A 41,858-nucleotide genomic window follows, 5' to 3' on the forward strand; every position below is an offset into this window, starting at 1 on the left:
TTGATCCATGCCTATGCCAACGGAGACCACGAGGCGCGCGTTCGCGCAGCCCTTCTGGAGCGCCTCCCGCACCTGTCGGTATCGATCTCCTCCGAGGTCTCCCCGCAGATGCGCGAGTTCGAGCGCTTCAACACCGTTTGCGCCAACGCCTATGTCAAGCCGGCGATCAAGTCCTACCTGGACCGCCTCGTCGTCTCGCTGAAGGAAATCGGCGTCGGCTGCCCGGTCTTCATGATCCATTCCGGCGGCGGCATCGTCTCTGTCGAAAGCGCATCGGAATTCCCGGTTCGCCTCGTTGAATCAGGCCCGGCCGGCGGCGCCATCTTTGCCGCCGACATCGCCCGCCACCACGGGCTCGATACCGTACTTTCCTTCGACATGGGCGGCACGACCGCCAAGATCTGCCTGATCGAGAACCAGGTGCCGAAGACGGCCAAGACCTTCGAGGTCGCCCGGACCTACCGGTTCCGCAAGGGCTCGGGCATGCCGATCTCCATTCCTGTGGTCGAGATGGTCGAAATCGGCGCCGGCGGCGGCTCGATCGCCAGCGTCGATGCCATGCGCCAGATCCGTGTCGGCCCGCACAGCGCAGCCTCCGAGCCCGGTCCGGCCTGCTACCAGCGCGGCGGCACCAGGCCCACGGTGACGGATGCCGACCTCATCCTCGGCAAGCTCGACCCCGACAACTTCGCCGGCGGCGCCATTCCTCTCTCCATAGAGGCAAGCCGCAGCGCGATGACGAACGAGATCGGCAGCGTCATCAATCTCGATGCCGAGGCCGCCGCCTACGGCACCTGTGAAATGGTCGACGAGAACATGGCGAATGCCGGCCGCGTCCACGCCGTCGAGAACGGCAAGGACATTTCCGACTTCACGATGATCACGTTTGGTGGTGCCGGTCCGCTTCACGCAGCGCGCCTCTGCGAGAAGATGGGCATCTCGACCTTCCTCGTCCCTCCGGGTGCAGGCGTCGGCTCGGCGATCGGCTTCCTTAAGGCGCCGTTCGGCTACGAGTCCGTCCGCAGCGCCGTGTTCAGCCTGTCCCGCTTCGATGTGGCCGAGGCCAACCGGCTGCTCGCGGTGATGCGCGACGAGGCGATGCGCTTCGTCGAGGGCGGACTCGAAACCGCAGACCCCGTGATCGAGCGCACGGTCTTCATGCGTTATGCCGGCCAGGGCTGGGACATTCCGGTATCCCTGCCCTTCGGCGAATTCGACGCCGCGAGCGCTGCAAGGGTGGTCGAACTTTTCGAGCAGGAATATGCACGCTTCTTCGGCCGCGCGATCGAGGGTCTCGAAATCGAGATCGTCAGCTGGTCGGTCAAGGTCAGTTCACCGCTGGCCGAAGTGACCCGTGTTCCGCCGGTTGCCGCCGGCGCCGTCGTCGAGCCGCCCCTGCGCCGCAAGGTCTTCGATGCCGCAAGCCATGTCTATCTCGACGCCGGCATTCACAACCGCACCGACCTAAAGCCCGGCGACGTCGTCAACGGCCCCGCCGTCATCGTCGAGCGGGAAACCTCGACCCTGCTCACATCCTCGTTCAAGGCAATCCCGCAGAACGACGGCTGCCTTCTCGTAACCCGCCGCTGAGGACCCTGCCATGAACCAGTCCATGATCGACATCCATATGCAGGTGATGTGGAACCGGCTCATCTCGGTCGTCGAGGAACAGGCCCAGACGCTGATCCGCACGGCGTTTTCGACCAGCGTACGCGAGGCGGGCGACCTGTCCGCCGGCGTCTTCGACCTGAAAGGACAGATGCTCGCCCAGGCCGTCACCGGCACGCCCGGCCACGTCAACGCCATGGCGGAATCGGTCGCCCACTTCATCAACGACATCGGCCCCGACAACATCTTCGAGGGCGATGTCTATATCACCAACGACCCCTGGAAGGGCACCGGCCACCTGCACGACATCACGATCGTCACTCCGTCCTTCCACCGCGGCAAGCTGGTCGGTTACTTCGCCTCCACCGCGCATGTTGTCGACGTCGGCGGTCGCGGCTTCGGTCCCGATGCGCGCGAAGTCTATGAGGAAGGACTGTTCATCCCGATCATGAAGTTCTTCGAGCGCGGTCAGGTCAACCGGACTCTGGTCGAGATCGTCAAGAACAACGTGCGCGAAAACGACAAGGTCGTCGGCGACCTCTACGCGCTCGCCGCCTGCAACGAGACCGGACACCGCCGCCTCGTCGACATGCTGACCGAGTTCAACCTCGACGACCTCGGCATGATCGGCTCCTTCATCCTGAAGCACAGCCGGGAAGCCACGCTGGAGCGCCTGCGCAACCTGCCGCACGGCTCCTGGTCCTACAGCCTCGATCTCGACGGCTATGACGAGCCGGTGAAGCTCGCCGCGAAACTGACCATCGGCGCGGACGGCGTCGTCGTCGATTTCGACGGCACCTCGGGCATGAGCAAGTTCGGCATCAACGTTCCGCTCGTCTATGCCAAGGCCTATGCCTGCTACGGCATCAAATGCGTGGTCGCGCCCGAGATCCCCAACAACGCGGCGTCGTTGGCCCCCTTCGACGTCGTGGCGCCGGAAGGCTGCATCCTCAACGCCAAGCGCCCGGCACCGGTCGCCGTGCGCCACGTGCTCGGCCATTTCGTTCCGGATCTGGTGCTCGGCGCCCTTCACCAGGCATTGCCCGGCCAGGTGCCGGCAGAAGGTGCGAGCGCCCTTTGGAACCTGCACATGAGCGTCCGTCCGGTCGCCGACCAGATCGGCGGCAAGGGCGCGGAAATCCTGATGTTCAATTCCGGCGGCACCGGCGCCCGTCCCGCGCTCGACGGCCTCAACGCCACCGCCTTCCCGAGCGGCGTGCACACCATGCCGATCGAGGCGACGGAAAATGTCGGCCCGATCATCGTCTGGCGCAAGGAGCTTCGCGAAGGTTCGGGCGGCGCCGGCGCGCAGCGCGGCGGCCTCGGGCAGACCATCGAGATTGCCGCCGCGGAGGGATACAGCTTCCGCTTCTCGGCGATGTTCGACCGTCTCGGCCATCCGGCCCGCGGACGTGACGGCGGTGGCGCAGGCGCGGCCGGCTCCGTCTCGCTCGACGACGGAACCACACTCCGGGGCAAGGGCCTGCAATTCGTGCCGGAGGGCCGCAAGCTGGTGCTGCAGCTTCCCGGCGGCGGCGGTTACGGCAACCCGGCCGAGCGACCCGCCGCAGCCGTCGACCACGACCTTGCACAAGGTTACATCACCGCCGAACAGGCAGCGGACTATGGAGCCGCGAAGAATTCAGGACCGAAAGCATGACCGTCACGTTCGAAAGCGCCCGCGCCGCCAGCATCAAGTCCTCGCCCTCGATGGCCGTATCGATGGCGGCCAAGGCCATGCGTGCGAAGGGTGAAGACGTCATCGACCTTTCGCTGGGCGAACCCGATTTCGACACGCCCGCCTTCATCGTCGAGGCGGCGATCGAGGCGATGCGGAGCGGCAAGACGCGTTACACCAGCCCCGACGGGCTGCCGGAACTGCGCGCCGCGATCGTCGCGAAGTTCAAGCGCGAGAACGGCCTGGACTTCGAGATGGACGAGATCTCGATCGGCAACGGCGCCAAGCAGATCCTGTTCAACGCCTTCCTCGGAACGCTCGAACCGGGCGGCGAAGTGATCGTGCCGGCCCCCTACTGGGTGTCCTACACCGACATCGTCATCCTGCATGGTGGCGTGCCGCGGATCGTTCCCTGCGGCGTCGAGGAGGACTTCAAGCTCACACCTGCGAAACTCGAGGCGGCGATCACGCCGAGAACCCGCTGGTTCCTGTTCAACTCGCCGTCCAACCCGACCGGTGCGATCTATTCGGCCGCCGAGCTCGTGGCCCTCGGCGAGGTGCTCGAACGGCATCCCCATGTCTGCGTGATGTCGGACGAGATCTACGAGCACATCGTCTGCGGCGACGTACCCTTCGTCTCCTTCGGCGTCGCCTGCCCTTCGCTGCGGGGGCGGACCCTGATCATCAACGGCGTCTCCAAGGCCTATGCGATGACCGGCTGGCGGCTCGGCTATGCGGCCGGTCCGAAGAGCCTGACGAAGGTGCTCAACAAGATGCAGTCGCAGAGCACGACCTGCCCTTCCTCGATCTCGCAGATCGCAGCCGCCGCCGCGCTCAACGGCCCCCAGGATTTCGTGACGACCGCGGTTGCCGAGTACAAGGCCCGCGGCGCCCTCGTCGCGAGCGGCTTTGCCGCGATCCCGGGCCTTGACGTGCGCGCGCCGGAAGGTGCCTTCTACCTGTTCCCGAAATGCGAGGCCTATATCGGCAAGATGGCTCCCGACGGAACACGGATCGAGACGGACACGCAGCTGGCGAGCTACCTGCTCACCGAGGGCAAGGTGGCAACCGTCCCGGGTGCCGCCTTCGGTGTCGAGCCCTATATCCGCCTTTCCTTCGCGACCTCGCGCGAAAATCTCTCCATTGCGGTCGAGCGGGTCGGCCAGGCCCTCTCCAAGCTCAGATAACCGGTTTCAAGGATTGCTCCCGTGACTGACTTTCAATGCACGCTTCTGACCGGCGCGGCCGGCGCCCTCGGAACGCAACTGCGCCAATCCGGAACGAAGCTCGGCAAGACCGTTCGCCTTTCCGACCGCCGGCCTTGCGAAAACCTCGAGGCCCACGAAGAGGATTTCCCCCTCGACCTGTCCGATTTCGAGGCTGTCTCGAAAGCCGTCAAGGGTTGCGATGCGATCGTCCACATGGGCGGCCAGCCGCTGGAGGGACCGTGGGAGACGATCCTCAACTCCAACATCGTCGGCGGCTACAACATCTATGAAGCCGCCCGCCAACACGGCGTGAAGCGCATTGTCTATGCAAGCTCCGTGCATGCCATCGGCTATTACGAGCGCACCGAGACGATCGACGGCACCGTGCCGACCCGCCCGGACAGCCTGTACGGCGTGTCGAAGACCTTCGTCGAAAACCTCGCCCGCTACTACTTCGACAAGTTCGGCATCGAGACGGTGTGCATCCGCATCGGCTCGAGCTTTCCCGAGCCGACCGATCGGCGCCATCTGATCACCTGGCTCTCCTATGCCGATTGCCGCCAACTGGTCGAGAAGTGCCTGTCCGCGCCCCGCGTCGGCTTCATGATCGCCTACGGCATGTCCAACAACAGCGAGGCCTTCTGGGACAACCGGACGGCCGCCGTGCTCGGCTACAAGCCGCAGGACAGCGCCGACGACTACCGCGAAAAGGTCTTCGCCTCGACGACGCAGGGCGACCCGAACGATCCGGCCGTGCGTTTCCAGGGCGGCAGCTTCTGCGCTGCCGGACATTTCGAAGACGAGAAGAAGTGAGGCAAGAAATGCAGGCCTCAAAGTCTTCCTATGATGTGGTGATCGTCGGCGGTGCCGTCGTCGGCAGCTCGGCCGCATTTTTCCTGGCGTCCAATCCCGATTTCAAAGGCTCGATCCTGGTCATCGAGAAGGACTGGACCTATGCACGCTCGGCAACGGCGCTGTCGTCGAGCTCGATCCGGCATCAGTTTTCCAATGCCATCAATGTGCAGATCTCGCAATTCGGCACCGAATTCATCCGCGAGTTCACGAAGCATGTGGCGGTAGACGGAGACGCCCCGGAACTCGGCTTCCACGAGAACGGCTATCTGTTCCTCGCCGGCGACGCTCGCGGCCGGGCCGTTCTGGAGCGAAACCATGAAACGCAGGTCGCCTGCGGCGCCGAGATCACGCTGCTCGAGCCGGAAGCGCTCGGCCAGCGCTTCCCCTGGCTCAACCTCGATGGCCTGACCCTCGGCAGCTACGGCGAGCGCGGCGAAGGCTGGTTCGACAGTTCGGGGCTGATGAACGGCTTTCGCAAGAAGGCCCGTTCGCTCGGCGTCGAATATATCGAGGACGAGGTGGTCGAGATCACCCGCGAGGGCGACCGGATCGTCTCCGTGACGACGAAGGGCGGCCAGACGATCGCCTGCGGCACGTTGGTCAATACGTCGGGCACCCGCGGCAAGAAGATGGCGCGGCTCGCCGGCCTCGACATCCCGGTCGAGCCGCGCCGCCGTTCCCTCTTCGTCGTCAGCTGCAAGACGCCGCTTCCTGGCGTCGTCGGCCTCACCATCGATCCGACCGGTGTCTTCTTCAGGCCGGAAGGCCAGTTCTACCTGATGGGGACCTATCCGAGACATGATCCCGAAGTGGATCCGGAAGACTTCGACGTCATGCATGCGGAATTCGAGGAAGAGATCTGGCCGATCCTCGCCGAGCGCGTTCCGGCCTTCGAGGCGATCAAGGTGGTCAATTCCTGGGCCGGTCACTACGACTACTGCACGCTGGACCATAACGTCATCCTCGGACCGCATACGGAGGTGAAGAACTTCCTGTTCGCCAACGGCTTCAGCGGCCATGGCCTGCAGCAGTCGCCGGCCATGGGCCGCGGCCTCAGCGAACTCATCACCTACGGGACCTTCAGGACACTCGACCTCTCACCCTTCGGGTACCAGCGGGTCGTGGCGAACGAGCCGTTCCTCGAAGACGCCGTCATCTGACACTCAAATCTGGGGATCCCCATGGAAGCGACCAGGACCACCCGCACCGGCGGGCAGGTGCTCATTGATGCACTCAAGATTCACGGCGTGGATCGCGTCTTCTGCGTGCCGGGTGAAAGCTACCTCGCCGCGCTAGACGCGCTGCACGACGCAGCCGACGCGATCGACCTGGTCGTCTGCCGCCAGGAAGGCGGGGCGGCCTACATGGCCGAGGCGCACGGCAAGCTGACCGGCAGGCCCGGCATCTGCTTCGTGACGCGCGGCCCGGGCGCCACCAACGCCGCCGTCGGCGTGCACACCGCCTTCCAGGATTCCACCCCGATGCTGCTGTTCATCGGCCAGGTCGCCCGCGACCAGGTGGAACGCGAAGCCTTTCAGGAACTGGATTACCGCCGCGTCTTCGGCCAGATGGCCAAGTGGGTCGTCGAGATCGACGACGCCGCCCGCATCCCGGAACTCGTCAGCCAGGCATTCCATCGCGCGGTCAACGGTCGCCCTGGCCCGGTCGTCGTCGCCCTGCCCGAGGACATGCTGACCGATCTGGTGGATGTCGCCGACACCCCCGCCTACAAGCGGGTCGAGGCCTATCCCGGCCCCGGGCAGCTGGACGAATTGCTGGTACTGCTGAAGACGGCCAAGCGGCCGATGGTGGTTGCCGGCGGTGGCGGATGGACGTCACGGGCCGTCGCCGATCTCCGCGCCTTTTCCGAAGTCTTCGCGCTTCCGGTCGCCGCTTCCTTCCGCTGCCAGGACCTCTTCGACAACACGCATCCGAACTACGCCGGCGATCTCGGCCTCGCGGCGGGGCCGAAGCTGATCCAGCGCATGAAGGACTGCGACGTGCTGATCTCGATCGGCGCACGGCTCGGCGAGATGACCACCGGCGCCTATACGCTGATCGACATTCCCGTGCCGAAGCAGGCGCTGGTCCATGTGCATCCGGGTTCGGACGAACTCGGCCGCGTTTATCATGCGACCCTGCCGATCAACGCCGGCGTCGGCGCCTTCCTGTCGCTGGCGAGCCGCCTGACGCCCGACGCAGCGCCCGCTTGGAAGGATTGGACCGCCGCGGCCCATGCCGACTACCTGGAAAATCTGAAACATCCCCAGACCCCCGGCGACGTACAGATGGGCGACGTCATGGCCTGGCTTCGCGACCATCTGGCCGAGGATGCGATCCTCACCACCGGCGCCGGCAACTACTCCGCCTGGGCGCACCGCTTCTACCAGTATCGCAGCTTCCGCACGCAGCTTGGACCGACCAACGGCTCAATGGGCTACGGCGTCCCGGCGGCGATCGCCGCCAAGCTCGCCGACCGTAACCGCACCGTCGTCGCCTTCGCAGGCGACGGCTGCTTCCTGATGAACGGCCAGGAACTCGCGACCGCCGTCCAGTATGACGCCGACGTCATCTTCCTCGTGATCAACAACGGCATGTACGGCACGATCCGCATGCATCAGGAGCGCAGCTATCCCGGACGCGTCTCCGGAACGCAGCTGACCAATCCGGATTTTGCCGCCCTCGCCCGCTCCTACGGCCTGCACGGCGAGACCGTCGAGAAGACGGCAGACTTCGCCGAAGCCTTCAAGCGGTGTGAAGCCTCCGGCAAGCCGTCGTTGATCGAAGTGAGGATCGACCCCGAGGCACTGACGGTGAAAATGAGCCTCTCGCAGATCCGCGACCAGGCGATTGCCGCCGGCAAGTAGGCCAAAAGACGAAACGCCGCCCGGACAGCCGGGCGGCGGAAAATGCAGCGGTCGTGCGGGTCGCGCAGACTATTCCGCGACTTCCGCGCTCGCCGGCTCGTCGAGCATGGCGCGGTAGCGGTTGAGGCTTTCCTCGAGATGGGCGGCAAGGGCGCTCTTGGCAGCCTTCGCATCGCCCTGGGTGATCGCCGCAAGGATTGCCGCATGCTCCTTGTTGATCTTCTTCAGATAGCTCTGGTGGGTGCGCGCCGACTGGCGGTGCTTCAGAACCAGATCGAAGCTGATCTCGCCCATCACCGCTTCGAGAAAGCGGGGGAAATGCGGGTTGCGCGTCGCCTTGGCGATCGCCAGGTGAAACTCGAAATCCGCCTGGGCTTCGACTTCGGCGTCGTCGCTGTCGAGGTTGTCCAGGTGATCATAGGCGCGGGCGATCTCGGCCAGCGCCTCGGGCGTGCGGCGGGTAGCGGCAAGCGCAACGGATTGCATCTCGACGCCCAGTCGCAGCTCGAGGATCTGCATGGCTGAGCGGATGTCCTCGATCCGGCTGATCTCGAAATTGAGCGTCTTTGCATCCTTGTCGGTGACATAGACGCCCGCCCCCTGGCGGGTGATGACCCGTCCAGCAACCTTGAGCGAGGTCAAGGCTTCGCGGATCACCGTCCGGCTCACGCCGAATTCCTCGCAAAGCTGCGCGCTTGACGGTATCTTCTCGCCCGGTGGATAGAGACCGGAATCGATGCGGGAGGTCAGCTGCGCCACCACGATCTCGGCAAGGTTGCCGCGCTGCGTAATCACGGACACTGTCGGTCTCCCCTTCTCTCCCGGATGGCACCCGCCATCACATATCACATATCATGCCACAAGCGACAGGGAACCGGCACCGTCCGGTATCAGTGCGTTGAGAACCTGCAGCGGATGCCGCGGAGCCCGTCCCTCCATCAGCTTGACCTGGGATCGGCAGGAATAACCCGTCGCCATGACGTCGTCGCCTCCCGCGGCGCCCTCGAGGGCGGGCTTCCAGCTGAGCGTATAGATCTCCTCCGAAAGCGCCCTGTTGCGAACCTCGTGCCCGAACGTCCCCGCCATGCCGCAGCAGCCGACCTGCGCCTCGACGACCTCAACGCCCCATCCCCGGAACAGGGCGATCCACTGGCGCGCCGCGGCCGGAACCTGGCTGCGTTCCGTGCAGTGGAGAAAGAGCCGGAAGCGCCGCTCGCCGACATCGGCAATGCGCGGCCGCAGGGTTGCAGCATGGAAGGAGAGCCATTCCTGCGGAAGCAGCACGGGCGGCAGTGTCGCAACGCCCGGAAGCCGCGTGTACTCACCGCGATAGGTGAGCGTCATCGATGGATCCAGACCGACCAGCGTAACCCCCGGCTGACCGATCGCCGCCAGATAGGCCGCGTTGCGCGCCGCCTGTTCCTCGAACCGCCGCAGATAGCCGTGAACATGCAGCGCCTTGCCGTTGGGTCGCAGCTCAGACACGAAAACGATGAAGCCCAGCTTACGGGCGAGATCGACCGCATCGAGCACCACCTCGCCGTCGAAATGGCTGGTGAATGCATCCTGCACGAAGACCACGGCGCGGTTTCTCTCGCTCGCGGAAAGGTTCGAGACAAGCTCCGGCGTCGCGAAGGCCACGCCGCGCCGCCGAAGCTCTCGCTTCAGGGACAGGCGCCCGAGCGTCGGCATCGCAGTGAGGCCGGCCCAGCCCATGAGGCGACGCCCGACGCCGCTCCCGACGAAGGCGTTGTAGGCGGGCCACACGGAACCGAGCCAGGGCAACAGTTTTTCGATCGACGCGACCAGCGGATCCTTCACCGGGCGCAGATAGCGACCATGGTAGAGCTCGAGGAATTTCGCCCGGAAGGCCGGCACATCGACCTTGACCGGACATTGGCCCGCACAGGCCTTGCACGACAGGCAGGTGTCCATCGCCCTGCGCACCTCGTGGGAAAAATCGTCACGGTTCGCTGGGCTCAGCGAGTTCCATGCCCGCGCAAGAAATGCCGACAGGCCGCGCGTCCAGCGTATCTGCTCCGTTTCCGCCCGCGGATCGATGCCGGCAAGGGCAAGCAGCCTCAGCCATTCGCGCAGCAGCGACGCCCTGCCCTTCGGCGAATGGCGGCGATCCCGGCTCCCCTTGTAGGACGGGCACATCAGCGATGTCTCGCTGAAATCGAAGCAGGCTCCGTTGCCGTTGCAATAGGCGGCATTGTCGAAGGCGGCCCGGATCTCCGCGCCGATCGCGCGATCGAGGGCACCACGCAGCGGAACCGTATCGATCCGCTTCAACTCTCCCTCTTCCGGCAATGCGATCTTGCCCGGATTGAGCTGGTTGCGGGGATCGAAAGCCCGCTTGATCTCCTGCAGGCACGGATAGAGCGGTCCGAACACCTCGGGCACGTATTCCGACCGCATGCCCTTGCCATGCTCTCCCCAGAGCACGCCGCCATGTTTGCGCGTCAGCGCCACGACGGCGTCGCTTACGCGGCGGACCAGGCGTTCGTGTTCGGGCCGGGTCAGGTCGAGCGCCGGCCGCACATGCAGCACGCCCGCGTCCACATGGCCGAACATGCCATAGGAAAGCCCTTCTGCGTCGAGAAGCGCGCGGAACTCGCGGATATAGGCCGCGAGGTTTTCCGGCGGCACCGCCGTGTCTTCGACGAAGGCGACCGGCCGCGTCGGTCCCTCGACATTGCCAAGCAGGCCGACGGCACGCTTGCGCATGGTCCAGATCGCCTCGACCGCCTCAGGCGTCCGGGCGACCGTGTGCCCGCCACGACCGGCAAGCGGCAACGCCTCGAGCCCTGCGAGCACGGCGGCAATCTTTTGCTCGATCTCGTCCGCATCTTCGCCGAGCACCTCGACGATGTTGATGCCGTTGGAGAAACCCTGCCCGTCCGCCGGGAAATAGGCGGCGATCTCCGGCCAGACATAGTCGCCCCTGGCGAGGCCGAGCACCGTCTCGTCGACCGTCTCCACCGAAGCCACCTGCAGCGCCACCAGGTTGCGGGCATCTTCGAGCGCGGCATTGAAATTCGAGTAGCGGATGTTGATCAGCGCCGCGCAGGTCGGAATCGGCAACAGGTTGAGCTCGGCCTCGGCGATCATCGCCAGCGTACCCTCCGAGCCGCAGAGCACGGCATTGACGTCGAGCCCACCGCCCTCCGTCCGCAGATGTGCCAGGTCATAGCCGGTGAGATAGCGGTTGAGCTTCGGAAAAATCTTCTCGATCGACGCGCGATTGTCCCGCTCGATGCGGTCGAGTGTCCGGCAGATCTCGCCGACACGGCCGGTTCCGGCCATTGCCGCTTCGAGCGCCTGCGGATCGAGCCGCCGCGACCACCATTCGCAGCCGTCCGCCAGCACGACCCGTAGCCCAAGCACATGATTGCTGGTCTTGCCGTAGATGCAGGATCCCTGGCCGCACGCATCCGTGCTGACCATGCCGCCGATCGTCGCCCGGTTGGAGGTCGACAGTTCCGGCGCAAAGAACAACCCGTGCGGTGCGAGCGCCCGGTTCAGCTGGTCCTTCACGACGCCGGCCTCGACACGGGCCATCCGGCGGACGGGGTCGATCTCGAGGATCCGGGTCATGTGGCGCGAACAGTCGACGACGAAACCGTCGGTCAGCGACTGGCCATTGGTACCGGTGCCGCCGCCCCGCATGGTCAGCACCACGCGAGCGAACTCGGCGCGCGAGGCAACCCGCGCAATCGTCCTGAGATCGTTGCCGTCGCGGGGAAAGAGAATGCCGACCGGCTTCACCTGGTAGATGGAGTTGTCGGTGGAGAAAACCGTCCTTGCCGCCTGATCGAGCTCGATGTCACCGCGAAATCCCTGCTCTGCCAGGCACTCGACGAAGTCGGACCGCGGGAGAATTTCGTGGGATGGATGGGCGAGCCGGGGTATCATCGACGGGTCCGAAAAGAGATCGCGAGCTGCTTGAAAGTTGGCACATAAGTGATAACATACCATTCAAACAACGCAATCGGCACGGAGAATTAAAGTGAAAGACCAGACTTCGGTCATCGTCGGCGGCGCATCGGGACTGGGGCTTGCGACCGCAAAGCTCATGGTCGCTCATGGCGCGGCAAAGATCGGTCTCATCGACCGCAACGAGGCGCTTCTCGCCACCTCCGCGGCCGCACTTCGCGATCTCGGCGCCGAAGTGGCGACAGCCACCGCCGACATTGCCGTCGGCGAAAGCGCCCATCGCGGTTTTGAATCGATCGTCGAGCAGCTCGGTCGCGTGCATTCACTGGTGAACAGCGCGGCGATCTATCCGCGCAAGCCGATCCTCGAGATCACCGATGCCGACTGGGATCTGGAAAACGCGATCAACATCAAGGGCACCTATCACATGATGGTGGCCGCCGTTCTGCACATGCGCCAGTTCGTGGATCTGCCCCATGTCAGCGGCCGCATCGTCAACGTCACCTCGGTCGACGCGTTCAAGGCCCATCCGCAGAACGCCCATTATGCCGCCACCAAGGCGGCCGTCGTCAGCCTGACCAAGTCCTTCGCCCAGGAATGCGCAAAGGACCAGATCCTGGTCAATTCAGTGGCGCCGGCAGGCTTTGCGACCGACCGCGCCAAGGAACTTGGCTTCCTGCCGGAACTGGCCAAGGCAAGCGCGCTTGGCCGGGCCGCCGAGCCGACCGAGATGGCCGAGTGGATCGTCATGATGGCGTCGAGCCGCAACACCTATGCGACCGGCGAAAACGTCGTGATCAGCGGGGGCTACATCTATGTCTGAGGTGCGCGCCTATCGCACCGCCGTCGTCACCGGCGCGACCTCCGGCATCGGCCAGGCGACCGTGGTGAAGCTTCGCGAACTCGGGCTGGAAGTCTACGCCATCGGCCGCAACGAAGCCACGCTTGAGAGCCTCGCCGCCGACTGCGGCGCGGTTCCCGTCCGTGCCGATGTCCGTGACACGGCGGCGATCGTCGCGGCTCTCGCCGGCGTCGAGGTCGACATTCTCGTCAACAATGCCGGGATCCTCTCAACCCGGGCGACCTTCCACGAGATCGATCCGGCCGAGATCGACGCGATGATCGACATCAACCTGAAGGCGCCGATGCACCTGACCCGCGCCTTCCTGCCCGGCATGGTGAGCCGCCGGCGCGGCCATCTTATCTACATCGGTTCGAGCGGCGGGCAGGCACCCTATCCGTCGATGGCGGCTTACGGTCCGTCCAAGGCCGGCCTCAGCCTCTTCTGCGATGATCTCCGTTGCGACCTGCTCGGAACCTCGGTTCGCGTCAGCGAGATCGTCCCGGGCCGGGTTCAGACGGAGCTCTACCGCACCGCGATCGCCGACAACCAGGCGAAGGCCCTGCTCTATGACGGCTATCGCCCGATCCAGCCGTCACATATCGCCACGATCATCGCCAACGTGATCGAACTGCCGACCTTCGTCGACGTCGCGCGCGTCGAAGTCTTCCCGACCGACCAGGCGACCGGTGGCGGCTCGATGGTCAAGCACGAAGGCTGAGCCGGACAGTTCCGCCCCTTTCGGGCATCAGCCGGAACCCGTCCCCGCACCTGAAAACTTCAGGCGGCGACGGGTTTCCGATGGGCTCTCGCGAAAATGCGCACGGTAGCTTCGGGCAAAGGCCGAGGCGGAGTTGAAACCGGTGGCCGCCGCGACATCGGCAAAAGCCAGCCGCGTCTCGATCACCTTGCGGCGCGCCGCATTGAGCCTGAGTGCCAGATAATGCACATGCGGCGGAACGCCGATCGCGGCCGTGAACAGCGACTGCAGTCGGCGCTCGCTGACCCCGACGCGCCTTGCGAGCCGCACGAGCGGCAGAGGCTGCTCGATATACTCCTCCATCACCCGCATCGCCTGGCTGACGCGGGGATCGGCAAGACGGATGCTGCCGGTCGAGGGCATCGCGGTCGCCTCGCCGCTGACACCGCCCTGCTCATAGATGAACTGGCGCGAAACCTCGAGCGCGAGCGAATATCCATGCCGGCGGCGGATCAGTTCGAGCATCAGGTCGAGCGTCGGCAGCGAGCCGCCCGTCGTGATCCGCTTCCCGTCGATCACGAAGCGTTCCCGGACCGCGCGGATCTGCGGATAGGCGGCGGCAAACTCCTCGTAGTCCTCCCAATGGGTGGTGGCGCTGAAATTGTCGAGGAGTGCGGTGTCGGCAAGCAGCCATGAACCCGATTCGATGCCCGCCATCATGGTCCGGTGACGGGCGGCTCTCGCAATCTGCATCTTCAGCCCGGAGGTCGCATAGCGCCGCCAGTTGTGGCTCGACAGCACGAAGAGCGGAGCACTGTCAGCGTCCGGCCGGAACGCCCCTTCGACCGGGATCGGGATCTGGCTCTTGGTTTCGATCGGCTGGCCGTCGGGGCTGAAGATGCGCCAGCGATAGAGCTCCAGCCCACTCACCCGGTTGGCGACGCGCAGCGGCTCGATGACGGAGGCGACCAGGATGAGATTGGTCTCCGGCACGACCAGCAGATCGAGCAGGGTCGATGCCGGGCTTTGGTCGCTCATGCGCATTGATCTCCATCAATTTCTGATAATGTACAAAAGATATCCGATAATGCAAAGCATTGCCAGAAATTCTGCCCCGTAATAGCGCTAACAAACGAGGGAGAACCGATCGTGCCTTTAGCCATGAACCGCGATGTTTTCATCACCTGCGCCGTCACCGGGGCGGGCGACACGACCTCCAAGTCGCAACATGTGCCCATCACTCCGAAGCAGATCGCCGAGTCGGCCATCGATGCGGCCAAGGCCGGCGCGGCCATCGTCCACTGCCACGTGCGCGATCCGGAAACCGGCGCTGCAAGCCGCCGCAACGCACTCTACAAGGAAGTGACCGACCGCATCCGATCGGCCGATGTCGACGTGGTGCTGAACCTCACCGCCGGCATGGGCGGCGACCTTGTGTTCGGCAATGTCGAGGCCCCCTTCCCGGTCAATCCGAACGGCACCGACATGGCCGGCGCGACCGAACGCGTCTCCCACGTCGCCGAATGCCTGCCGGAAATCTGCACGCTCGACTGCGGCACGATGAACTTTTCGCTCGGCGACTACGTGATGACCAATACCCCGTCCATGCTGCGCACCATGGCCAAGATGATGACCGATCTCGGCGTACGCCCCGAGATCGAGGCCTTCGACACCGGCCATCTCTGGTTCGCCAAGCAGCTCGTCGAGGAAGGCCTGATCGAGGATCCGGTGCTGATCCAGCTCTGCATGGGCATTCCGTGGGGCGCGCCCGACGACCTCAACACCTTCATGGCCATGGTCAATAACGTGCCGTCGAATTGGACCTTTTCCGCCTTCTCGATCGGCCGCAATGCGCTCGCCTATCCCGCGGCCGCCGTGCTCGCCGGCGGCAATGTCCGCGTCGGCCTCGAGGACAACCTCTACATCGGCAAGGGCCAGCTTGCCACCAATGCCCAACTGGTCGAAAAAGCCGTCGGGGTCGTCGAGGGCATGGGCGCCCGGATCATCGGGCCGGCCGAGGTGCGCGAGAAACTCAAGCTGGTTAAGCGCTGACGCATTCGCAATGAGCACGGTCTTCCCGCCCGTCCGGGATGGGAAGACCGGCGACGGGATCTTTTGAGGCGGAATGAAAAAATGAGCAAAATCAACAAGGCAGCCTGTATCGGTGGTGGGGTTATCGGCGGAGCATGGGCGGCCCGCTTCCTGCTCTCCGGCATAGACGTCAACATGTTCGACCCGCACCCGGAAGCCGAGCGCATCGTCGGCGAGGTCATCGCCAATGCGGAGCGGGCCTATGCCATGCTGACCATGGCGCCGCTGCCGCCGCGCGGTAAGCTCACCTTCATCAAGAGCATCGAGGAAGCGGTAAAGGGCGCGGACTGGATCCAGGAAAGCGTTCCCGAGCGCATCGACCTCAAGCGCGGCGTCATCACCCAGATCGATGCGGCTTCCGATCCCGAGGCTCTCATCGGTTCATCGACGTCGGGCATCCTGCCTACCGAGCTGCAGCGCGACATGAAGCACCCCGAGCGGATGTTCGTCGCCCACCCCTACAATCCTGTTTACCTCCTGCCGCTCGCCGAACTGGTCGGCGGAGAAAAGACCTCGCCCGCAGTCCTTGAGGATGCCAAGGCGAAGCTCGCCACCATCGGCATGAAGGGCGTCATCCTCAAGAAGGAAATCGAGGCCTTTGTCGGCGACCGCCTGCTCGAAGCCGTCTGGCGCGAAGGTCTTTGGCTGATCAAGGACGATATCTGCGACACCGAGACGCTCGATGACGTGATCCGCTATTCCTTCGGTATGCGCTGGGCACAGATGGGCATGTTCGAGACCTATCGTATCGCCGGCGGCGAGGCGGGCATGCGCCACTTCATCGCCCAGTTCGGTCCCTGCCTCTCCTGGCCCTGGACCAAGCTGACCGACGTCGTCGACCTCGATGACGCACTGACCGACAAGATCGCCAACCAGTCCGACGCCCAGTCAGGCGCATACGGCATCCGCGAACTGGAACGCATCCGCGACGAGAACCTCGTCGGCATCATGCACGCCCTTAAGGGCGCCAACGGCGGCAAGGGCTGGGGCTCGGGCAAGCTGCTGGCCGAGTTCGAGGCGCATCTGTGGGAGAACGCACCGAAGCCGGAAGCCGCGATCGGCGCCGAGCCAATCCGCTTGCTTGACACGAAGGTCAATCCGTCCTGGGTCGACTACAACGGCCACATGACCGAGTTTCGCTACAACCAGTGCTTCGCCGACAGCGCCGACGCGCTGCTGCGCCTGATCGGCGTGGACATGGACTATGTCGCCGCCGGCCACAGCTACTACACCGTCGAGGCCCACAACCAGTGGATCGACGAGGCCAAGCTCGGCGACGCGCTCTACGTGAAGGCGCAGATCCTCCCCTGCGACGGCAAGAAGCTCCACACCTTCATGTGGCTGCACCGCGTCGCCGATGACGCAGTCTTGGCGAGCTGCGAGCACCTGATGCTTCACGTCGCCTCGAAGGAAGGCAAGGTCGTACCGCCACTGCCGGCGGTCAAGGACAGGCTGCAGCCTTTGATCGACGCCCATGCCGGTCTGCCGCTGCCGGCCAATGCCGGGCGCGTGGTCGGACAGAAGAAATAAGGACGTAGCGCTATGCATTTCGGACTGACCGAAGAACAGGACATGATCGTCAACACGGTGCGCAGCTTCGTGGAAACGGAGCTCTATCCGCTCGAGGACCAGGTCGAGAAGCAGGGTTTCGTGCCCCCGGAAATGGGTCAGGAAATTGCCCGCAAGGTCAAGGAACTCGGCTTCTTCGGCTGCAACATGCCGGAAGACGTCGGCGGCGCCGGCCTTGACCATCTGACCTTCACCCTGGTCGAGCGCGAGCTCGGCCGCGCCTCCATGGCCCTCACGGTCTTCTTCGGCCGCCCTTCGGGCATCCTGATGGGCTGCAACGACGACCAGCGTGAGCGTTACCTGATCCCGGCCACCAAGGGCGAGAAGTTTGATGCGCTCGCCATGACGGAGCCCGGCGCAGGCTCAGACGTGCGCGGCATGAAGTGCTTCGCAAAGAAGGATGGCGACGACTGGGTGGTCAACGGCACCAAGCACTTCATCAGCCATGCCAACATCGCCGACTTCGTCATCGTCTTCATCGCCACCGGCGAAGAGCAGACGCCCCGTGGGCCGAAGAAGCTGATCACCTGCTTCCTCGTCGACCGCGGCACGCCGGGCTTCGAGATCCGCGAAGGCTACAATTCGGTTTCCCATCGCGGCTACCAGAACTGCATCCTGAACTTCGACGACTGTCGCCTCCCCTCGGCCCAGATCCTCGGCGAGGTGCACAAGGGCTTCGACCTCGCCAACGACTGGCTCTACGGCACCCGCCTGACGGTTGCCGCCAACTGTGTCGGACGCGCCCGCCGCGTCTTCGACTACTGCGTTCCCTACGCAGCCGAACGCCACCAGTTCGGCAAGCCGATCGGCGCCAACCAGGGCGTCTCCTTCAAGCTCGCCGACATGATCACGGAAATCGACGCGGCCGACTACCTGACGCTGGCCGGCGCTTGGCGGCTCGACCAGAAGCTCCCGGCAAACCGCGAGATCGCTTCGGCCAAGCTCTACGCCTCCGAGATGCTGGCCCGCGTCACCGATCAGGCGATCCAGATCTATGGCGGTATGGGGCTGATGGACGATCTGCCGCTCGCCCGCTTCTGGCGCGACGCCCGCGTCGAGCGGATCTGGGACGGCACCAGCGAGATCCAGCGTCACATCATCAGCCGCGACCTGTTGCGGCCATTTGGAGCCTGACACCATGCGCGGCACCGCCCCCGGCCTGAGCTTGCTCAAGAAGATCGCCCAGCTGGCGAGCGGCGGCGGCACCGACACGAGCTTCCTCAACATTTCCGGCGACGGTCCACACACGACACCGAAGACGGCTCCGGACCCCGGAGCCGCCTCGCTCTTCAAGGCTCTCGAGCCTGGCGTATTCCTCAGCAGCAGGTGGCTTGGATGAAAACACTCTCCCCGAACGCGCTTTCCCGACTGATCCGTCCAGGTTCGATCGCCGTCTTCGGCGGCAAGGAAGCCGGGCGCGTCGTCGAACAGTGCCGCAAGATGGGCTACCGGGGAGAGATCTGGCCCGTTCATCCGACCAGAGACGAAGTACACGGTTATCGCTGCTATCGTTCGGTCGCCGACCTTCCGGCGGCGCCCGACGCCGCTTTCGTCGGCGTCAACCGGTTGGCCACGATCGACATCATGCGCGACCTGTCTAAGCGTGGCGCCGGCGGCGCGGTCTGCTATGCCTCGGGCTTCTCCGAAGCCGTCGAGGAATTGCCTGACGGCCATGAGCTGCAGGCGAAACTGGTCGAGGCGGCCGGCGACATGGCCGTGCTCGGCCCCAATTGCTACGGCTTCATCAACATGCTCGACGGTGCGCTGCTCTGGCCGGACCAGCACGGCATGATCCGCACCGACAGGGGCGTCGCCATCCTGACGCAATCCTCCAACATCGCCTGCAACATCTCGATGCAGGCGCGCGGCTTGCCGCTGGCCTATCTGATGACCGCCGGCAACCAGGCGCAGACGGGCCTCTCCGCCCTTGCGGTCGCGGCACTCGAGGATCCGCGCGTCACCGCGGTCGGCCTGCATATCGAGGGCTTCGACGATCTCGACATGCTGGAGCACCTGGCATCCCGCGCGCGGGAACTCGGAAAGCCGGTCATCGGCCTCAAGGTCGGAAAATCCGAAGCCGCCCAGCGCGCGACCGTGTCGCACACGGCCTCACTGGCCGGCAATGACAAGGTCTCGTCGGCAGTCTTGAAGCGCCTGGGCATCGGGCGTGTCGATACCCTGCCGGAACTGCTCGAAACGCTGAAGCTCCTGCATGTCTGCGGGCCGCTTGCCTCCAATACGGTCTCCTCGATGAGCTGTTCGGGCGGCGAGGCCTCGCTGGTCGCCGATGCCGGCGTCGGTCGCAACGTGAAATTCCGCGACCTGAAGCCCGAGCAGCTGCCGGTTCTGCGCGAGGTGCTCGGCCAGATGGTGACCCTCTCCAACCCTCTCGACTACCACACCTTTGTCTGGGGAAATCGAGAGAAACAGACGACGGCCTTCGCGACGATGATGAAGGGCGACTACGCCCTCAATCTCGTGGTCCTCGACTTTCCGAGAACCGATCGTTGCGACCCGGCAGACTGGATGACCACGGTCCATGCCATCATCGATGCGCGCAACGCGACCGGCGCCAATGCCGGCGTGGTCGCGTCGATGGGTGAGAACATGCCGGAGGAGATTGCGATTGCCCTCGTCAACGCCGGCGTCGTGCCCTTCTGCGGCATCGATGAGGCGCTGGCCGCGGTGGAAATCGCCAACGGCATCCACGAAACCTGGTCCCGGCCGGCACCCGCCCGGCGCCTCGATGCAACCATCGCCGGCACCGACCTTGTCACCCTGTTCGAGGATCGCGCCAAGCCGGAACTGGCCCGCTTTGGCGTCACGGTCCCCGAAGGTGTCGTGGCGGCGGATCCCGCAGAAGCGGTGAAGGCCGCCGACCGGCTCGGCTATCCCGTCGTTCTCAAGGGCCTCGGCATTGCTCACAAGACGGAGGCAGGCGCCGTCCGCCTCAACCTGCAGAACGCCACCGACGTCAGTGCCGCGGCGACCGCCATGGCCCCGATCTCCTCCCGTTTTCTCGTCGAGAAGATGGTGATGACGAAGCCCGTCGCCGAGGTGATCGTCGGCGTCATGCGCGATCCGGTCGCTGGCCTCGTCCTGACGATCGGCGCCGGCGGAATTCTCGTGGAATTGCTCGATGACGGCGCGGTCCTGCCGTTGCCGGTGACCACCGACGAAATCCGGTCGGCAATCGCCAGCCTGAAGGTTTCGAAACTGATGGCCGGCTACCGCGGTGCACCGCCCGGCGATGTCGAAGCCCTGATCGACATGGTCGCAGCCGTATCACAATATGTCGCAGCCAATGCGTCCAAGGTGGAAGAACTCGACCTTAATCCGGTGATGGTGTTTCCGGAAGGTTCCGGTGTCATCGCCGTAGACGCCCTCATCAGGACAAGGAGTTGACGCGTGACTGACCCGATCCGCACCCGCCGCGAAAACGGCATTCTCGAGGTCACGATCGACCGCCCCAAGGCCAATGCGATCGATCTGGTAACAAGCCGGATCATGGGCGAGATATTCCGGGATTTCCGCGATGACGAAAGCCTGCGCGTAGCCATCATCACCGGCGCCGGCGAAAAGTTCTTCTGCCCGGGCTGGGACCTGAAGGCGGCGGCGGCCGGCGACGCGGTCGACGGCGACTATGGCGTCGGTGGCTTCGGCGGCATGCAGGAACTGCGTGACCTCAACAAGCCGATCATCGCAGCCGTCAACGGCATCTGCTGCGGCGGCGGCCTTGAGATCGCCCTTTCGACCGACCTCATTCTTGCGGCGGAACACGCCACCTTCGCCCTGCCGGAGATCCGTTCCGGCACGGTGGCCGATGCCGCATCGATCAAGCTGCCGAAGCGCATCCCCTACCATATCGCGATGGACATGCTGCTCACCGGCCGCTGGCTCGATGTCGAAGAGGCGCATCGCTGGGGCTTCGTCAACGAGATCCTGCCGGCCGACAGGCTGATGGAACGCGCGTGGGAACTCGCGCGCCTGCTCGAAAGCGGCCCGCCGCTTGTCTACGCGGCGATCAAGGAGATCGTCCGCGATGCAGAAGGCAAGGATTTTCCGACCGCGATGAACAAGATCACCAAGCGGCAGTACCGCACGGTCGATATCCTCTATTCGAGCGAAGATCAGCTCGAAGGCGCGCGCGCCTTCGCCGAAAAGCGCGATCCGGTGTGGAAGGGAAAATAGGACAAGGGAGCAAGGCTGAGGCGATCGGCCTGATGAACGACATCGAAACGATCACCAGCGCCACGGGAACAATAACAAAGACCCGGGCGTGTCACGTCAACCAGAGAAGGAACAGGCAATGAACGATTACACGAAGTACCTTGCAGGTCGTGCGACGTCCGGCGGAATGAACCGCCGCGAGTTCATGGGACGGGCCATGGCGGCCGGCCTGACACTGACGGCAGCCAGCAGCCTCTTCGCTGCCAGCGCCTCCGCCGAAGAGCCGAAGCGCGGCGGACATCTGAAGCTCGGTCTGGAAGGTGGCTCGGCCACGGACAGCAAGGACCCGGCAAAATTCCTCTCGCAGTTCATGTTCTGCGTCGGCCGTTGCTGGGGCGACATGCTGGTCGAAAGCGACCCGCTGACGGGTGCGGCCGTGCCGGCACTCGCCGAGAGCTGGGCACCGTCCGCCGATGCGGCCACCTGGACCTTCAAGATCCGCAAGGGCGTCCAGTTCCACGACGGCAAGACCCTCACCGTCGACGACGTCATCGCCACCCTGAAGCGCCACACCGACGAGAAGTCGGAGTCCGGCGCTCTCGGCGTCATGAAGTCGATCAAGGAAATCAAGAAGGACGGCGACGACCTCGTGCTCGTGCTGACCGAGGGCAATGCCGACCTGCCGCTGCTGCTGACCGACTACCACCTCGTCATCCAGCCGAACGGCGGCAATGACGATCCGCTCGCCTCTATCGGCACCGGCCCCTACAAGCTGACCAGCTTTGAAGCCGGCGTCCGCGCGACGCTCGAAAAGAACCCGAACGACTGGCGCACCGACCGCGGCTATGTCGATTCGATCGAGATCATCGGCATGAATGACGCCACCGCCCGCATCGCGGCTCTGTCGTCGGGCCAGGTCCACTTCATCAACCGCGTCGACCCGAAGACCGTGTCGCTGCTGAAGCGCGCACCGACGGTGGAAATCCTCAACACCTCGGGCCGCGGCCACTACGTCTTCATCATGCATTGCAACACCGCACCGTTCGACAACAACGACCTGCGGCTTGCACTCAAGTATGCCATGGATCGCGAGACCATGGTCGAGAAGATCCTCGGCGGCTACGGCAAGGTGGGCAACGACTTCCCGATCAACAACACCTATGCCCTCTTCCCGGAAGGGATCGAACAGCGCGCCTACGACCCGGACAAGGCATCCTTCCACTTCAAGAAGTCCGGCCATTCCGGTCCGGTCCTGCTGCGCACCTCGGATGTCGCCTTCCCCGGTGCCGTCGACGCGGCCGTCCTCTACCAGGAAAGCGCCAAGAAGGCCGGCATCGAGATCGAGGTGAAGCGCGAACCCGGCGACGGCTACTGGTCGAACGTCTGGAACGTGCAGCCCTTCTCCACGTCCTACTGGGGTGGTCGCCCGACCCAGGACCAGATGTATTCGACGGCCTATCTCTCGACCGCCGACTGGAACGACACCCGCTTCCTCCGTCCGGATTTCGACAAGCTGCTCCTGCAGGCCCGCTCGGAACTCGACGAGACGAAGCGCAAGGACATGTATCGCGAAATGGCGATGATGGTCCGCGACGAGGGCGGCCTGATCCTGCCGATGTTCAACGATTTCGTGAATGCCGCGACGAAGAACGTCAAGGGCTACGTCCACGACATCGGCAACGACATGTCGAACGGCTACGTCGCGACCCGCGTCTGGCTCGAAGGCTGATGCCAGGAAAGCGAACGGTCGCTTCTTGCGGCCGCTCCGGTCAATCAACCCGCGGAGATGGCTCCGCGGGTCTTTCCCGCATTTCTGGACATCGGCAGGCTGACCATGACCTCATCGACCGATACCGGTGAACCACCGGCCCGCAAGCTATCGGAGCGATTTCCTCTGCTGACCCTCGTGGTGCAGCGGCTGGCGCTCAGCATCCTCCTTCTCCTTGCCGTATCCGTGCTGATCTACGGTGGCGTGGAAGCCCTGCCCGGCGATTTCGCCACAACCTATCTCGGCCAGTCGGCCACGCCCCAGGCGGTCGCCAACATCCGCTCGCAGCTCGGCCTCGACCAGCCGATCGTCACCCGCTACTTCGCCTGGCTCGGCAATGCCCTGCAGGGAGACTTCGGCACCTCGTGGGCAAGCCACAACTCCGTCACCGAGCAGATCGGCAAGCGTCTCGGCAATTCACTGTTTCTTGCCGCCTTCGCCGCCACCGTCTCGGTGCCGCTCGCCGTCATGCTCGGCATGCTCGCCGTTCATTTCCGCAACCGCATGCCGGACCGCATCATCAACGTGATTTCGCTTGCGGCGATCTCCCTGCCGGAGTTCTTCGTCGGCTACCTGCTGATCCTGTTCTTCGCCATCAACTTCAACCTGGCGACATTTCCCGCCACCGTTCATGACGGCATGGGTTTCCTGGAAAGACTGCAAGCCATGGCCCTGCCGACGGCCACCCTCGTCCTCGTCGTTCTGGCCCACATGATGCGCATGACGCGTGCGGCAATCCTCTCGGTCATGTCGTCGGCCTACATGGAAACCGCCGAACTCAAGGGCCTGCCGGCCTTCCGCGCCATCGTCAGGCATGCAGCGCCGAATGCCATCGCCCCGATCGTCAACGTCGTCGCGCTGAACCTCGCCTACCTCGTCGTCGGTGTCGTCGTGGTCGAGGTGGTGTTCGTCTATCCCGGCATGGGCCAGTACATGGTCGATGCGGTGACAGTGCGCGACATGCCGGTGGTCCAGGCCTGCGGCCTGATCTTCGCCGCCGTCTACATCTTCCTCAACATGCTGGCCGACATCATCGCGATCGTCGCCAATCCGAGACTGAGGCATCCGCGATGAGATTGAGAGACATCCCCCTTAGCGCCTGGATCGGCATTCTCGGCATCATGATCGCCTTCATCTGCGCCGTCTTTGCCCCGTTCATCGCCCCTTACGGCGAACGCGAGGTCGTCGCCGGCGTCTGGGAACCGATGGGTGCGCCCTACCTGCTCGGCACCGACAATCTCGGCCGTGATCTGCTCTCGCGCATGATCTACGGTGCGCGCACGACGCTCTTCGTCGCGCTCGCGGCCACCGTCATCTCGTTCTCGCTCGGCATCTTCCTGAGCTTCACCGCCGCGGTGTCCCGCGGCCCGCTCGATCAGGTCCTGTCGCGCTTCAACGACCTGATGATGTCGATCCCGACGCTGATCTTCGCGCTCGTGGTGCTCGCCGTTCTGCCGCAGAATCTCTTCGTCCTCATCATGGTCATGGCCATCCTCGACTCGACCCGCGTCTACCGCCTCGGCCGCGCGGTCGCGCTCGACGTCGCCGTGATGGAATTCGTCGAGGCCGCCAGACTGCGTGGCGAGGGCAAGATGTGGATCATCTTCCGTGAGATCCTGCCCAACACGCTCTCGCCGCTGCTCGCCGAATTCGGTCTGCGCTTCGCCTTCTCGATCCTGTTCCTCTCGACGCTTTCCTTTCTCGGTCTCGGCATCCAGCCGCCGGCCGCCGACTGGGGCGGCATGGTCAAGGACAACAAGGACGGCATCATCTTCGGTATTTCCGCAGCCCTGGTCCCCGGCTCGGCGATTGCCGCGCTCGCCGTCTGCGTCAATCTCGTGGTCGACTGGCTGCTCAAGCGAACCTCTAGCCTGAAGGGAGGGCGAGGCGATGCCTGAGCTGCTTTCCGTCCGTAATCTCAAGATCGAGGCGACCGCCTATCCGCCCGGCGAGCCGCCGAAGGACATCACCATCGTCGAGGGCGTCTCCTTCGACCTGACCAAGGGCCGCGTTCTCGGCCTGATCGGCGAATCCGGCGCCGGCAAGTCGACGATCGGCCTCTCTGCCCTCGCCTATGGTCGCGGCGGTGTCCGCATCACCGGCGGCGAAGTGCTGCTCGACGGCGAGAACATCCTGGCCCTCGGCAAGGGTGGCATCCGCAAGGTGCGCGGCGCCCGCGTCTGCTACGTCGCGCAGTCGGCGGCAGCCGCCTTCAATCCGGCCCACAAGCTCGGCGACCAGGTGATCGAGGCAAGCCTCACCCACAGGCTGATGACCGTCGAGGAGGCCCGCAAGCGCGCCGTCTACCTCTTCGGCGTGCTCGGCCTGCCCGACCCCGAAAACTTCGGCAACCGCTATCCCCACCAGGTATCCGGCGGCCAGCTGCAGCGTGCCATGACCGCCATGGCGCTCTGCCCGTATCCCGAACTGATCGTCTTCGACGAGCCGACCACAGCACTCGACGTGACGACCCAGATCGACGTCCTGGCCGCCATCAAGCACGCGATCGAGGAGACTCACACCGCCGCCCTCTACATCACTCACGACCTTGCCGTCGTCGCCCAGATCTCCGACGACATCATGGTGCTGCGTCACGGCCGGACGGTAGAATACGGCACCGCCCGGCAGATCATCGAGGCGCCTGCTCAGGATTATACCCGCGCCCTCGTCAACGTCCGGCAGACCAAGAAGGACGAGGCGGCGGACCAGACGGGCGCCCAGCTCCAGATCGAACATGTCACCGCCGGCTACTCAAACGGCTTCAAGGTCCTGCATGATGTCAGCCTGCACCTGCCGAAAGGCCAGACACTCGCCGTCGTCGGCGAGAGCGGATCCGGCAAGTCGACGCTCGCCCGCGTCATCACCGGCCTTCTGCCGCCCCTGTCGGGCAGCGTCACCTTTGATGGCAAGGTACTGACGCCGGCCCTGAAGAACCGCAGCCGCGACGATCTCCGGCGCATCCAGCTGATCTATCAGATGGCCGACACGGCGATGAACCCGCGCCAGACGGTACGCGACATCATCGGCAGGCCGCTGACCTTCTATTACGGCCTGCACGGGGCCGAGAAGACCGCCCGCGTCAAGGAACTGCTGGAACAGATCGAGATGGGCTCCGGCTTCGTGGACCGTTATCCGGCCGAGCTTTCCGGCGGCCAGAAGCAGCGTGTCGCGATCGCCAGGGCGCTTGCCGCCAAACCGGAACTGATCCTCTGCGACGAACCGACCTCGGCGCTCGATCCACTGGTCGCCGAAGGCATCCTCAGCCTGCTGATGCGCCTGCAGGCCGAAACCCATGTATCCTACATGTTCATCACCCATGACATCGCCATCGTCCGCGCCATCGCCGATTCGGTCGCCGTCATGCATCGCGGCCGGCTGGTGCGCTTCGGACCGAAGTCCAAGGTGCTGGAGCCGCCCTTCGACGACTACACCGACCTCCTGCTCAAGTCGGTCCCGGAAATGGAGATCGGCTGGCTGGAAAAGGCGCTGGCGACCCGCAAGATGGCAAGCGCCGGCAACTGACGCACTGTCCCAAGACCCCCTCTGGCCTGCTGGCCATCTCCCCCACAAGGGGGGAGAGAACATGCGGCAAGCCCACGGTTCCGTCACCAACGGCGCGGCCGGGGTTAAGCCCTCCTCCTTGTGGGGAGGGTTTGGGAGGGGCGACACCACGAACTCGAATTCATCATCTGAAGGCACAGCATGTCCCCTCGCTCCCACACCGTCATTGAAAACGAATGGATCATCCTTGCCGATGGCACGCGGCTGGCCGCCCGCATCTGGATGCCGGAGGGCGCCGAGGCCGATCCGGTCCCGGCGGTGTTCGAGTTCCTGCCCTATCGCAAGCGCGACGGGACCTGCATGCGCGACGAAAGCACCTATCCGCATTTCGCCGCCGCCGGCATTGCCGGCGTGCGCGTCGACATCCGCGGTTCGGGCGAATCCGACGGAGTGATCGACGGCGAATACACGCCCCTGGAACTGGCGAATGCCTGCGAGCTGATTGCCTGGATCGCCGCGCAGCCCTGGTCGAACGGCAATGTCGGCATGATGGGGATCTCCTGGGGCGGCTTCAACTCGCTGCAGGTCGCGGCGATGAACCCGCCTGCGCTGAAGGCCGTCATCTCGATTGCCTCCACCACCGACCGCTACAACGACGACATCCATTACAAGGACGGTTGCCAGCTCTACGCCCAGCTCTCCTGGGCCGCGACCATGCAGGGCTACCAGTCGCGCTCGCCCGATCCGGAACTGGTCGGTGAGCGATGGAAGGACATGTGGCTCGAGCGGCTCGAAAACGAACCCTTCTTCATGGAGGAATGGCTGTCCCACCAGCGCCGCGATGCTTTCTGGGAGCACGGCTCGATCGCCGAGGACTTTTCCGCCTTCAGGATCCCGGCCCTTGTCATCGCCGGCTGGGCCGACGGATATCGCAACACGCCACTGAAGGCGGTCGAGGGCATCGGCGCCCATGCCAAGGCGCTGATTGGCCCTTGGGTCCACAAATATCCGCACTTTGCCTGGCCAAAGCCGCGCGCCGACTTCATCGGCGAAGCGATCGCCTTCTGGAACCGGCACCTGCGCGGCGAAAAGAACGGCACCGACGCGACGCCGCAGGTGCGCGCCTATATCCTCGACGCGATCCGCCCTGCCCCGCGCCGCGATTTCGACCCCGGCCGCTGGGTGGCGAAGCATGCCTGGGAAACGCCCCAGATGCAGACGTTCGGCATCGACGCAAGCGACCGGCTGGCCACCGCCGCGCCGTCCGCCAGCGCGGCGCGCGACGTTTTCCTCCGCTCGCCGCTCGATCTCGGCACCGCCTCGGGCGAATGGTTCACGCTGAAGCCGGATGCCGAGCTTGCCGCCGACCAGCGCTTCGAAGACGGCGGCTCGCTCTGCTTCGACAGCGAACCCCTGGCCGAAGACATCGACTACCTCGGTCGTCCGGTCGTCCGCTTTGAGGTATCCTGCGATGACGACTGGGCCAATCTCTGCGCGCGCATCTGCGACGTCCATCCGGACGGCACCAGCTATCGCGTATCCTTCGGCGTACTGAACCTTGCCCATCGCAACGGCAATGCCGACCCGACACCCATGCCCCATGCAGAGAAGGTCGAGGTGACCCTGGTGCTGGACGCCTGCGGCTATCGCTTCCGCGCCGGCCACCGGATCCGGCTTGCACTTTCGACCAGCTACTGGCCGATGATCCTGCCGCCGCCCACCGATCCGGGCGTCACCATCGACAAGGCAGGTCTCGTGCTGGAGATGCCGCTGCTCGGCGAGCATCGAGACATCTCCGTTCCGGAGCCTTCGGATCCAGATCCGTTGCCCACCTATGTCACCCATGCCGAAGGCGATAGCTTGCGCGAGGTGACACGCGACATCACCAATCACCTGACGACCTATCACATCCTCGACGACACCGGGCTCACCGAGCACCCCGACACCGGGCTTGCCACCCGGCAGGTCCGCGAGGAATTCTGGTCGATCGCGCCCGACGATCCACTCTCGATGACTGGCACGGCAATCTGGACCTGCGACATGGCCCGCCCCGGCTTCGAGGTACGGACGGTCGCCACCACCTCGATGTCCTGCACCGAAACCGAGTGGCTGATCGCCATCGAGGTCGAGGCCTATGACGGCGACGAGCTGATCTTCGAACGCCATGAGGAAACCGTGATCCCGCGCGACTTCCAGTAGTCCGTATTTCGGGCTATCGCTTCGTCGACGATTTGAAACGGACAACAAGGATGAAGCCATGAAGGCGATGCTTTATGAGCGGTTCGGCGAAGCACCCGAGATCGTGGAGGTTCCGGATGCCGCACCGCCGGAGGAGGGCGTCGTCGTCAAGATCACGGCGACCGGCCTGTGCCGGTCGGATTGGCATGGCTGGATGGGGCATGACAGCGACATCCGTCTGCCGCATGTTCCCGGCCACGAATTCGCCGGCGAGATCGTGGCGCTCGGTAAGTCCGTGCGCGGCTTTGCGGTCGGCGACCGTGTCACTGTTCCCTTCGTCTCGGGCTGCGGCCATTGCGTCGAATGCCGGTCCGGCAACCAGCAGGTTTGCGAGGAACAGTTCCAGCCCGGCTTCACCCATTGGGGTTCGTTTGCCGAATATGTCGCGCTCGACTATGCGAGCCACAATCTGGTGAAGCTGCCCGATGCGATCGACGATGCCACCGCCGCCAGCCTCGGCTGCCGCTTCGCCACATCGTTCCGCGCCGTGGTCGATCAGGGACGCCTGAAGGGTGGCGAGTGGCTGGCCGTGCACGGCTGCGGTGGTGTCGGCCTTTCCGCCATCATGATCGGCAAGGCACTTGGCGCGAATGTGGTCGCGATCGACATCGCCGAAGACAAGCTGGCGCTTGCACGCTCACTCGGCGCCTCGGTCACGATCAATGCCTCAGTGGAGACCGATGTCGTCTCGGCGGTCCGCGACGCCACCGGCGGCGGAGTGCATGTCTCGGTCGACGCGCTCGGCCATCCCTCTACCTGCTGCCATTCGGTGCTCAACCTGCGGCGCCGCGGCCGACACGTCCAGGTAGGCCTGTTGCTCGGGGCACATTCGACGCCCGAAGTCCCGATGGCCCGCGTCATCGCCCATGAATTGGAGATCTACGGCAGCCACGGCATGCAGGCTTGGCGCTATGACGCCATGCTCGACATGATTGCCGCCGGAACCCTTAGGCCGCAGCAGTTGATCGGCCGCCACATTTCCCTCACTGAGGCGGTGCCAGCGCTGATGGAGATGGACCGTTTCGCCGAAAACGGGATCACGATCATCGACAGTTTCAAATAGAACCATACGTTTGGCTTTATTAGCCTTAACGGAAAATTGGTGATACCCAAGTAGAAAAGACTCTACGTTTTCCTCCCGCGAAGAGTCCTACATGCCCACTATGCCCTTCGGTCTCGGCGACGATTCGAGACTTGTCGTCGACGCCCTCAGCCGGTCGCTCGCGATCATCGAGTTCGATCTCCAGGGCAACATCCTCGCGGCCAACGAGAACTTCTGCCGGGCAGTTGGCTACAGTCCGGCCGAGATTGTCGGCAAGCACCACCGCATCTTCGTCGATCAGGCTGAGGCTGCGTCCCCCGCTTACCGGGAGTTCTGGAAAGGGCTCGCTGCGGGAAAATTCGATCAGGGGCAATACAAACGCTTCGGCAAGGGCGGTCGCGCCATCTGGATCGAAGCCAGCTACAATCCGGTCCTGAGACGCGGCAAGCCCGTCAAGGTCGTCAAGATCGCGACTGACATCACGGCCGAAAAGCTCCAGTCGCTCGACAGCAACGGCAAGATCGAGGCCCTGACGCGCTCTCAGGCCGTCATTGAGTTCTCGCCGAAGGGCGAGATCCTGACGGCCAACGAGAACTTCCTGAAAACCCTCGGCTACAGCCTGAACGAAATCGTCGGACAGCATCATTCGATGTTTTGCGAAAAGGACTACGTCGCCGCCGCCGAATATCGCGCCTTCTGGCCGAGCCTGGCTGCCGGAGAATTTTATGCCGGCCAGTTCACCCGCGTCGCCAAGTCCGGCGAGAAGGTGCATATCCAGGCAACCTACAATCCGATCCTCGACGAGACCGGCAAGGTCTGGAAGGTCGTCAAGTTCGCAACCGATGTGAGCGGCCGGGTTCGCGCCATGAATGAACTGGCTGCCGGTCTCCACCGTCTTGCCGACTGCAACATCCGCTTCACGATGGACACGCCCTTCGAGAAGGAATTCGAACACCTTCGCCACGACTTCAACACCTCGATCGGACGCTTTCAGGAAACGCTGGTCGAGGTTCTCGCGGAAACCTCGGCGCTCAATTCCAACAGCGCCCGCATGCAGGGCGGATCGGAAGAACTCGCAAAACGCTCCGAACAGCAGGCCGTGTCGCTCGAACAGACTTCGGCCGCGCTGACGCAGATCACCGAGACCATCAAGGACTCGACCGTGCGCACCAACGACACCCGCGCGCTCGTGCAGGACGCCCGCAAGGCGGCCATGGAGTCGGTCGAGGTGGTCAATGCTACGGTCGCCGCCATGGGTCGCATCGAAGGCGCATCGAAGGAGATCTCGAACATCATCGACGTGATCGATGAAATCGCCTTCCAGACCAACCTGCTGGCCCTCAACGCAGGCGTCGAAGCGGCCCGCGCCGGCGAGAGCGGCAAGGGTTTTGCCGTCGTCGCCCAGGAAGTCAGAGAGCTCGCCCAACGCTCGGCAAAGGCTGCGAAGGAAATCGCCGACCTGATCTCGAATTCGACCGCCGAGGTCAAGGAAGGCGTGCGCCTTGTCGCCGACACCGGTGATTCACTCAACCGGATCGAGACCTTCGTCCATTCGATCGACGTCAATGTCGAGGCGATCGCCAATGCAGCAGCAGAACAGTCGCTGCGCCTGTCGGAGATCAACGCCGCGGTCAATTCGCTCGATCAGATGACGCAGCAGAACAGCGCCATGGTCGGCGGAATGAACTCGATCAGCCAGGCGCTCGCCGGCGGCGCCGCGAAACTCGTCGAACTCGTCGACCGCTTCAAGCTGAACCGTCGCAAGGCCATCCGCGAAGCGGGTTCTGCCGAAGCCGCAACCCACACGCATCGCCGCGTCGCCTGACGGCGGGGCTGCCGCCCCTCAATCCGCCGGCGCCACGAAATGGGTGACGGCCCTGCAGAGGGCGCCGAACCCCGCCCGGGCACCCTCGCTCATGTGGCGTGCCCTGAGCCACGCATGCACCATCTGCGGCTCTTCGCGGAACCAGACTTCGACGCCCGCCCCGACCAGCCGCGCGGCATAGTCGCGGCCGTCGTCGCGCAAGGGGTCGAAATGCGCGACGCTGACAAAGGTCGGCGGCAATCCGGCAAGCGACATCGACAACAGGGGATGGGCGATCGGCTCATCGGCCGGAGCCTGAAGGATGGCCCGGTAATAGGCGGTGTCGGCGGTGGTCAGTCCCGGCGCGTCCGCCATCTCGACATAGGAGCCGGAGACGAGATCGCCGCCGAGTGCCGGATAAATCAGCGCCTGCCCGACGATCCCGGAAATGCCCGCATCGCGCGCCCTGATCGCGAGCCCCGCGGCAAGATTGCCACCGGCGCTGTCGCCGATCAGCACGATCTTCCGCCCCTCGCCAAGCAGTTCGCCCAGGACCGCAAAGCAGTCGTCATGCTGCGCCGGCCAGACATGTTCCGGGGCCAGCCGGTAGTCGATCGAAACAAGTTCTGCGCCCGCAGTTTCGGCAATCTCGGCACAGATGGCGTGATGGCTGTCGAGCGATCCCACGACGAACCCACCGCCATGGATGTAGCAAAGCAGCGTTTGCGTGCCGAGTGCTGCCGGGCGATAGCGGCGCACCGGTATCCACCCCTTAATCAGGCTGTCTTCGGTCGCCATGCCGTGCGGCAGCGGCCGGTCGAACTGCGCGCACAGTGCATCATACCACGCCCGCTGCTGCTCGATCGACGCATCGACCGCATCGTCGGGATAGAAGGCGCCGCAGATCCTCAGAAACTCGAGGATCCCTGGCTCGCTCGGCATCGGTTTGTCGGTAGGCTGCGTCATGGAAGGCGGACCCCGCAATCGGAGAGACAGGAATGTCGCCAATCCTAGAGCATGTCGCGGGCAAGTCTGTATTCGATTTGCGACCGCGGGCGGTCCGCGAACAGCAAGCTGTTCACGCCTGAGCCGTCATCAAGGTCATGAGAGCGGCCGGGAACGGCATTGCATGCGTTCCCGGCGAGTTGTCATCAGCCGATGGTCATCAGGCTCGCATTGCCGCCCGCGGCCGCGGTGTTGACCGAGGTCGACACTTCTTCAAGCAGCCAGTTGAGGCAATAGGCGTCCGGATCGCCGGCAAGCTCTTCCGAGGTCGCGGCCTGAACCAGGACCAGCGGACCGGGCAGTGCGGCGATCTTGCGGTTCGCGGCCCCGACGGTCTCGCTGTCGCCTTCCACCAGCGCACCGGAGAACGGCCCGTCGGTTTCCCAATTGGACGTCCAGGAGATCCGGGCAGCGACGGCCGGCGGCAGGTCCGGGAAATTGGCCGGCGTGACCAGGCCCTGGTCGATCACGACCTCGTTGCCGGTCGAAAGCGCCGCGGCGATCTGCCGGTAGAGGCCGCTCGTGCTGCTCGGCACGAGCAGGATGCGCCCGCGCGGATGCAGCGCATAGAGGTTGCGCTCGCCGACCGGACCGACCAGCTCCCGCTCCAGCCCGAGCGCCGAGCGGCTGGCGAACCTGCGGGCCGCCTCGCCCTCGCTCGACAGACCCTGGCGGTCGAGCCAGATGATGTAGTCCCGCAACGCCGGATCGGTATGCACCGAATCCTGCTGCGGCGGCACCGGCGCCTTCTGGACGAGGCGGCCGAGATAGAGCGGTCCGCCCGCCTTGGGACCGGTGCCCGAGAGGCCGCGGCCACCGAAGGGCTGGACGCCGACCACGGCGCCGATGATATTGCGGTTCACATAGAGATTGCCGGCCTTGATGCGGCTGGTGACGTGGGCGATCGTTTCGTCGAGACGCGTGTGCAGGCCGAAGGTCAGCCCGTAGCCGGAGGCGTTGATCTCGTCGATCAGTCGGTCGAGATCGGCGCGGCGGTAGCGGATGACGTGAAGCACGGGGCCGAAGACCTCGCGCTGAAGGTCGGACAGCTTGTTGATCTCGATGATCGTCGGCGCGACGAAGGTACCCTGCTTCGTCGCCTCCGGCAGAGGCAGCTGGTCGATGCGGCAGCCGAGACCGCGCATGCGCTCGATGTGCTGCTCGATACCGTTCTTCGCTTCCGCGCTGATCACCGGGCCGATATCGACATTGAGGCTGTCGGTGCGGCCGATCCTGAGCTCCTTGAGAGCGCCCTTGAGCATGGCGAGCGTGCGGTCGGCAACCTCGTCCTGCAGGCACAGAACGCGCAGTGCCGAGCAGCGCTGTCCGGCGCTGTCGAAGGCGGACGCGATGACGTCGCCGACAACCTGTTCGGCCAGCGCCGAGGAATCGACGATCATGCCGTTCTGCCCGCCGGTCTCGGCAATCAGCGGGATCGGCTTGCCGCCGGCCGAAAGCCGCTCGGCGAGTTGCGCCTGGATCAGGCGGGCGACCTCGGTCGAGCCGGTGAACATCACGCCCTTCGTCTCGTCGGCGCCGACAAGCGCCGCGCCCACGCGTCCATCGCCGGGAACGAACTGCAGCACGCCGGCCGGAACGCCGGCCTCGTGCAGGATCTTCACGCTCTCATGAGCGATGATCGGCGTTTCCTCGGCAGGCTTGGCGAGCACCGGATTGCCGGCCACCAGCGCGGCAGCGACCTGGCCGGTGAAAATCGCAAGCGGAAAGTTCCACGGGCTGATGCAGACGATCGGGCCGAGCGGCGCATGGGCCGGTCCCAGCGTCTTGCGGGCCTGGTCGGCATAGTAGCGCAGGAAGTCGATCGCCTCGCGCACCTCACCGACGGCATTGGCGGCCGATTTGCCCGCCTCGCGCATGACGATGCCCATCAGAGGCTCGATCCGGGACTGCATGAGGTCGGCCGCCCGGTCGAGGCAGGCCGCCCGGTCGGCGGGCGAAACAGCTGCCCATTGCGGGGCGACGTCAGCCGCCATCCGCACACTGCGAGCCGCAGCTTCGGCCCTCACCTCGGTGACCTGGCCGACCACATCCCGGTGGTCCGCCGGATTGAGCACCGGACGGGTATCCCCTTCTGTCGCGCCGTCTGCCAGGAGCGGAACCGCATGCCAGGCAACAGGAACGGTGGCGGAAAGCTTCTCGGCGAGCTCGGCAAGAACCTCTTCGTTGGAAAGGTCGAGACCGGCGGAGTTGTCGCGGGCGCTGCCGAAAAGGCCCTTCGGCGCGGCAATCAGGTCATGCTGCGCGCCGACCACCGGCATCGCGGCGACGATCTCGACCGGATCGGCGACCAGTTCGTCGATCGAGACCTTCGGGTCAGAGATCCGGTTGACGAAGGACGAGTTCGCGCCGTTCTCGAGAAGGCGGCGAACCAGGTAGGCAAGCAGCGTCTCGTGGGTGCCGACCGGCGCGTAGATCCGGCAGGGACGGTCGAGCTTGTCCTTGCCAACCACTTCGTCATAGAGCGGCTCGCCCATGCCGTGCAGGCACTGGAACTCGTAACGGCCGACTTCGAAGTCCGGGCCGGCGAGATGGTAGATGGTGGCGAGCGACTGGGCATTGTGCGTGGCGAATTGCGGGAAGATCGCGTCCGGCGCGTCCAGCAGCTTGCGTGCGCAGGCCACATAGGCGACGTCGGTGTGGATCTTGCGGGTATAGACCGGAAAACCCTCCAGCCCTTCGAGCTGGGCGCGCTTGATTTCGGCGTCCCAATAGGCGCCCTTCACCAGACGCACCATGACGCGGCGCTTCGCCCGGCGGGCGAGGTCGATGATGTAGTCGAGCACGAAGGGGCAGCGCTTGCCATAGGCCTGGACGACGAAGCCGAGGCCCTTCCAGCCGTCGAGTTCCGGCGCGAAGCACAGGTCTTCCAGCAGGTCGAGCGAAAGCTCCAGACGATCGGCTTCCTCGGCGTCGATGTTGAGGCCGATGTCATAACCCTTGGCGAGAACGGCCAGCGCCTTCACCTTCGGCAACAACTCTCCCATAACCCGGCCGGCCTGCGCACGGCTGTAGCGCGGATGTAGAGCCGACAGCTTGATCGAAATGCCCGGGCCGCCATAGACGCCGCGGCCTGCGGACGCCGTGCCGATCGCATGGATCGCCTGTTCGTAGTCACGATAATAGCGCTCGGCATCCGCACCTGTCGTGGCGGCCTCGCCCAGCATGTCGTAGGAGTATTGGAAGCCCCTTGCCTCGAGCGGGCGGGCGCGTTTCAGCGCCTCGTCGATGGTTTCCCCCGTGACGAACTGCTCGCCCATCATGCGCATCGCCATGTCGACGCCGCGACGGATGACCGGCTCGCCGGCGCGAGCGATGAGCCGGGTGAGCGCAGCAGACAGGCTGCGGTCGTTGACCGTCGAGGTCAGCTTGCCGGTCACCACCAGGCCCCAGGTTGCCGCATTGACGAAGAGCGACTTGCCGCCACCGATATGCGAGCCCCAGTCGCCCTCGGCGATCTTGTCGCGGATCAGAGCGTCCCGGGTGTCCGTATCGGGAATGCGCAGAAGCGCCTCGGCAAGGCACATCAGGGCGACGCCTTCCTGGCTGGAGAGCGAGTATTCCTGGACGAGCCCCTCGACGCCGGTTCCCTTGTGCTTGGCACGCAGCGCCGCGATCAGGCTGTAGGCGGTGGTGCGAATGTCGTAGCGCTTGGCGTCCGGGACGCGGGCGGCCGCCACGAGCGGTGGCAGGCATTCCGTTTCGGGCCGGCGATAGGCAGCCGTGATCGCCCGGCGCAGATCAGATTGCGGCCGGATCGGCGGCGCAAAATTCGAGAAGGGTGCGACCGCGGTCGGGTCGCCGTTGGACGCGGAGCTGGTTTCGTCGTTCAGCATGAAAACACCTGTCGGGCTTTGGATTGTCTAGCGGATGAACGAGGGACCGGGCTCGCCCGCGTCGTCGTCCAGAAGATACGGTCCGGAATACTCTGTGTCACGGATCGACGGCCCCGTCGGCTCCGCACGCCTCAGGGCGAGCGCGGCCGCCACCGCCTTCAGTGCCAGGGGGCGATAGTGAGCCAGCAATTCGGGTTTGTCACCCGCTTCGAATTCGGTCCCGTGCATTGATGATCCCTGTCGTTCGGGGCTGCTCGCGTCCGCTGCGAAACCGCTGCCCGGTTCTCCCGTCGGCGCTTCGAGCGACCCGCCGGAACAATATACCGTTCAACGAATTCATTCTCACTTGATTTGACGGATTTTTGCAATATTTCTCTATTTCAATAGGCAATTTTGAATAGAAAAGACCATGGCAAGCCATCAAAATAGTGAACTTGATCGACTGGATACCAGGATCCTCGAAGTCGTCACGGAAGAGGGACGGATTTCGATCACCGATCTCGCCGAACGGGTGGGTCTGTCGAAGACGCCGTGCCAGCTTCGTCTCAAGAAACTGGTCGAGGAAGGCTACATCGAAGGCTTCGCCGCGATCCTCAATCCGTCCAAGCTGGGTCTCGACCATGTCGCCTTCGCCGAAGTGAAGCTGACCCACACCCACGAAGAGGCACTGAAGAGTTTCAACGCGGCCGTGAAGAAGATTCAGGAAGTCGAGGAGTGCCACATGATCGCCGGCCGCTTCGACTACCTCCTGAAGATCCGCACCCGCGACATCCGGCGCTACCGCCATGTGCTGGGCGAGAGGATTTCCTCCCTGCCCTTCGTCGCCAGCACGTCGACCAACGTTGCGATGGAAACCATCAAGGAAGGCCGCGGCAACCTTCTGAACGCTGGCTGACGACGCTCGCAGCCTTCGAAGCGATCCAAGCCAGAAAGGGCGGAAGGGCGGGCTGCAAGGCCCGCCCTTCGTCTTGTCAGATGTCCTTCACCAGACGAAGCGCGTCATAGATCGCCGCATGCGTGTTGCGCGCTGCGACCGCGTCACCGATGCGGTAAAGCTGGAAACCGCCGCCGGCATTGCGGACGACCGATTGCGGCTCGCCTGCAATCAACTCCTCGTAGGAGACAGCACCCTGGTTGCTCGACTTCGGCTTGAGCTCGAAATAGAGCTCGTCGAGCGGAATGGTACCGTGGTTGATGACGACCTGGTCGACGGTGCGTTGCTTCGAAACGCCGCCATAGTCGCTGCCGACATGGGCGATCAGGCCGTTTCCATCCCGCTCGACCGCCTCGACGCGATAGGTGACGGTGAAGGTCACGTCCTGCTTCTGGAGCGAGCGCATATAGGGCACGAGGTTCATCGCCATGACCTCGGGCGCGAAGGAACGGTCAGGCGTCATGATCTCGACCTTGGCTCCGGAGTTCGCGATGAACTCGGCCGCCTGCAGGGCAGCATGATCGCCCGCGTCGTCGAAGATCAGCACATTGGTACCCGGCTTCACGTCTCCGGAAATGATATCCCACGACGAGACGACGAGCTCGTTGCCCTTCGACAGCATGTCGGTATGCGGCAGGCCGCCGGTGGCAATGATGACGACGTCCGGCTTCTCGGCCTCGATCGTCTCCGCCTCGGCCCAGGTATTGAACCGGAAGCGCACGCCCAGCTTCTCGCACTGCGCCATGCGCCACTCGATGATGCTGATCATTTCCTTGCGGCGCGGGCTCTGTGCGGTGAGCCGGATCTGCCCGCCGGGATTGCTGGCGGCCTCGAAGACCACGACGTCATGCCCGCGCTCGCCAGCCACACGGGCGGCCTCCAGGCCGGCCGGACCGGCACCGACGATCACGACCTTCTTGCGGACCTCGGCCTTGGCGATCACATGCGGCATGGTCTGCTCGCGGCCGGTGGCCGCATTGTGGATGCAGAACGCCAGCCCGCCCTGGTAGATGCGGTCCAGACAGTAGTTCGCGCCGACGCAGGGACGGATGTCGTCCTCGCGCTTTTCGATGATCTTGCGGACGATGTGCGGGTCCGTCATGTGCGCCCGCGTCATGCCGATCATGTCGACCTTGCCGGAGGCGATGGCGTGACGCGCGGTCGCGACGTCCTGGATCTTGGCGGCATGGAAGGTCGGAAAATTCGTCGCCGCGCGGATCTCGCCGGCAAAATCGAGATGCGGCGCGCTCGCCATGCCCTGGATCGGGATGACGTCCGTCAGGCCCGGGTCGGTGTCGATATGCCCGCGGATGACGTTGAGATAGTCGATCAGGCCGCTTTCCTTGAGGCGCTTCGAGATCTCCATCCCTTCGGCCTTGCCGGTGCCGCCGGGAAGACATTCGTCCGCCGTGTAGCGTACGCCGAGAATGAAGTCGTTGCCGACCCTCTCGCGCATCGCCCGGAACACGTCGAAACAGAAGCGCATGCGGTTGTCGAGCGAGCCGCCATAGGGCCCGTCGAGCTCATTGGTCAGCGGCGAGGTGAACTGGTCGATCAGGTGGCCGTAGGCCTCGAGTTCGACCCCGTCCATGCCGCCGGCCTTCATCCGCTCCGCCGCATCGGCGAAGTCCTTGATGATGCGCTCGATGTCCCAGTCCTCGAGCTTCTTCGGGAAGGCGCGGTGGGCGGCTTCGCGGTGATGCGACGGCGCGACGACCGGCAGCCAGTCTCCCTTGTCCCAGCGCGTCCGTCGGCCGAGATGGGTGAGCTGGATCATGATCGCCGAACCCTGCTCGTGCACCGCGTCGGTCATCTCCCGGACCCACGGCACGATCTCGTCCTTGTAGGCAAGCAGGTTGTTGAAGACCGGCGGGCTGTCCTTCGACACGGCAGCCGAACCAGCGGTCATCGTCATCGCGACGCCGCCCCTGGCCCTCTCGACAGTGTAGGCGCGGTAACGCTCCTTCGGCATACCGTCTTCCGGATAGGCCGGCTCATGGGACGTCACGATGATGCGGTTGCGCAGCGTCAAGTGCTTGAGTTGAAAGGGCTGAAGAAGAGGATCGTTCGACATGTGCCGTGCTCCGGATTAGAACTGGTCGCCCCGACGCTAGGTAAAATGTACATACGTGTCAACAATGAAAACAACATAGTCACCTTCATGGACACTCATGTACATTTTTCTTGTGCGACCCTTCACAATTTGTTAGGAGACTGCCCATGGACCAGACATTGAACGACACCGGCTGGCGCGGATCGCAGGAAGGTTGGCTCGAAGCGGCCTACGAGGCGCTTCTGGAATCGGGCGTGGATTCGGTGAAGATCCTGCCGCTCGCCAAGCGCCTCAATCTGTCGCGCACCAGCTTCTACTGGTTCTTCAAGGATCGCGTGGAACTACTCGACGCCCTGGTCGGCCGCTGGCGCGACAAGAACACGGGCGGCATCGTCCGGCAGTCGGAGGCCTATGCGGAATCCCTCGCGGAAGCGATGCTCAACGTTTTCGACTGCTGGCTGAACGAGGAGATCTTCGATTCGAAGTTCGAGTTCGCGGTTCGCAGCTGGGCGCTGCAGTCGGATGATCTTCTGGCAGAGGTACGGCAGGCGGACCAGATCCGGCTCGAAGCCTTGAAGCGCATGTTCATGCGATTCGGGCACGCAGAAAACACAGCCGATGTCCGCGCCAGAACAACCTACCTCGTCCAGATCGGCTACATCTCGATGCAGTCGAACGAGGACATAGCCCTGCGCATGAAGCGTATTCCCGAGTATATCGCGATCTACACCGGCCAGGTACCCCAGCAGAGAGAACTCGATCGTTTCTTTGCCCGCCACGGCTACAGGCCTGATTGAGACGGAGGCGGGGATGACGGCAACGCAGCGCATCGGCATCATCGGGGGCAACGGCTGGCTGGGCGGAGCGATCGCCGCAGCAATCCTCGACACCGGCGCGATCGAACCGGGCCATCTTTCCCTCTCCTATCGCCGCAACAGGCCGGACCGTTTTGAAGACGCGTTCTGGACGGCCGACAACCAGGCCCTTGTCGATCGCTCGGACGTCGTCATTCTCTCCGTCCGCCCGGAAGACTGGCCGGCCATTCCCGTGAACGCGGAAGGCAGGCTCCTCATCTCCGTCATGGCGGGCATCCGGATCGACCAGCTCTCGGCCGTCCATGCGACCGACCGCGTTATTCGCGCATTGCCCAATGCGGCAGCGGAGGTCGGCCGGTCCTATACACCCTGGACCACCTCGCCGGCAGCGACCGCCGAGGATCGCGCCACCGCGCGCATGATCTTCGACGCCTGCGGCATCGAAGACGAGGTTTCCGGCGAAGCCGATATCGACTACCTGACCGGCCTGACCGGCTCCGGGCCGGCCTTTCCCGCCCTGCTCGCGCGGGCCATGATGGCGGACGCAATCGCCCACGGCCTGCCGGAAGCGACGGCGCGGCGCGCCGTGAACATGGTGCTTGTCGGAACCGGACGGCTGCTCGAGCGCCGCGATGAGGATCCGGCCGAGACGGTCAAGACCTTCCTCGATTATCGCGGAACCACGGCCGCCGCCATCGAGACGATGCGGGCCGGCGGTTTCGACCGCGCCGTCGCCGACGGACTTCGAGCCGCATTCAAGAAATCGGTAAGTATGGGAGACGCCTCCTGACAACCGTTGGGGCGGGTTCTCGCGGCACCCCGCTCGTCGTTTCAGATGCCGCCAAGACAGAGGGAACTGCAATGAAGACTCTTCTTTCATCGACCTGCCTGGTATTTGGCCTGCTGGGTGGAGCCTCGGTCGCGAGCGCCGCGGATTGTGGCAGCGTGACCATTGCCAGCATGAACTGGCAGAGTGCTGAGGTGATCTCGAACCTCGACAAGATCATCCTGAACGAGGGTTATGGCTGCGAGGCGGAGATCACGGTCGGGGACACGGTTCCGACGATCACCTCGATGGCGGAGAAGGGTCAGCCGGACATTGCACCGGAAGCCTGGATCGACCTTCTGCCGGACGTCGTGAAGAAGGGTACGGAAGAAGGCCGCATCGTCAAGGTCGGCTCGCCGCTGCCGGACGGCGGCGTGCAGGGCTGGTGGATTCCGAAGTACATTGCCGACGCCCATCCCGACATCAAGACAATCCCGGATATGCTGAAGCATCCGGAACTCTTCCCCGATCCGGAAGATCCCTCCAAGGGCG

32 protein-coding genes (1 of these 32 only partly in view) are annotated in these 41,858 nt (G+C 64.5%); 25 read left to right on the plus strand and 7 right to left on the minus strand.

Annotated elements, in window-relative coordinates; all coding sequences use genetic code 11:
• The 6 genes in view from HHL25_RS18600 to HHL25_RS18625 are tightly spaced (at most 21 nt apart) and all read left to right on the plus strand, a layout consistent with a single transcriptional unit that may run on beyond the window.
• Positions 1-1,590, plus strand: partial view of a hydantoinase/oxoprolinase family protein gene (locus HHL25_RS18600; RefSeq protein ID WP_169594468.1) — the 3' portion only. Its footprint begins 495 nt before the window's first position; only the last 1,590 of its 2,085 coding nucleotides appear in the window; its start codon lies beyond the left edge, outside the window; its stop codon occupies positions 1,588-1,590.
• A 10-nt stretch (positions 1,591-1,600) separates the two neighbouring features.
• A complete protein-coding gene (locus HHL25_RS18605; RefSeq protein WP_169594470.1) occupies positions 1,601-3,268 on the plus strand; it encodes a hydantoinase B/oxoprolinase family protein in 1,668 nt (555 codons plus the stop codon).
• Complete coding sequence (locus HHL25_RS18610) at positions 3,265-4,473, plus strand: pyridoxal phosphate-dependent aminotransferase (protein ID WP_169594472.1); 1,209 nt, start codon at positions 3,265-3,267, stop codon at positions 4,471-4,473. Before HHL25_RS18605 ends, HHL25_RS18610 begins: the two co-directional genes overlap by 4 nt.
• A gap of 21 nt (positions 4,474-4,494) precedes the next feature.
• A complete protein-coding gene (locus HHL25_RS18615; protein WP_169594475.1) occupies positions 4,495-5,307 on the plus strand; it encodes an NAD-dependent epimerase/dehydratase family protein in 813 nt (270 codons plus the stop codon).
• 8 nt (positions 5,308-5,315) lie between these two features.
• On the plus strand, positions 5,316-6,509 hold the full coding sequence (locus HHL25_RS18620) for an NAD(P)/FAD-dependent oxidoreductase (RefSeq protein ID WP_169594477.1): 1,194 nt from the start codon (positions 5,316-5,318) through the stop codon (positions 6,507-6,509).
• 21 nt (positions 6,510-6,530) lie between these two features.
• Positions 6,531-8,216 (plus strand): thiamine pyrophosphate-binding protein, encoded by a 1,686-nt coding sequence (locus HHL25_RS18625; protein ID WP_169594479.1) that lies wholly within the window; start codon positions 6,531-6,533, stop codon positions 8,214-8,216.
• A 69-nt stretch (positions 8,217-8,285) separates the two neighbouring features.
• On the opposite strand, the gene HHL25_RS18630 is transcribed toward HHL25_RS18625, so the two are convergent.
• Complete coding sequence (locus tag HHL25_RS18630) at positions 8,286-9,017, minus strand: FadR/GntR family transcriptional regulator (protein WP_169594482.1); 732 nt, start codon at positions 9,015-9,017, stop codon at positions 8,286-8,288.
• Positions 9,018-9,068: 51 nt separating this feature from the next.
• A complete protein-coding gene (gene ydiJ / locus HHL25_RS18635) occupies positions 9,069-12,134 on the minus strand; it encodes a D-2-hydroxyglutarate dehydrogenase YdiJ (RefSeq protein ID WP_169594484.1) in 3,066 nt (1,021 codons plus the stop codon).
• 94 nt (positions 12,135-12,228) lie between these two features.
• On the opposite strand from ydiJ, the gene HHL25_RS18640 reads away from it, so the two are divergent.
• The gene (locus HHL25_RS18640) at positions 12,229-12,978 is read left to right on the plus strand and encodes an SDR family NAD(P)-dependent oxidoreductase (RefSeq protein WP_169594486.1); all 750 of its coding nucleotides are present in this window, start codon (positions 12,229-12,231) and stop codon (positions 12,976-12,978) included.
• Positions 12,971-13,717, plus strand: coding sequence for an SDR family oxidoreductase (locus tag HHL25_RS18645; RefSeq protein ID WP_169594487.1), 747 nt, complete (start codon positions 12,971-12,973; stop codon positions 13,715-13,717). Before HHL25_RS18640 ends, HHL25_RS18645 begins: the two co-directional genes overlap by 8 nt.
• Before the next feature lie 27 nt (positions 13,718-13,744).
• On the opposite strand, the gene HHL25_RS18650 is transcribed toward HHL25_RS18645, so the two are convergent.
• Complete coding sequence (locus tag HHL25_RS18650; protein WP_169594488.1) at positions 13,745-14,734, minus strand: GlxA family transcriptional regulator; 990 nt, start codon at positions 14,732-14,734, stop codon at positions 13,745-13,747.
• Positions 14,735-14,845: 111 nt separating this feature from the next.
• Here HHL25_RS18650 and HHL25_RS18655 point away from each other — a divergent pair, with 111 nt between their 5' ends.
• The 13 genes from HHL25_RS18655 (at position 14,846) to HHL25_RS18715 (ending at position 31,900) form a co-directional block, all read left to right on the plus strand.
• Positions 14,846-15,748 carry a BKACE family enzyme gene (locus tag HHL25_RS18655; protein ID WP_169594489.1) on the plus strand — a complete coding sequence of 301 codons (903 nt, stop codon included), beginning with the start codon at positions 14,846-14,848 and terminating at the stop codon, positions 15,746-15,748.
• Positions 15,749-15,829: 81 nt separating this feature from the next.
• Positions 15,830-17,317, plus strand: coding sequence for a carnitine 3-dehydrogenase (locus HHL25_RS18660; protein ID WP_169594490.1), 1,488 nt, complete (start codon positions 15,830-15,832; stop codon positions 17,315-17,317).
• Between the two features lie 12 nt (positions 17,318-17,329).
• Positions 17,330-18,490, plus strand: a complete 1,161-nt coding sequence (locus HHL25_RS18665) for an acyl-CoA dehydrogenase family protein (protein ID WP_169594491.1) — start codon at positions 17,330-17,332, stop codon at positions 18,488-18,490.
• Between the two features lie 4 nt (positions 18,491-18,494).
• Entirely contained in the window at positions 18,495-18,695 is a 201-nt protein-coding gene (locus HHL25_RS18670; RefSeq protein ID WP_169594493.1) for a hypothetical protein, read from the plus strand.
• Entirely contained in the window at positions 18,692-20,761 is a 2,070-nt protein-coding gene (locus tag HHL25_RS18675) for an acetate--CoA ligase family protein (RefSeq protein WP_169594495.1), read from the plus strand. Before HHL25_RS18670 ends, HHL25_RS18675 begins: the two co-directional genes overlap by 4 nt.
• Positions 20,762-20,764: 3 nt before the next feature.
• Positions 20,765-21,547: a carnitinyl-CoA dehydratase gene (locus HHL25_RS18680; RefSeq protein ID WP_169594497.1), complete on the plus strand. Its 783-nt coding sequence runs from the start codon at positions 20,765-20,767 to the stop codon at positions 21,545-21,547.
• A gap of 118 nt (positions 21,548-21,665) precedes the next feature.
• Complete coding sequence (locus tag HHL25_RS18685; RefSeq protein WP_169594498.1) at positions 21,666-23,255, plus strand: ABC transporter substrate-binding protein; 1,590 nt, start codon at positions 21,666-21,668, stop codon at positions 23,253-23,255.
• Between the two features lie 105 nt (positions 23,256-23,360).
• Entirely contained in the window at positions 23,361-24,368 is a 1,008-nt protein-coding gene (locus HHL25_RS18690) for an ABC transporter permease (protein WP_169594500.1), read from the plus strand.
• Complete coding sequence (locus tag HHL25_RS18695) at positions 24,365-25,192, plus strand: ABC transporter permease (protein ID WP_169594502.1); 828 nt, start codon at positions 24,365-24,367, stop codon at positions 25,190-25,192. The genes HHL25_RS18690 and HHL25_RS18695 overlap by 4 nt, the downstream gene beginning before the upstream one ends.
• Positions 25,185-26,816, plus strand: a complete 1,632-nt coding sequence (locus HHL25_RS18700) for an ABC transporter ATP-binding protein (RefSeq protein WP_169594504.1) — start codon at positions 25,185-25,187, stop codon at positions 26,814-26,816. Before HHL25_RS18695 ends, HHL25_RS18700 begins: the two co-directional genes overlap by 8 nt.
• Positions 26,817-26,996: 180 nt before the next feature.
• Entirely contained in the window at positions 26,997-28,994 is a 1,998-nt protein-coding gene (locus HHL25_RS18705) for a CocE/NonD family hydrolase (RefSeq protein WP_169594507.1), read from the plus strand.
• Between the two features lie 58 nt (positions 28,995-29,052).
• Positions 29,053-30,096 carry a zinc-dependent alcohol dehydrogenase family protein gene (locus HHL25_RS18710; protein ID WP_169594509.1) on the plus strand — a complete coding sequence of 348 codons (1,044 nt, stop codon included), beginning with the start codon at positions 29,053-29,055 and terminating at the stop codon, positions 30,094-30,096.
• Positions 30,097-30,187: 91 nt separating this feature from the next.
• Positions 30,188-31,900, plus strand: coding sequence for a methyl-accepting chemotaxis protein (locus tag HHL25_RS18715; RefSeq protein ID WP_169594511.1), 1,713 nt, complete (start codon positions 30,188-30,190; stop codon positions 31,898-31,900).
• Positions 31,901-31,918: 18 nt separating this feature from the next.
• Here HHL25_RS18715 and HHL25_RS18720 read toward each other — a convergent pair whose 3' ends face one another.
• From HHL25_RS18720 to HHL25_RS18730, 3 genes are all read right to left on the minus strand, one after another.
• Positions 31,919-32,845, minus strand: a complete 927-nt coding sequence (locus HHL25_RS18720; protein WP_169594513.1) for an alpha/beta hydrolase — start codon at positions 32,843-32,845, stop codon at positions 31,919-31,921.
• Between the two features lie 185 nt (positions 32,846-33,030).
• The gene (putA, locus tag HHL25_RS18725) at positions 33,031-36,738 is read right to left on the minus strand and encodes a trifunctional transcriptional regulator/proline dehydrogenase/L-glutamate gamma-semialdehyde dehydrogenase (RefSeq protein WP_169594515.1); all 3,708 of its coding nucleotides are present in this window, start codon (positions 36,736-36,738) and stop codon (positions 33,031-33,033) included.
• Between the two features lie 27 nt (positions 36,739-36,765).
• On the minus strand, positions 36,766-36,966 hold the full coding sequence (locus HHL25_RS18730) for a hypothetical protein (RefSeq protein WP_169594517.1): 201 nt from the start codon (positions 36,964-36,966) through the stop codon (positions 36,766-36,768).
• A gap of 181 nt (positions 36,967-37,147) precedes the next feature.
• Here HHL25_RS18730 and HHL25_RS18735 point away from each other — a divergent pair, with 181 nt between their 5' ends.
• On the plus strand, positions 37,148-37,633 hold the full coding sequence (locus tag HHL25_RS18735) for an Lrp/AsnC family transcriptional regulator (protein WP_169594519.1): 486 nt from the start codon (positions 37,148-37,150) through the stop codon (positions 37,631-37,633).
• A gap of 76 nt (positions 37,634-37,709) precedes the next feature.
• On the opposite strand, the gene HHL25_RS18740 is transcribed toward HHL25_RS18735, so the two are convergent.
• Positions 37,710-39,746, minus strand: coding sequence for an NADH:flavin oxidoreductase (locus tag HHL25_RS18740; RefSeq protein ID WP_169594521.1), 2,037 nt, complete (start codon positions 39,744-39,746; stop codon positions 37,710-37,712).
• Positions 39,747-39,892: 146 nt separating this feature from the next.
• Between HHL25_RS18740 and HHL25_RS18745 the strand changes: the two genes are divergently transcribed.
• From HHL25_RS18745 to HHL25_RS18755, 3 genes are all read left to right on the plus strand, one after another.
• A complete protein-coding gene (locus HHL25_RS18745) occupies positions 39,893-40,522 on the plus strand; it encodes a TetR/AcrR family transcriptional regulator (protein WP_169594523.1) in 630 nt (209 codons plus the stop codon).
• 13 nt (positions 40,523-40,535) lie between these two features.
• Complete coding sequence (locus HHL25_RS18750; protein WP_169594525.1) at positions 40,536-41,330, plus strand: pyrroline-5-carboxylate reductase family protein; 795 nt, start codon at positions 40,536-40,538, stop codon at positions 41,328-41,330.
• Positions 41,331-41,401: 71 nt separating this feature from the next.
• A partial coding sequence (locus HHL25_RS18755; protein WP_315853093.1) for a glycine betaine ABC transporter substrate-binding protein occupies positions 41,402-41,858 on the plus strand: 457 nt, incomplete at its 3' end.

Source organism: Rhizobium terricola (assembly GCF_012927355.1).
GTDB lineage: Bacteria > Pseudomonadota > Alphaproteobacteria > Rhizobiales > Rhizobiaceae > Allorhizobium > Allorhizobium terricola.

Coding starts and splice junctions, on each gene's coding strand:
- HHL25_RS18605 (WP_169594470.1), top strand. CDS start 1,601: ATGAACCAGTCCATGATCGACATCCATATGCAGGTGATGTGGAACCGG.
- HHL25_RS18610 (WP_169594472.1), top strand. CDS start 3,265: ATGACCGTCACGTTCGAAAGCGCCCGCGCCGCCAGCATCAAGTCCTCG.
- HHL25_RS18620 (WP_169594477.1), top strand. CDS start 5,316: ATGCAGGCCTCAAAGTCTTCCTATGATGTGGTGATCGTCGGCGGTGCC.
- HHL25_RS18625 (WP_169594479.1), top strand. CDS start 6,531: ATGGAAGCGACCAGGACCACCCGCACCGGCGGGCAGGTGCTCATTGAT.
- ydiJ (WP_169594484.1), bottom strand. CDS start 12,134: ATGATACCCCGGCTCGCCCATCCATCCCACGAAATTCTCCCGCGGTCC.
- HHL25_RS18645 (WP_169594487.1), top strand. CDS start 12,971: ATGTCTGAGGTGCGCGCCTATCGCACCGCCGTCGTCACCGGCGCGACC.
- HHL25_RS18650 (WP_169594488.1), bottom strand. CDS start 14,734: ATGAGCGACCAAAGCCCGGCATCGACCCTGCTCGATCTGCTGGTCGTG.
- HHL25_RS18660 (WP_169594490.1), top strand. CDS start 15,830: ATGAGCAAAATCAACAAGGCAGCCTGTATCGGTGGTGGGGTTATCGGC.
- HHL25_RS18665 (WP_169594491.1), top strand. CDS start 17,330: ATGCATTTCGGACTGACCGAAGAACAGGACATGATCGTCAACACGGTG.
- HHL25_RS18670 (WP_169594493.1), top strand. CDS start 18,495: ATGCGCGGCACCGCCCCCGGCCTGAGCTTGCTCAAGAAGATCGCCCAG.
- HHL25_RS18675 (WP_169594495.1), top strand. CDS start 18,692: ATGAAAACACTCTCCCCGAACGCGCTTTCCCGACTGATCCGTCCAGGT.
- HHL25_RS18685 (WP_169594498.1), top strand. CDS start 21,666: ATGAACGATTACACGAAGTACCTTGCAGGTCGTGCGACGTCCGGCGGA.
- HHL25_RS18690 (WP_169594500.1), top strand. CDS start 23,361: ATGACCTCATCGACCGATACCGGTGAACCACCGGCCCGCAAGCTATCG.
- HHL25_RS18695 (WP_169594502.1), top strand. CDS start 24,365: ATGAGATTGAGAGACATCCCCCTTAGCGCCTGGATCGGCATTCTCGGC.
- HHL25_RS18700 (WP_169594504.1), top strand. CDS start 25,185: ATGCCTGAGCTGCTTTCCGTCCGTAATCTCAAGATCGAGGCGACCGCC.
- HHL25_RS18705 (WP_169594507.1), top strand. CDS start 26,997: ATGTCCCCTCGCTCCCACACCGTCATTGAAAACGAATGGATCATCCTT.
- HHL25_RS18710 (WP_169594509.1), top strand. CDS start 29,053: ATGAAGGCGATGCTTTATGAGCGGTTCGGCGAAGCACCCGAGATCGTG.
- HHL25_RS18715 (WP_169594511.1), top strand. CDS start 30,188: ATGCCCACTATGCCCTTCGGTCTCGGCGACGATTCGAGACTTGTCGTC.
- HHL25_RS18720 (WP_169594513.1), bottom strand. CDS start 32,845: ATGACGCAGCCTACCGACAAACCGATGCCGAGCGAGCCAGGGATCCTC.
- putA (WP_169594515.1), bottom strand. CDS start 36,738: ATGCTGAACGACGAAACCAGCTCCGCGTCCAACGGCGACCCGACCGCG.
- HHL25_RS18730 (WP_169594517.1), bottom strand. CDS start 36,966: ATGCACGGGACCGAATTCGAAGCGGGTGACAAACCCGAATTGCTGGCT.
- HHL25_RS18735 (WP_169594519.1), top strand. CDS start 37,148: ATGGCAAGCCATCAAAATAGTGAACTTGATCGACTGGATACCAGGATC.
- HHL25_RS18740 (WP_169594521.1), bottom strand. CDS start 39,746: ATGTCGAACGATCCTCTTCTTCAGCCCTTTCAACTCAAGCACTTGACG.
- HHL25_RS18745 (WP_169594523.1), top strand. CDS start 39,893: ATGGACCAGACATTGAACGACACCGGCTGGCGCGGATCGCAGGAAGGT.
- HHL25_RS18750 (WP_169594525.1), top strand. CDS start 40,536: ATGACGGCAACGCAGCGCATCGGCATCATCGGGGGCAACGGCTGGCTG.